Source organism: Mycobacterium sp. NPDC004974, assembly GCF_053600815.1.
In genome coordinates this window covers 56,316-113,986 of sequence record NZ_JBSGAQ010000018.1, presented here as the reverse complement: position 1 = coordinate 113,986, position 57,671 = coordinate 56,316, and the positions used below count along the sequence as shown (strand labels likewise).

49 protein-coding genes, 1 pseudogene and 1 riboswitch (2 of these 51 cut by a window edge) are annotated in these 57,671 nt (G+C 65.9%); of the genes and pseudogenes, 31 read left to right on the top strand and 19 right to left on the bottom strand.

The features are described from left to right. The 7 genes from ACWEFV_RS29485 to ACWEFV_RS29455 form a co-directional block, all read left to right on the top strand. On the top strand, window positions 1-1,982 hold the 3' portion of the coding sequence (locus ACWEFV_RS29485; protein WP_450072807.1) for an acetyl-CoA carboxylase biotin carboxylase subunit. It extends 16 nt beyond the left edge of the window; the window shows 1,982 of its 1,998 coding nt (coding positions 17-1,998); its start codon lies beyond the left edge, outside the window; it ends in the stop codon at window positions 1,980-1,982. Continuing rightward, complete coding sequence (locus tag ACWEFV_RS29480) at window positions 1,979-3,142, top strand: acyl-CoA dehydrogenase family protein (protein WP_135456558.1); 1,164 nt, start codon at window positions 1,979-1,981, stop codon at window positions 3,140-3,142. The genes ACWEFV_RS29485 and ACWEFV_RS29480 overlap by 4 nt, the downstream gene beginning before the upstream one ends. Next, window positions 3,139-3,630, top strand: a complete 492-nt coding sequence (locus tag ACWEFV_RS29475; RefSeq protein WP_135456556.1) for a MaoC family dehydratase — start codon at window positions 3,139-3,141, stop codon at window positions 3,628-3,630. The genes ACWEFV_RS29480 and ACWEFV_RS29475 overlap by 4 nt, the downstream gene beginning before the upstream one ends. Beyond that, window positions 3,630-4,442, top strand: a complete 813-nt coding sequence (locus ACWEFV_RS29470; RefSeq protein ID WP_450072781.1) for an HpcH/HpaI aldolase/citrate lyase family protein — start codon at window positions 3,630-3,632, stop codon at window positions 4,440-4,442. The genes ACWEFV_RS29475 and ACWEFV_RS29470 overlap by 1 nt, the downstream gene beginning before the upstream one ends. A 246-nt stretch (window positions 4,443-4,688) precedes the next feature. Then, window positions 4,689-5,777, top strand: a complete 1,089-nt coding sequence (pdhA, locus tag ACWEFV_RS29465; RefSeq protein ID WP_450072780.1) for a pyruvate dehydrogenase (acetyl-transferring) E1 component subunit alpha — start codon at window positions 4,689-4,691, stop codon at window positions 5,775-5,777. A 65-nt stretch (window positions 5,778-5,842) separates the two neighbouring features. After that, complete coding sequence (locus ACWEFV_RS29460; RefSeq protein ID WP_450072806.1) at window positions 5,843-6,868, top strand: alpha-ketoacid dehydrogenase subunit beta; 1,026 nt, start codon at window positions 5,843-5,845, stop codon at window positions 6,866-6,868. Then, the gene (locus tag ACWEFV_RS29455) at window positions 6,865-8,052 is read left to right on the top strand and encodes a dihydrolipoamide acetyltransferase family protein (protein ID WP_450072779.1); all 1,188 of its coding nucleotides are present in this window, start codon (window positions 6,865-6,867) and stop codon (window positions 8,050-8,052) included. Before ACWEFV_RS29460 ends, ACWEFV_RS29455 begins: the two co-directional genes overlap by 4 nt. Window positions 8,053-8,068: 16 nt before the next feature. On the opposite strand, the gene ACWEFV_RS29450 is transcribed toward ACWEFV_RS29455, so the two are convergent. Beyond that, the gene (locus tag ACWEFV_RS29450; protein ID WP_135456546.1) at window positions 8,069-8,821 is read right to left on the bottom strand and encodes an enoyl-CoA hydratase; all 753 of its coding nucleotides are present in this window, start codon (window positions 8,819-8,821) and stop codon (window positions 8,069-8,071) included. A 118-nt stretch (window positions 8,822-8,939) separates the two neighbouring features. Between ACWEFV_RS29450 and ACWEFV_RS29445 the strand changes: the two genes are divergently transcribed. Together ACWEFV_RS29445 and ACWEFV_RS29440 are read left to right on the top strand one after the other, a co-directional pair. Next, window positions 8,940-9,494: a signal peptidase II gene (locus ACWEFV_RS29445; RefSeq protein WP_135456544.1), complete on the top strand. Its 555-nt coding sequence runs from the start codon at window positions 8,940-8,942 to the stop codon at window positions 9,492-9,494. Beyond that, window positions 9,481-9,870, top strand: a complete 390-nt coding sequence (locus ACWEFV_RS29440; RefSeq protein ID WP_450072778.1) for a hypothetical protein — start codon at window positions 9,481-9,483, stop codon at window positions 9,868-9,870. Before ACWEFV_RS29445 ends, ACWEFV_RS29440 begins: the two co-directional genes overlap by 14 nt. Before the next feature lie 31 nt (window positions 9,871-9,901). On the opposite strand, the gene ACWEFV_RS29435 is transcribed toward ACWEFV_RS29440, so the two are convergent. The 5 genes from ACWEFV_RS29435 to ACWEFV_RS29415 all read right to left on the bottom strand — a co-directional run bounded on the left by ACWEFV_RS29435 (window position 9,902) and on the right by ACWEFV_RS29415 (window position 13,116). Then, a complete protein-coding gene (locus ACWEFV_RS29435) occupies window positions 9,902-10,240 on the bottom strand; it encodes a hypothetical protein (RefSeq protein WP_450072777.1) in 339 nt (112 codons plus the stop codon). A gap of 64 nt (window positions 10,241-10,304) precedes the next feature. Next, window positions 10,305-10,649 (bottom strand): hypothetical protein, encoded by a 345-nt coding sequence (locus tag ACWEFV_RS29430; RefSeq protein WP_286175082.1) that lies wholly within the window; start codon window positions 10,647-10,649, stop codon window positions 10,305-10,307. Between the two features lie 216 nt (window positions 10,650-10,865). Beyond that, window positions 10,866-11,600, bottom strand: a complete 735-nt coding sequence (locus ACWEFV_RS29425; RefSeq protein WP_450072776.1) for a hypothetical protein — start codon at window positions 11,598-11,600, stop codon at window positions 10,866-10,868. 30 nt (window positions 11,601-11,630) lie between these two features. Continuing rightward, on the bottom strand, window positions 11,631-12,323 hold the full coding sequence (locus ACWEFV_RS29420; RefSeq protein ID WP_450072775.1) for an MspA family porin: 693 nt from the start codon (window positions 12,321-12,323) through the stop codon (window positions 11,631-11,633). Window positions 12,324-12,414: 91 nt separating this feature from the next. Then, the gene (locus tag ACWEFV_RS29415; protein ID WP_450072774.1) at window positions 12,415-13,116 is read right to left on the bottom strand and encodes an MspA family porin; all 702 of its coding nucleotides are present in this window, start codon (window positions 13,114-13,116) and stop codon (window positions 12,415-12,417) included. A gap of 493 nt (window positions 13,117-13,609) precedes the next feature. Here ACWEFV_RS29415 and ACWEFV_RS29410 point away from each other — a divergent pair, with 493 nt between their 5' ends. From ACWEFV_RS29410 to metE, 3 genes are all read left to right on the top strand, one after another. Further along, a complete protein-coding gene (locus tag ACWEFV_RS29410) occupies window positions 13,610-14,131 on the top strand; it encodes a hypothetical protein (RefSeq protein WP_450072773.1) in 522 nt (173 codons plus the stop codon). A gap of 116 nt (window positions 14,132-14,247) precedes the next feature. Next, window positions 14,248-14,922 carry a sensor domain-containing protein gene (locus tag ACWEFV_RS29405; RefSeq protein WP_450072772.1) on the top strand — a complete coding sequence of 225 codons (675 nt, stop codon included), beginning with the start codon at window positions 14,248-14,250 and terminating at the stop codon, window positions 14,920-14,922. A 42-nt stretch (window positions 14,923-14,964) separates the two neighbouring features. Then, a riboswitch (cobalamin riboswitch) is annotated at window positions 14,965-15,201 on the top strand. A 126-nt stretch (window positions 15,202-15,327) separates the two neighbouring features. Then, window positions 15,328-17,601, top strand: a complete 2,274-nt coding sequence (gene metE / locus ACWEFV_RS29400) for a 5-methyltetrahydropteroyltriglutamate--homocysteine S-methyltransferase (protein ID WP_450072771.1) — start codon at window positions 15,328-15,330, stop codon at window positions 17,599-17,601. 78 nt (window positions 17,602-17,679) lie between these two features. Here the strand turns inward: metE and ACWEFV_RS29395 are convergent, their stop codons facing one another. Further along, complete coding sequence (locus ACWEFV_RS29395) at window positions 17,680-18,489, bottom strand: class I SAM-dependent methyltransferase (protein ID WP_450072770.1); 810 nt, start codon at window positions 18,487-18,489, stop codon at window positions 17,680-17,682. A gap of 190 nt (window positions 18,490-18,679) precedes the next feature. Between ACWEFV_RS29395 and ACWEFV_RS29390 the strand changes: the two genes are divergently transcribed. The 7 genes from ACWEFV_RS29390 to ACWEFV_RS29360 all read left to right on the top strand — a co-directional run bounded on the left by ACWEFV_RS29390 (window position 18,680) and on the right by ACWEFV_RS29360 (window position 28,082). Further along, on the top strand, window positions 18,680-20,149 hold the full coding sequence (locus ACWEFV_RS29390; protein WP_450072769.1) for a PPE domain-containing protein: 1,470 nt from the start codon (window positions 18,680-18,682) through the stop codon (window positions 20,147-20,149). A gap of 82 nt (window positions 20,150-20,231) precedes the next feature. Beyond that, a complete protein-coding gene (gene scoE, locus ACWEFV_RS29385) occupies window positions 20,232-21,101 on the top strand; it encodes a (3R)-3-[(carboxymethyl)amino]fatty acid oxygenase/decarboxylase (protein ID WP_450072768.1) in 870 nt (289 codons plus the stop codon). A 2-nt stretch (window positions 21,102-21,103) separates the two neighbouring features. After that, window positions 21,104-21,658, top strand: a complete 555-nt coding sequence (locus ACWEFV_RS29380) for an FcoT family thioesterase (protein WP_450072767.1) — start codon at window positions 21,104-21,106, stop codon at window positions 21,656-21,658. Between the two features lie 29 nt (window positions 21,659-21,687). Further along, the gene (gene fadD10, locus ACWEFV_RS29375; protein WP_450072766.1) at window positions 21,688-23,247 is read left to right on the top strand and encodes a fatty acid--CoA ligase FadD10; all 1,560 of its coding nucleotides are present in this window, start codon (window positions 21,688-21,690) and stop codon (window positions 23,245-23,247) included. A 4-nt stretch (window positions 23,248-23,251) separates the two neighbouring features. Next, window positions 23,252-23,485: an acyl carrier protein gene (locus ACWEFV_RS29370; protein ID WP_135460166.1), complete on the top strand. Its 234-nt coding sequence runs from the start codon at window positions 23,252-23,254 to the stop codon at window positions 23,483-23,485. Further along, window positions 23,472-27,716: an AMP-binding protein gene (locus ACWEFV_RS29365; RefSeq protein WP_450072765.1), complete on the top strand. Its 4,245-nt coding sequence runs from the start codon at window positions 23,472-23,474 to the stop codon at window positions 27,714-27,716. The genes ACWEFV_RS29370 and ACWEFV_RS29365 overlap by 14 nt, the downstream gene beginning before the upstream one ends. Window positions 27,717-27,725: 9 nt before the next feature. Continuing rightward, the gene (locus ACWEFV_RS29360) at window positions 27,726-28,082 is read left to right on the top strand and encodes a cation transporter (protein ID WP_450072764.1); all 357 of its coding nucleotides are present in this window, start codon (window positions 27,726-27,728) and stop codon (window positions 28,080-28,082) included. A gap of 66 nt (window positions 28,083-28,148) precedes the next feature. On the opposite strand, the gene sigC is transcribed toward ACWEFV_RS29360, so the two are convergent. After that, the gene (gene sigC, locus ACWEFV_RS29355) at window positions 28,149-28,715 is read right to left on the bottom strand and encodes an RNA polymerase sigma factor SigC (RefSeq protein WP_450072763.1); all 567 of its coding nucleotides are present in this window, start codon (window positions 28,713-28,715) and stop codon (window positions 28,149-28,151) included. A 97-nt stretch (window positions 28,716-28,812) separates the two neighbouring features. Between sigC and ACWEFV_RS29350 the strand changes: the two genes are divergently transcribed. Next, a complete protein-coding gene (locus tag ACWEFV_RS29350) occupies window positions 28,813-31,104 on the top strand; it encodes a heavy metal translocating P-type ATPase (protein WP_450072762.1) in 2,292 nt (763 codons plus the stop codon). Here the strand turns inward: ACWEFV_RS29350 and ACWEFV_RS29345 are convergent. Beyond that, on the bottom strand, window positions 31,071-31,574 hold the full coding sequence (locus ACWEFV_RS29345; RefSeq protein ID WP_135456515.1) for a hypothetical protein: 504 nt from the start codon (window positions 31,572-31,574) through the stop codon (window positions 31,071-31,073). The genes ACWEFV_RS29350 and ACWEFV_RS29345 overlap by 34 nt on opposite strands. Before the next feature lie 326 nt (window positions 31,575-31,900). Beyond that, window positions 31,901-33,856: a cytochrome c oxidase assembly protein gene (locus ACWEFV_RS29340; RefSeq protein WP_450072761.1), complete on the bottom strand. Its 1,956-nt coding sequence runs from the start codon at window positions 33,854-33,856 to the stop codon at window positions 31,901-31,903. 150 nt (window positions 33,857-34,006) lie between these two features. On the opposite strand from ACWEFV_RS29340, the gene ACWEFV_RS29335 reads away from it, so the two are divergent. Further along, on the top strand, window positions 34,007-34,645 hold the full coding sequence (locus ACWEFV_RS29335; RefSeq protein ID WP_450072805.1) for a DUF5134 domain-containing protein: 639 nt from the start codon (window positions 34,007-34,009) through the stop codon (window positions 34,643-34,645). A 4-nt stretch (window positions 34,646-34,649) separates the two neighbouring features. Here ACWEFV_RS29335 and ACWEFV_RS29330 read toward each other — a convergent pair whose 3' ends face one another. Further along, window positions 34,650-35,357 (bottom strand): DUF2275 domain-containing protein, encoded by a 708-nt coding sequence (locus tag ACWEFV_RS29330; RefSeq protein ID WP_450072760.1) that lies wholly within the window; start codon window positions 35,355-35,357, stop codon window positions 34,650-34,652. A gap of 76 nt (window positions 35,358-35,433) precedes the next feature. After that, entirely contained in the window at window positions 35,434-36,876 is a 1,443-nt protein-coding gene (locus ACWEFV_RS29325) for a short-chain fatty acyl-CoA regulator family protein (RefSeq protein WP_450072759.1), read from the bottom strand. Window positions 36,877-36,960: 84 nt separating this feature from the next. On the opposite strand from ACWEFV_RS29325, the gene prpD reads away from it, so the two are divergent. From prpD to ACWEFV_RS29275, 10 genes and pseudogenes are all read left to right on the top strand, one after another. Continuing rightward, the gene (gene prpD, locus ACWEFV_RS29320; RefSeq protein WP_450072758.1) at window positions 36,961-38,466 is read left to right on the top strand and encodes a 2-methylcitrate dehydratase PrpD; all 1,506 of its coding nucleotides are present in this window, start codon (window positions 36,961-36,963) and stop codon (window positions 38,464-38,466) included. Next, window positions 38,463-39,380, top strand: coding sequence for a methylisocitrate lyase (gene prpB, locus ACWEFV_RS29315; protein ID WP_450072757.1), 918 nt, complete (start codon window positions 38,463-38,465; stop codon window positions 39,378-39,380). The genes prpD and prpB overlap by 4 nt, the downstream gene beginning before the upstream one ends. After that, entirely contained in the window at window positions 39,377-40,510 is a 1,134-nt protein-coding gene (locus ACWEFV_RS29310) for a bifunctional 2-methylcitrate synthase/citrate synthase (RefSeq protein WP_450072756.1), read from the top strand. The genes prpB and ACWEFV_RS29310 overlap by 4 nt, the downstream gene beginning before the upstream one ends. A gap of 25 nt (window positions 40,511-40,535) precedes the next feature. Then, window positions 40,536-43,928, top strand: a complete 3,393-nt coding sequence (locus ACWEFV_RS29305; RefSeq protein ID WP_450072755.1) for a pyruvate carboxylase — start codon at window positions 40,536-40,538, stop codon at window positions 43,926-43,928. A gap of 66 nt (window positions 43,929-43,994) precedes the next feature. Next, window positions 43,995-44,885 (top strand): mycobacterial-type methylenetetrahydrofolate reductase, encoded by an 891-nt coding sequence (locus tag ACWEFV_RS29300; protein WP_450072804.1) that lies wholly within the window; start codon window positions 43,995-43,997, stop codon window positions 44,883-44,885. Window positions 44,886-44,931: 46 nt separating this feature from the next. Beyond that, the gene (gene folP / locus ACWEFV_RS29295; RefSeq protein WP_450072754.1) at window positions 44,932-45,681 is read left to right on the top strand and encodes a dihydropteroate synthase; all 750 of its coding nucleotides are present in this window, start codon (window positions 44,932-44,934) and stop codon (window positions 45,679-45,681) included. Window positions 45,682-46,162: 481 nt separating this feature from the next. After that, window positions 46,163-46,792, top strand: coding sequence for a GNAT family N-acetyltransferase (locus ACWEFV_RS29290; protein ID WP_135456495.1), 630 nt, complete (start codon window positions 46,163-46,165; stop codon window positions 46,790-46,792). A gap of 100 nt (window positions 46,793-46,892) precedes the next feature. Beyond that, window positions 46,893-47,162: pseudogene (locus ACWEFV_RS29285) on the top strand (acyl carrier protein); the annotation flags it as partial. Beyond that, window positions 47,159-48,724, top strand: coding sequence for a long-chain-fatty acid--ACP ligase MbtM (gene mbtM, locus ACWEFV_RS29280; protein ID WP_450072753.1), 1,566 nt, complete (start codon window positions 47,159-47,161; stop codon window positions 48,722-48,724). The pseudogene ACWEFV_RS29285 and the gene mbtM, both read left to right, overlap by 4 nt. 79 nt (window positions 48,725-48,803) lie before the next feature. Next, the gene (locus ACWEFV_RS29275) at window positions 48,804-49,451 is read left to right on the top strand and encodes a dihydrofolate reductase family protein (protein ID WP_450072752.1); all 648 of its coding nucleotides are present in this window, start codon (window positions 48,804-48,806) and stop codon (window positions 49,449-49,451) included. A 28-nt stretch (window positions 49,452-49,479) separates the two neighbouring features. Here ACWEFV_RS29275 and ACWEFV_RS29270 read toward each other — a convergent pair whose 3' ends face one another. The 7 genes from ACWEFV_RS29270 to ACWEFV_RS29240 form a co-directional block, all read right to left on the bottom strand. Beyond that, window positions 49,480-50,046 carry a TetR/AcrR family transcriptional regulator gene (locus tag ACWEFV_RS29270; RefSeq protein WP_450072751.1) on the bottom strand — a complete coding sequence of 189 codons (567 nt, stop codon included), beginning with the start codon at window positions 50,044-50,046 and terminating at the stop codon, window positions 49,480-49,482. A 22-nt stretch (window positions 50,047-50,068) separates the two neighbouring features. Further along, a complete protein-coding gene (locus ACWEFV_RS29265) occupies window positions 50,069-52,963 on the bottom strand; it encodes an MMPL/RND family transporter (protein WP_450072750.1) in 2,895 nt (964 codons plus the stop codon). Further along, window positions 52,963-53,403 (bottom strand): MmpS family transport accessory protein, encoded by a 441-nt coding sequence (locus ACWEFV_RS29260; protein WP_450072749.1) that lies wholly within the window; start codon window positions 53,401-53,403, stop codon window positions 52,963-52,965. The genes ACWEFV_RS29265 and ACWEFV_RS29260 overlap by 1 nt, the downstream gene beginning before the upstream one ends. A 160-nt stretch (window positions 53,404-53,563) precedes the next feature. Beyond that, entirely contained in the window at window positions 53,564-54,523 is a 960-nt protein-coding gene (locus ACWEFV_RS29255; protein WP_450072748.1) for a D-2-hydroxyacid dehydrogenase family protein, read from the bottom strand. Between the two features lie 3 nt (window positions 54,524-54,526). Then, complete coding sequence (locus ACWEFV_RS29250) at window positions 54,527-55,795, bottom strand: amidohydrolase family protein (RefSeq protein ID WP_450072747.1); 1,269 nt, start codon at window positions 55,793-55,795, stop codon at window positions 54,527-54,529. A 14-nt stretch (window positions 55,796-55,809) separates the two neighbouring features. Next, the gene (locus ACWEFV_RS29245; RefSeq protein ID WP_450072746.1) at window positions 55,810-56,583 is read right to left on the bottom strand and encodes a class II aldolase/adducin family protein; all 774 of its coding nucleotides are present in this window, start codon (window positions 56,581-56,583) and stop codon (window positions 55,810-55,812) included. Continuing rightward, window positions 56,570-57,671 carry the 3' portion of a class I adenylate-forming enzyme family protein gene (locus ACWEFV_RS29240; RefSeq protein WP_450072745.1) on the bottom strand. The gene runs 500 nt beyond the window's last position, so only the last 1,102 of its 1,602 coding nucleotides appear in the window; the start codon falls outside the window, past its right edge; it ends in the stop codon at window positions 56,570-56,572. Before ACWEFV_RS29240 ends, ACWEFV_RS29245 begins: the two co-directional genes overlap by 14 nt.

Genomic DNA, 57,671 nt, shown 5'->3' with positions numbered 1-57,671 from the left:
TCGTCGCCAATCGCGGCGAAATCGCGGTGCGGGTCATCCGCACCCTGCGGACCATGGGCATCCGATCGGTGGCGGTCTTCAGCGACGCCGACGCGGCGGCGCGCCACGTCCTCGAGGCTGACGTGGCTGTCCATATCGGCCCTGCCGCGGCGCGGCAGAGTTACCTGAACATCGACGCCGTGGTCGCGGCTGCGCAGCGCACCGGTGCGCAGGCGGTACACCCCGGCTACGGATTCCTCTCCGAGAACGCCGAGTTCGCCGCCGCACTGCAGGCCGCGGGCATCGCTTTCATCGGACCGCCGGCTTCGGCGATCGCCACGATGGGGGACAAGATCGCGGCCAAGGCCGCGGTGTCGGCGTTCGGTGTCCCGGTCGTGCCGGGTATATCGCGTCCCGGCCTGACCGATGAGGATCTGATCGCGGGGGCGCCCGAGGTCGGCTTCCCGGTCCTGGTCAAGCCGTCGGCAGGTGGTGGCGGCAAGGGCATGCGGGTGGTCGAACAGGCTGCCGATCTTCCTGCCGCGTTGACCAGCGCCCGCCGCGAGGCCGCCGCCGCCTTCGGCGACGACACCCTGTTCCTCGAACGATTTGTGTTGCGGCCCCGGCACATCGAGGTGCAGGTGCTGGCCGACGGCCATGGCAACGTGATTCACCTCGGCGAGCGCGAATGCAGCTTGCAGCGCCGGCACCAGAAGGTCATCGAGGAGGCGCCGTCACCGCTGCTGGACCCGGCCACCCGGGCGCGCATCGGGCAGGCCGCCTGCGATACCGCGCGTAGTGTCGATTACACGGGTGCAGGCACCGTGGAATTCATCGTGTCCGCCGATGCACCCGACGAGTTCTTCTTCATGGAGATGAACACCCGGTTGCAGGTCGAACATCCGGTCACCGAGATGGTCACCGGAGTTGACCTGGTGGAGCAGCAGGTCCGGATCGCCGCAGGCGACAAGCTCGCGATCGGCCAGGACGACATCGTGATGACCGGCCATGCCGTAGAAGCGCGGGTCTACGCCGAGGACCCGGCCAACAGCTTCCTGCCCACCGGCGGCCCGGTGCTCGGGCTGCGGGAGCCCAGTGGGCCGGGCGTGCGGGTGGATTCCGGCCTGGCCGCGGGCACCGTGGTCGGCAGTGACTACGACCCGATGCTCTCGAAGGTCATCGCCCACGGCGCCGACCGGACCGCGGCGTTGCACAAGCTGGACCGGGCGCTGGCCGATACCGCGGTGCTGGGCCTGACCACCAACACAGAGTTCCTGCGCTTCCTGCTGGCGGATCCCGATGTGGCCGCGGGCCGGTTGGACACCGGCCTGCTGGACCGTCGCGCACCCGATTTCGCGCCCCAGGCCCTCGGCGATGCAGAGCTGATCGCGGCGGCGGCCTACCAGTGGATCAGCAACTGGGTGCAGGCCGGCGACGAGCTGTGGGCCCGGCCGACCGGCTGGCGGGTGGGGGAGCGTGCCCCGGCCGCATTCCGGCTGCGGGCCGGCGAGCGCACGGACCACGTGTACCTCACCGGTGTCCCGAGCCGGGCCACCGCGTCGGTCGAGAACGGCGAAACCCACACTCTGAGTGCCGCTTTCGCCGGCGACCAGTTCACCGTCACCCTCGATGGCATGCGTACCGAGTATCTGGTTGCCACCCAGCTGAGCGGAGGCGTCGGTCAGCTCTGGCTTTCGGGCGGCGGGCGCAGCTACGTCGTCGAGGAAGTCCGTGAGGCGCCGGTGCGGCCCGACGACGAGCACAGCGGCGACGCCGAACTCGTCAGCCCCATGCCGGGATCGGTTGTCGCCGTGGGTGTTGCCGGCGGAGCCGAGGTGACGGCCGGCACCACGGTGGTCACCGTGGAGGCGATGAAGATGGAGCACGCCCTGACCGCACCGATCGACGGTGTGGCCGAACTACTCGTCGCCGTCGGCGACCAGGTCAAGGTGGGTCAGCCACTGGCCCGAATCACCGCTCACACACAGGAGAACGAGCAATGAGCGACTTTCTGTCGACCGGCACGCTGCCGGATCACTACGCGGAACTGGCCAAGACCGTCCGCGACTTCGCCCAGAGCGTGGTCGCCCCCGTGGCCGCCAAGCACGATGAGGAACATTCGTTCCCCTACGAGGTCGTGGACGGCATGGCCGACATGGGCCTGTTCGGTCTGCCGTTCCCCGAGGAGTACGGCGGCATGGGCGGCGATTACTTCGCACTGTGCCTGGCCCTGGAGGAACTCGGCAAGGTCGACCAGAGCGTGGCCATCACGCTGGAGGCCGGAGTCTCGCTGGGCGCCATGCCGGTCTACCGCTTCGGCAACGACGCGCAGAAGCAGGAGTGGCTGCCGCTACTGTCCAGTGGCAAGGCACTGGGTGCGTTCGGCCTGACCGAGGCGGGCGGTGGCAGCGACGCCGGCGCCACCAAGACCACCGCCAAGATGGACGACGGCCACTGGATTATCAACGGCTCCAAGCAGTTCATCACCAACTCCGGCACCGACATCACCAAGCTGGTCACCGTGACCGCGGTGACCGGGGAGCGTGAGGGCGGCAAGAAGGAGATCTCCTCGATCCTGGTGCCGGTGCCCATCGAGGGATTCACCGCCGAACCCGCCTACAACAAGGTGGGCTGGAACGCCTCGGACACCCACCCGTTGAGCTTCGACGACGTCCGGGTGCCGGCCGAGAACCTGCTCGGCGACCGTGGCCGCGGCTACGCCAACTTCCTGCGCATCCTGGATGAGGGCCGCATCGCCATCGCGGCGCTGTCGGTCGGTGTCGCGCAGGGCTGCGTGGATGAATGTGTGAAGTACGCCAAGGAACGTCAGGCTTTCGGCGCAGCCATCGGCACGTACCAGGCCATCGCCTTCAAGATCGCCCGGATGGAGGCCCGAGCCCACGCGGCCCGCGCGGCGTACTACGACGCGGCCGCGCTGATGCTGTCCGGCAAGCCGTTCAAGAAGGCCGCCTCGGTGGCCAAGCTGGTGTCCAGCGAGGCCGCGATGGACAACTCCCGCGACGCCACCCAGATCTTCGGCGGCTACGGATTCATGAACGAATACCCGGTGGCGCGGCATTACCGGGACAGCAAGATCCTCGAAATCGGCGAGGGGACAACCGAAGTGCAGCTGATGCTGATCGCGCGGGAGGCGGGCCTGTGAGCGAAGCCAAGAAAGTAATCGAGCAGCGCGGGCTGTGGTTCGAGGAGTTCGAGATCGGTGTGCGTTACCTGCACCGTCCCGGTCGCACGATCACCGAGGCCGACAACGTCCTGTTCACCACGCTCACCATGAACACCCAGGCACTGCACCTGGATGCCGCGTTCTCCGACGCCCTGCCGCCGTTCAACGCCCGGTTGGTCAACTCGATGTTCACGTTGTCGACGCTCGTCGGGCTGTCGGTGGCCCAGCTGACCCAGGGCACCATCGTCGGCAACCTCGGGTTCTCCGAGATCGCTTTCCCGAAGCCACTTTTCCACGGTGACACGCTCTACGCCGAAACCGAGATCACCGAGAAGCGGGCGTCCAAGAGCCGGCCGGGGGAGGGCATCGTGACGTTCGCGCACACGGGCCGCAACCAGCACGGTGACATCGTGGCGACGGCGTCGCGCAAGACCATGGTGCGCATGCGCCCGGAGGGAGATTCCTGATGACGGTCCAGGCACCGGGCCCGGGTTGGCTGTTCTGCCCGGCCGACCGTCCCGAGCGGTTCGAAAAGGCCGCGGCCGCAGCCGATGTGGTGATCCTCGACCTCGAAGACGGGTGCGCGGCCAAGGACCGACCGGCCGCGCGTCAGGCGTTGATCGACACCCCGCTGGATCCGGCGCGCACCGTGGTGCGGGTCAACCCGACCAGCACCGCCGACCACGAACTCGACCTGAAGGCGGTCGCGGCCACCGACTACACCACCGTGATGCTGGCCAAGACCGAGCATGCCGATCAGGTGCGCGCCCTGGCGCCGTTGGACGTCGTGGTGCTGATCGAGACACCGTTGGCCGCGCTGAACGTGGTGGAGCTGGTGCAGCCCGACAACGCCTTCGCGGTGATGTGGGGGGCGGAGGATCTGTTCGCGGTCACCGGTGGCACCGCCAACCGCTGGCCTGACGGCACGTACCGCGACGTCGCCCAGCACGTGCGGTCGCAGACTCTGCTGGCCGCCAAGGCCTACGGGAAGCTGGCACTGGATTCGGTGTACCTCGACATCAAGGATCTCGACGGCCTGCGGGCGGAGTCCGACGACGCCGTCGCCGTCGGATTCGACGCCAAGGTGGCGATCCACCCCACGCAGGTCGCCGTCATCCGGTCCGCCTATGCCCCGACCGATGAGCAGATCGCCTGGGCGCGAGCAGTGCTCGATCGGGTGGCAGGCGAACGTGGTGTCTTCCAGCACGACGGCCTGATGGTCGACGCTCCGGTTCTGCGGCGTGCCGAGCGGATCGTCGCGCTGGCACCGCGGAGCTGATCACCGGCCGGTCCTTGTCCGACACGCCTCCAATCCGTTACCCGTGATGCGCGTGGCCGGATTCGATTCGGGCGCATAATGGCGATATGCCCCAGTGCTGCGACGGGCCGAGCGGATCGTCCAGCTAGCGCCACACCCAGGCATCTAGCCGGAGGCCTCTCACCAGGGGTTTTGCCCGTACCGCCGCTGCCCTGAGCACCTCATGGACTGGCGGCGCGACATGCCGTCACCCGAGAAGGAGGCGGTATGGCTGAGCGCTATCCGGCACTGAGTGTCGATCTGGATCCGGTGCGTCTGGTCGACGCAGAAGGGTCGCCCACCAGCGAAACGCGCTACAGCCGCGATCTGCCCCACGAGACACTGGCCTGGCTCTACGAATCGATGGTCGTGACTCGTGACCTGGACGTCGAATTCGTCAACCTGCAGCGCCAGGGTGAGCTGGCGCTGTATGCGTCCTGCCGCGGCCAGGAGGCCGCCCAGATCGGGGCGACCGCCTGCCTCCGCAAGACCGACTGGCTGTTTCCGCAGTACCGGGAGATCGGGGCGTTCCTGCTGCGCGGGATCACCCCGGGCCAGATGGGTGCGACCTGGCGGGGGCAATGGCACGGCGGTCGCGAGTTCACCAGCCGCTGCGTCGCCCCGATCGCGATTCCGATCGGCACCCACGGACTGCATGCGGTCGGCGCTGCGATGGCCGCGCAGCGTCTCGGCGAGGACTCGGTGACGGTCGCGTTCCTCGGCGACGGCGCCACCAGTGAGGGCGATGTGCACGAGGCGCTCAACCTGGCGTCGGTGTTCCGCGCGCCGTGCATGTTCTTCGTGCAGAACAACCAGTGGGCGATCTCGGTGCCGGTGAGCAAGCAGCAGGCCGGGCCGTCGATCGCACACCGGGCCATCGGCTACGGCATGCCGGGTATCCGCGTCGACGGCAACGATGTGCTGGCCTGCTATGCGGTGATGGCCGAGGCCGCCGAACGCGCCCGTGCGGGCGCAGGCCCCACGCTCATCGAGGCCGTCACCTACCGGATGGGTCCGCACACCACCTCCGACGATCCGACCCGCTATCGGTCGGCCGACGAGGTCGACGAGTGGCTTGCCCGCGACCCGATCGCGCGGTACCGCACCTATCTGCAGAACGCCGGCGTGCTCGACGAACGACTCGAGCAGCGCGTGGCCACACGCTCACGGCGGCTGTGCGCAGAATTGCGCGACTCTCTCATCGGGGCGGCGGACCCCGATCCGGCCGAACTGTTCGACACCGTATACGCCGAGATCACCCCGGATCTGGCACGCCAACGCGATGCGCTGTTGGCCGAACTGGCGAAGGAGGCGTAAGACTCATGACCCAGATCATCGATCGTCCTGCCGCTCAGGGTGATTCGCCGGAGCCGTGGGAGCCGATGCTGGCTCCCGTCAGAATGCCGGCACCGCCGGCGTCGACGGCGCGGCCCGCCGAACTGACCATGGTGGCGGCCATCAACCAAGCGCTGCGCGACGCGATGGACGCCGACGACCGTGTGCTGGTGTTCGGCGAGGATGTCGCTACCCTCGGTGGGGTCTTCCGAGTCACCGAGGGACTGTCCGAGACCTTCGGCGCCGAAAGGTGTTTCGACACTCCGCTGGCCGAATCGGCGATCATCGGTGTGGCAGTCGGCCTGGCGATCCGCGGGTTCACCCCGGTACCGGAGATCCAGTTCGACGGGTTCAGCTATCCGGCCTTCGATCAGATCGCCAGTCATCTGGCCAAATACCGGATGCGCACCCACGGCGACATCAACCTGGGGGTGACGGTGCGGATTCCGTCGTTCGGCGGCATCGGTGCGGTTGAACACCATTCGGAGTCCACCGAGTCGTACTGGTTGCACACGGCGGGTCTCAAGGTGGTCGTACCGTCCACGCCGTCGGACGCGTACTGGCTGCTGCGGTATTCGATCAGCAGCGCCGACCCGGTGATCTTCCTGGAGCCAAAGCGACGTTACTGGGCACGCGAACTCGTCGACACCAGCGCGCCCGCTCCGCCCATCGGCCGGGCGATGGTGCGGCGCAACGGAACCGACGCCACCGTCATCACCTACGGTGGATTGGTGGCCACTGCGCTCAACGCCGCGGAGCTGGCCGCAGAGCAGGGCTGGAGCCTCGAGATTGTCGATCTGCGCTCACTGAACCCCCTCGACTTCGACACGGTTGCGGCGTCGGTGCGGCGAACCGGCCGAGCCGTCGTCATGCATGAGGGGCCCCGTACCCTCGGCTTCGGGGCCGAACTGGCTGCCCGGATCTCCGAGGAGTGCTTCTACGATCTTGAGGCACCGGTCTTGCGTGCCACCGGTTTTGACACGCCCTATCCGCCGGCCCGGCTGGAGAAGGTGTGGCTGCCCGGCGTCGACCGCCTGCTCGACTGCGTCGAGCGCGCGATGGTGCAGCCGTGAACCGGGAGTTCCTGGTCCCCGATCTCGGTGAGGGGTTGCAGGACGCCACGATCACCAGCTGGAGCGTTGCGGTGGGCGACACCGTCGAGCTCAATCAGACGTTGTGCACGGTCGAGACCAACAAGGCCGAGGTGGAGATACCCAGCCCGTTCGCCGGGCAGGTGCTCGAGCTCGGCGGCAAGGCAGGGGATACCTTGACCGTTGGGTCACTGTTGGCCCGGATAGACACCGATGAGCTGGCCGAAGCACCAATCGGGTCCGTGAAAAATGGTGCGACACCCCGTAAGTCGGTGCTGGTCGGGTATGGCACCGACGACACCATGGATGTCAGTAGGCGGGCGCCGAGTTCGGAGAGCCCGCGGGCGCGGGCCAAACCTCCGGTGCGCAAACTGGCGGCGGACCTGCACGTCGACCTCCAGAAGGTGGCGCCGGGATCCGGGCCCGAGGGGATCGTCACGCGCGACGACGTCCTGGCCGCAGCGGGCAGTGCGGACATCATCGACGTCGGTGGCGTGCAGGCCGCGATGGCGCGGCGGATGTCGTTGTCACGTAAAGAGATACCCGATGCGCACGCCCGGGTGGACGTGGACTGTGCTGCGTTGTCACAGCTGCGGGACCGCATCAAGGTCACGGATGCCGAAGTCCCCGCCACACCGTTCGTGCTGACGCTACGGTTACTGGTTCTGGCGCTGAGGCGGCATCCGATGCTGAACTCCACCTGGCTCGAAACCGCCGAAGGGCCACAGATTCACCGGCATCCGGCCGTACACCTGGGTTTCGGAGTGGCCGCGCCCCGCGGACTGCTGGTCCCGGTGATCCGGGACGCGCAATCGATGACGACGCGAGAGTTGGCCGCAGCGGTGGCCCGGCTGGTCGAGCAGGCGAGAGCCGGAACGCTCAGCCCGGCCGAGCTGAGCGGGTCGACGTTCACGGTGTCGAACTTCGGAGCACTCGGCCTGGACGACGGCGTGCCGGTGATCAACTATCCGGAGGCCGCGATTCTCGGGATGGGATCGATGAAACCGCGGCCGGTCGTGGTTGACGGGGCCGTGGTGGCTCACCCCACGATGTCGTTGACCTGTGCCTTCGACCATCGCGTCGTCGACGGTGCCCAGGCCGCCGCGTTCCTGCGTGACCTGCGTTCACTGATCGAGGCGCCCGAATTGGCGCTGATCGAACTGTAGCGGAGAGTCGAAGCGGCTATTTGCGCTTGGCCGCGGCCAAACGCTCTGCGAATTCCGGGGATTCGATGGAGCGCGCCTGTGGACCGAGTTCGATGTCGACGGCGGTCCCGTGCTGGTCGATGTCGACTGTCCCCGGGTTGGCGGTGGCCCGCATCGAGGCCTTGGTGGCGATCACCACATCACGTGGGGCGCTTGCGGGTCCGGCGGCGAGCATACGTGCAGCGCCCACCGGATCCTCGGCGATCGACAGCGCCAACCCGTGGCGTACCGCGGACTCGGCGTCGAAGCGCATGCCGAACAACAGCGCCGCTCGGGCCACCTGCGGGCCGACGCCTCGCTGCAGCATCCAGGTGGCGCCGCCGCCGGGATGGATACCCAGCTTCTGGAACCGCGGATCGAACAGCGCGCTCGGGCCGGCGATCCGAACGTCGGCGGCCAGCGCCAGGTTGAGGCCTGCGCCGACGGCGGCGCCGTTGACCGCGGCGATGGTGGGGAGCGTGCAATTGGCGACCGCCAGGAAGCCGTCGTAGATCTTGCGCAGTCCGTCTTCGGTGGCCTCGCCCAGCGCGGTGAGGTCGGCACCGGCGCAGAACGCCTTGCCTGCACCGGTGACGATCACGGCGTGTACGTCGGGGTTGGCCTCGGCGGCCTCGACCGCGGCGCGCAGGGCCGCCGACATCTCGAAGGTCACCGCATTGCGGCGATCGGGGTCGTTGACGGTGATGACTGCGATGTGATCGTCGACGCTGACCAACACGGAATCCGGCACGAGGTCACCCTAGCCCTCCGTGCCGTCCGCGCGCTGAGGCGTGGGTGACCACAAAAGTTCATCGAAACGTCAGTCGCGGTGCCCGGCGGTCCGGCCCCCGCGAGCGGACAATGATCCGGTGACGGCCGACATCGCCGGTTTTTCTGGCGCCCCGGGAGCCGGGTCGGTGCAGCCGACGCGGCGTCGTCTGCTGTTGTTGGCTGCCGGGTCGGTGTTTCTGATCGACGTGGGTACCAAGACGCTTGCCGTGGGCATGCTCCAGCCCGGCCGCACCGTCCCATTGCTCGGCAACTGGCTGGTATGCGAACTCACCCGTAACTCTGGTGCGGCCTTGTCGATGGCCGCGGACCGTACCGTGATGCTGACCCTCGTCGTTCTGTCCGTGGCCGGTGCGATCGCCTGGATCGGTGCCCATGTGCGCTCGCCGTGGTGGGCTCTCGGCCTCGGGACGATCCTCGGCGGCGCCACGGGCAACCTCGTCGACCGGCTGTTCCGCGCTCCCGGCCCGCTGCGCGGGCATGTGGTTGATTTCCTGGCGGTCGGCCCGATGCCGGTGTTCAACGTGGCGGACATCGCCGTGTTGGCGGGCGTGGTCTGGTTGATTGCGTTGTCGCTGTCGGGTTTTCCGTTCAACGGCGCGGCTCGGACCTCAGGGCCGCATGCCGGAAGTTGATCAGGAGCGCTGGGTCGGTTCAGTAGAAAGCCCGCCGGCCACTCCTTGGTACGAGACCACCGCGGCGATCGTCGTTGCCGGTGTGGGCGGCCTGGTGGCCATCGGTGTGCTGGTGTTCGCGATCCTGACGACGTCGCACCACTCAGTGCTGCCTACCCAACCCGAGCGGCTCACACCGGTGACGCCGACGAAGTCGATGCCGTCGCGGTCGGCGACAGCCACCACCAGCACGCGGTCACCGGTGAGCACCAGCGAAGGCATCGGAACGCCAAGTGCGCCACCGCCGGAGGTCCCGGTGGAGACCACCGCGCCGCCGACCACGACGATGTCGAATCCCTACGCCACCACGTCGGTGCCCAATGGGGCAGCGTTCTGATGCAAGCCGACCCGATCGCTCGAACCGAAGGTCAACCGAAACCGATCCCGATTCCGCCCCAGACGCCGTCGTCGGGTTCGTTGGGGCACGACACATCCACGTAGACAGTGGTATTCGCCGGGTCGGTGCCGGGCGACCGATCGGGATTGTGAACGGCCGTCGCCCTGCAGCGTGTGAGCGGTTCGCTACTGACCCCGCTGACCCAATTGATCTGGACGTTGTAGCCCTTGGCGGTGAGATCGTTGATCGTGTCGGCCGCCGATCTGGTGCCGGCGGTCGGGTCTGCTCCGGCAGGTGGGGCCAGGAAGATCACCGCACACAGCACACCGAAGGATGCGAGTATCTTCGCGCGACTCGACTCCCGCGGCATGATGATCCTCCCAGCGGTCGGACCGACTTTGCCAGTCTATTCCGCCGGATGGGTCCGTGGGAGATCAGGAATTCGAGCCCTCGTCGGGGCACTGCACGTCGACGTAGACCGTCACTTCTGACTTGGGCAGGGCCGGCGACCCACGGTTGGGGTTGTGGATCGAATTGACCCGGCACAGCGACAGCGACAGTGTGCTGGTACCGCCGACCCAGTTGATAGCCACGTTGTAGCCCTCGGCGTTCAGGGCTGAGATGGTCTCGTCAGCCCGCTGGCCGCTGCCTGCAGTCGGTTCCGCCGCCGCCAACGGCGCGCCCCCGATCGCAAGGGCCGGGATCATCACGGCCAGCCCGGTGATTGTCGAATTCCGTGTTCGCATCAGCATCTCGACCTCCCGGCGGTCGGATCTCATGCTGTCGCTCTCACCGGTAGCCCCGACCGCTGCCCGTAAGTGTATTCCTGATGTACAGAAAGTTAACAGGAACTTACCAAACAGTGTCTGGCTGACGCTCTCGGCGCGTTCTGTCCGGCTAGCGGGCCTGCAGGGCGCAGAAGGTTCGGCGGGTACAAATAGTTCGGGCAGCGTCCGGGGAAGTGCCGGACGCTGCCCGAATGTCGATCTGTAGAGCTAGGGAGCAGGCGGAGCGGGAGCGGGACCCGCGGGCGGTATCGGGACTCCCGGTGCCGGCGGCGGTGCTGCCGGATCCGGGAGATTCTCACCGAGACCCTGCGGAATATTCGTTCCCGGCGGGGGAGCGGTCCCCGGAAGTGGTTCACCGAGTTGCTCTTTGGGCAGCTGGCCCAGCATCGCGCCACGCAGGTTCCCGTTGCGGTACATGTCGCGCATGTTCCGCATCCAGTCGAGCCCGGAGATATCCGCGTTCTCCTGACCTGGCGCGACCCCGACCACGGTGCCCTGACCGGGTGCCGAAGGTTTCTCGTTCTGCGGGAAGAAGTTTCCGTTGTTGAACGCCCTGAGGTTGGGTGCCTCGGTCGGTGGTGGGGCGCCCGGCGCGGACGGCACCGAGTACTGCCCGAGGAGCGCACCGGGACTCATGTCGACCCCGTTCGGGACGCCCAACCTGCCAGGTCCCGTATCGGTTCCGGTCTGCCCCAGAACCGACAACCCGTTCGGCCCGAGTGGTGCGCCCACCAGGGGTACCTCGGGTCCTGGTGGGGGAGGCGGCTCCACAGCGGGCGCTGGGGCGGCGACCGCGGGAGCACCTGGGACCTCCGGCGGTGCCGGGTCGGCTGCGGCGGTTGCCGAGCAGGCAACCGCCACGCCGACTGCGAACAGCCCGGCCGCGGCGAGATTGGCCACCACGTTCCTGGTCGGCAATGTGCTGTCCGGGTTCTCGCTCATGCCTTCGTGTTTCGCTTTCACATCAGCCTGTCAGACCGACTTGGTGACGCCGTAGTAAGCCACCACATCATCGGTGTCGGTGGTGGAGCTGGTCAGGGTGGCGTAGGAGCGCAGGAAGGACTGACCGACGCAGCCGTCGACCTTGATGTGAACGTCTTTGAGGGTGACGCGCACCGGGGCGGCCTTGAACGACTTCTTGTTCACCGAGACGTTGGTGACGGTGCCGGGCTTGGGGTGGATCTCCAGCGTCCCCGACATCGGCATGCTCACGCCGGTCGGGATGATGCCGGCCAGGGTGGAGCCCGAGGTGCTCAGACCGATCGACCCGATGAGGCGGACCTGGCCGAGTTCGATACCGCAGCCGATCTGGTAGCCGGTGTCGAGCGTGCCGCCGGTCAGCGAGGTGGACCCGCCGCCGGTGACGGTGCCGGTGAAGGTGCCGGCGACGAGGTATTCGCGTGAGGAGGCGGCGGTGGTCAGTGGTGCGACCGGCAGCTGGCTCTCGTCTTTGGCGGAAACGGTGAGCTTCCAGCCGTCGGGGGTGGTGACGACACCTGGTTCGGCGGAGGCGACCAGTCCGTTGTCGGGCGGCGGCCCGGCATCAACAGGTTGTGCGGCGGGGTCTGCCGGCGGCGGCGGTGGCGGGTCGGCCGACGCCAGGGGCGCCAACGCAACCGGGGCCAAGAGGCAAACGGCGGCCAAGGTGGCGAAGCGATTCATCATGCGGGAACTTGTGCCTCTCATGGGTTTCGAATCCGAGGGGTCGGCGTTGTGATCAGAGCGGATCATGGTCGGTGTCGTTTCCGGGCCGCGCTCAGACGGCTTTGGTGACGCCGAGGTAGGTGATGACGTCGTCGGTGTTGTCGGTGGAGCTGGTCAGGGTCGCGTAGGTGCGAATGAACGACTGGCCCGCGCACTGATCGAACTTGATCCGCACACCGGTGATGGTCACGCGGGTTCCGGTGCCCTTGAACGACTTCTTGTCGATCGGGACGATGGTGACGGTGCCCGGCTTGAGATAGACCTTGCCCTGCAAGCTGATACCGGTACCGCCGTTGACATCGCCTGCGGAGCCGGTGAACGGAATCCTGATGCCGGGGGTGAAGCTGACGCCGGGGTTGATTTCGGTCTCATCGGTGATGATGCCGCAACCGATCTGGGCGCCGGCCTCCAGCGTGCCGCCGGTGAGCTTGGTCTTACCGCCGCCGGAGACCTTGCCGGTGAAGGTGCCGCCGACGAGGTATTCGCGTGAGGACACCGCGGTGGTCAGTGGTGCGACCGGCAGCAGGGTCTCGTTGGAGCCGGCCACGCTCACGTGCCAGCCGTCGGGGGTGTCCAGGACTCCTGGGGGTGAGGACGGCACGGCGCCGGTGTCCGGCGGCGGGCCGGCCGGCGCGGCGGCCGCGACGGGCGCTGCGGGGTCCGGCGGGGGCGGGGGATCCGCGGATGCAAGGGGCGCAATCGCTACAGGGGCCAACATGCAGACTGCAGCCAGGGGGGCAAAACGACTCAACATGCGTGAACTTGCGCCTCTCGTGGTTTTGGGCCCTGCCGTTCAGCGACACGCCATGGTCGTCTGAACCCAACGGGCCCAAGGAATCTGTCGCGACGAATCATTAACCGGTTGCGTTTCGATTCGGTGAACAACGCCCCAACAACTGCCGCCGCATTCCCGTCCAGCTGGATTCCCGGAACCTGTGAAGTTGCTGGGAAAGGGCATGCGCCGCAGCGCATTACATATATGAGGAAACAGCAGCGACTGCCGGCACGCAATGGACGACCCTTGGAGGTGGTCGGTTGGCCGGCTGTTCACTTTTTGGACATGTGCAACCCCGACCGTGAGGGGCATCCGGGGGGGTACGGCCGATGCGTCGAGGGGGCGCGGACGTGAACTGTGGCGCGCAGCGCCGAATTGCTACCGATTGACGGAGGAATCGTTGAGGTCGTCTCAGGTGTACGAGCGAGGGTTTGCATCGCTGCTCATTGCGGTCGGCATCGGCTTCGCTGCCATGCCCATGGCAGTTGCCGAGCCGGGCGACGAGTCAGGTGCTCCGGGGCCGGCAGCGCCTGCCGTGCCGGAGTTGCCCCCGGTGACAGCCGGAGTGCCGGCTGCGGGTCCGGTGCCCGTACCGGTCGCCAGCACGGATGATCCCGGCGTGCCGGCGGTTGCTGCCTGCTCCACGTTCGCGAGTGCGCTTGACTCCGCGTCGACGTTCTACGGTGATTTCGCGGATTCCATTGAAGGTGTGGAGCGCCCCGACTACGGCGACCCGACGATCAGCACCACCAACACCAGTGGCCGGACCGCGCTGCGTGAGGCCGCCGCGTCGGCGATGAACGCCGCCGGCACTCCCGGACTCTCGCCCGAGATCGCCAACCCGATGCGGTCATGGTCCTTCGGCGCCACCAAGCTGCTCCTGAAGATGGGGCTGCGTACCGGCGGTCAGTCACTCAATGACACGGCCACCCAGCTCAACACCGACGCCAACAACGCCCAGATGGCCTGCGCCGCCGCCGGCACCCACGCGTGACGGCAAACACAAACTCGTTGTCCTGATTGGGTAATCGCGCAGCGCCCCGGTTCGCGTCACCTCTGAGAATCCGTCCCCCACCGCGCGGTGAACCGTGCCGTCAGTAAAGGATTACCGTGATCCGGCTTGCGATCTCGCTGCTCATGCTCGTGCTGTTGGCGACCAGTTGTGCCGGCAATGGTGACAAAGCCCAGGGGCCGCCGAAAGACGTGCCCAAGTCGGCGCTCGAGGGACTGCTGCTCAGTACCGACGAGGTCAACACCCTGATGGGGACCGAGGGGATGACGGCACACCCGCCTGTCACCGAGATGGGCGATCATCGCAATCTGCTGCCCAATCTGAACTGCCTCGGTGCTTGGCAGGTCGATGAGGCGGCCATCTACGGGGATCGCTGGACCGCCATGCGCCAGGTGCTGCTGCGCGCGCCGGACAACGATGACTGGGACAACCTGCTGGTGCAGTCGGTCGTCATCTTCCCGTCCGCGCAGGATGCCACCGACTTCTTGAACCAATCGGCGGACCGTTGGTCCAAGTGCACCAACCACCACGTGAACATCACCCTCAATGGTGAGCGCCTGCCCAAGTGGACGAGTGGCGATCTGACAAAGACCGATTCCGAGCTCACGCTGCCCTTCACCCGCGTCAACGGGGATCAGACCCGGGATTGCCAGCGTGCGCTCGCCGTGGCCGCCAATCTCGTCATGGATATCCAGGCGTGTAAGCCGGCGGGTTCGTCGGTAACTCAGGCAGCCGATGTGGTGGACAAGATCAAAGCCGCGATGCCGCGCTGATCGGTACCCGCCACCGTGCGGGGGTAGTCTGAGCCGCGCAGCTGGTTTGTCGGCACCGGAGGTTTGCGGTGCCGACATCGAGCGTCGCATGCTGATTGAGATGCGACGTGAGAGGGAACCCGGTGAGAATCCGGGACTGTCCCGCAGCGGTATGCAGGAACGACCGCCGTCATCAGCACTGGCCCGCAGGAATCTGCGGCTGGGAAGCGACGGCCAGTAGGTGCACGGATTCCGTGCGTGCCTGTGAGTCCGAAGACCTGCCAGCCGTACCGGGCGCGCCGCGTCCGGTGGTTCATCGCCTCGCGGAATGGGCAGTGGCCGAAAGCGGTTCACTCGTGGTGGGTGGCTGCGTTCGGTTCGATGTCTCCTGGCGGTGGCCATCCCCGCATGTTGAAGGACGTCGTCATGAGCACAACCGCAGCACCTTTCACCGCCACCATCCTCGGGTCACCTCGAATCGGGCCCAACCGCGAGCTCAAGCGCGCCGTCGAGAAGTACTGGTCGGGTCGTATCGACCGAACAGAACTCGAATCAGTGGCCGCCACCTTGCGACGCGACACCTGGGCGTCGCTCGTCGCGGCCGGACTCGATTCGGTCCCGATCAACACCTTCTCCTACTACGACCAGATGCTCGATACCGCAGTTCTGGTCGGTGCGCTGCCGACGCGGGTCAGTGGGATCGCCGATGATCTCGACCGCTACTTCGCCGCCGCCCGCGGGAACGACGAAATCGCGCCCCTGGAGATGACCAAGTGGTTCGACACCAACTACCACTACCTGGTTCCGGAACTGCGCCCGGACACGACCTTCTCCCTGAACGCGGCCAAGGTGCTGGGTGAGCTGGAAGAGGCGCGCGCACAGGGGGTTCCGGCCCGGCCGGTGATCATCGGGCCCGTCACGTTCCTGTCTTTGTCCAAGGCCGTCGACGGAGCGGGCGCGCCGGCCTCGCGGCTCGACGAGCTCGTCGAGGTGTACGCCGAACTGCTGGGCGTGTTGGCAGATCGGGGTGTCGAGTGGGTCCAGATCGACGAGCCGGTGTTGGTGACCGACATGGTCGACAACGCCGCCGAACTGGCCACCCGTGCCTACGGCCGGCTGGGCGGGCTGACCAAGCGGCCCGCGATTTCCGTCGCGACCTACTTCGGCGAGCTGACGGATGCGCTCCCGGCCCTGGCCCGGACCGCGGTCGAGGCCATCGGCATCGATCTGGTGGCCGGTTCTGCTGCCGCTCTGGCCGCCGTGCCCGAGCTGAAGGACAAGCTCCTGGTGGCCGGTGTGGTCGACGGCCGCAACATTTGGCGCACCGACCTGGAACGGGCCCTGGACTCACTGGGCGCGCTCCTGGGGAACGCGGGAGCGGTGGCAGTGTCGACGTCCTGCTCGACGCTGCATGTCCCGTACGCGCTCGACGCTGAAGCGGATATCGATGCGGTACTGCGTAGTTGGCTGGCCTTCGGGGCTGAGAAGGTCGATGAGGTCGCGGTCTTGGCGCGAGGTCTCAGGCAGGGGCGCGACGCGATCTCGGCCGAGATCACGGAATCCAACGCCACCATTGCCTCCCGCACATCCGATCCACGGCTGAACAACGGCCAGGTCCGGGCGCGGATCTCGGCGATCGTGGCCTCCGGCGCCGAGCGTGGGCAGGCCGATCGGCGCCGCACCGCCCAACAGGACCGGCTGAAGCTGCCCGCCCTGCCCACCACCACGATCGGGTCCTACCCGCAGACCACGGCCATTCGTATCGCTCGCGCCGACCTCCGGTCCGGCAAGATCGACGCCGCGGAATACCAGCGACGGATGAAGGCCGAGATCGCCGACGTCATCGCCTTGCAGGAACAGCTGGGGCTGGACGTGCTCGTGCACGGAGAGCCCGAACGCAATGACATGGTGCAGTACTTCGCCGAACAACTCGACGGGTTCTTCGCCACGCAGAACGGCTGGGTTCAGTCCTACGGCAGCCGGTGCGTGCGGCCGCCGATCCTCTACGGGGACGTGGTCCGGCCGGAGCCGATGACGGTCGAGTGGATCAGCTATGCCCAGTCACTCACGGACAAGCCGGTCAAGGGCATGCTCACCGGGCCGGTCACCATCCTGGCCTGGTCGTTCGTCCGCGACGATCAGCCGTTGGCGGACACGGCATTTCAAGTGGCCCTGGCGATCCGGGATGAGACGGTCGACCTGCAGTCGGCGGGTATCGCGATCATCCAGGTCGATGAGCCGGCACTCCGCGAGCTGTTGCCGCTGCGTTCGAAGGACAAGAACGCCTACCTGCGGTGGGCGGTCGATGCGTTCCGGCTGTCCACCTCAGGCGTCGCCGACTCCACGCAGATCCACACCCACCTCTGCTATTCGGAGTTCGGTGAGGTGATCGGGGCGATCGCGGACCTGGATGCGGATGTCACGTCGATCGAGGCGGCCCGTTCGCACATGGAGGTTCTCGGAGATCTCAATGCCGCCGGATTCTCCAACAGCGTCGGCCCGGGTGTCTATGACATCCATTCGCCGAGGGTGCCTGGCGTGGAGGAGATCACGACGGCACTGCGCGAGGCACTCGAATCGGTTCCCGCCGAACGGCTCTGGGTCAACCCCGACTGCGGCCTGAAGACGCGAACCACCGATGAGGTGACCGAGTCGCTCAGGCATATGGTCCGCGCTGCAGCGAAAGTGCGTGCAGGATAGCGTCGCTTGTCTGGCCGACCGTGGGTCTTGTGCACGCAATCGCGTCGATTCCCGTGCACGAGACCCACGCTCGTTCGGCTAACCGAACTCGACGACATTGGTCGGTGCCCGGAAGCGCTCGAGCCGCCTGGACCGGTAGACGAGGCCCGCGGCACGGGACAGGACCTTGCCCCGGCCCGCCGGCATATCGAGCTCGTACACAGCGAGAACGCCTGGGATGGAGCGTAACTCGTCGTACCGGTCTGCAGTGAATGAGAACGGCATCGGTGGCGCGGTGTACTGCTTGCTGAGCCTGATGCCACGTCGTTGCGAGTACCAGCTCAGAAACCGCGGGACGCTGTCGAAGATCAGCTGTCCTCCGGGAAATCGGGCGGCACAGGCTGCGATGAGATCGAATACCGCGTCATGCTCCAGGTATTGGAACAATCCCTCGGCGGTGATGAGCACGCCGTTGGTTGCGTCCACCTGATCCATCCAGGAATGGTCGAGTGCCGACTGCGCCAGGTACCGGAGCCGGTCCGAAGCCGGGAGTAGTTGCTGACGCAGCCGCACGATCGGCTCCAAGTCCACCGAAAGCCAGGTCATTTCACCGTTGTCGAGACGCCAGAAGCTGGTCTGCAGCCCCTCGGCCAGGGCGACCACACTGGCGCGGCGGTGCGTCTGCAGGTATCGCCGCGAAGCGACGTCGAACGCCAGGGCGCGCAGGGCGGTGGCCTGGTGGGTCCGGCCGAAATGGTGATAGTCGTAGCCGAGGCCGTCACGCAGTGTGATCGCCATCGGGTCCTCGATGACGCCGTCAGGCCGGGCGGCCTCCGTCGCCCTCTGGTGCAGAGTCAGTAGCGCGGTTTCCGATACCGCGGTCAGATGACGCGCGTCGATCACTGGCATGGCACGACCGTACCCGTCGGCCCCTGAGCGCGTGCACGTGCGCAGCGCCGTCGAGAGTCGTTGCCCTGGTTCACAGGTCACTGCCACACACCGCGGGAACTTTCTGGTTCCCGTCACCGACTAGTGAAGGACAAGGCGAACTCGTGCAGGTTCGCGCTGCCGGTCGACGCTTGTGCAAGGAGGTGATGACGTGACTGGCCCACATTGGCTGGCGGTGCCCCCAGAGGTGCATTCCGCGTTGTTGAGCACGGGCCCCGGTCCCGGATCACTTCTCGCCGCAGCCGGGCAGTGGCATGCGCTGAGCGCTCAATACAGCGCGGTAGCAGCCGAACTGACGCAGATCCTGGCCGAGGTGCAAGCCGGTAGCTGGGAAGGTCCCAGCGCGGCGCAGTATGTGGCTGCTCATGGCCCCTACCTGGCGTGGCTGGAACAGGCCTCAGCCGACAGTGCCATCACCGGTACACAGCACGAGATGGTTGCAGCTGCCTACAGCAGCGCCCTGGCGATCATGCCAACGCCGGCGGAACTCGCTGCCAACCACGTCGCCCACGGCGTGCTGTCGGCCACCAACTTCTTCGGCGTCAACACCATTCCGATTGCCCTCAACGAAGCCGATTACGTGCGGATGTGGCTGCAGGCGGCCGAGGTGATGATGACCTATGAGGCGGTTGCGGCGAGCGCCTATTCTGCTGTTCCACCACCGCGGCTGGCCCCTTCGATCCTCGCGCCGGGTGGTGAGGCACGGAGTGAGCAGCAGCGTACGTCCGGTTCAGCGTCGGACAACCAGCCGCTGAACGACATCTGGCGACTGATCTCCGACCTCATCGCGGGTGCGGGCAATCCCGAAAAACTGCTTGAGACGTTTCAGCAGCTCTTCGGGAAACTGGGGTTCAACCCGGCCGAGGCCGCCATACTCGCGGCGATCGCGCTGGTGCTGTACGACATGCTCTGGTATCCGTACTACGCCTCGTATTCGCTTCTGCTGCTGCCGTTCTTCGCGCCCGCACTCAGCGCATTGAGCGCGCTGGGTGCGCTGGCGCTCCTGCAGAACAAGGCGCCGCCGGCGAGCGTGTTACCGGCTCCCGTCGAGGTCGCCGCCGGCCACCGCGCTGCGCCGAGCGCCCACGCGGGCCTGGCATTGACCCCGTCCGGAGTCTCCAGCGCGGTTCCGCAGACCAGTAGTTCCGGTCCCAGCGGGCCCACCACAACCAGTGCGAGCGGCTCGGCGGCATCACCGATCGTGACCTATGCCGTCCCCGGTCTGGATCCGCCCGCCGTGGCATCGGGGCCGAAATCCGGCACCGAATCCCCTGACAGCATGGCAGATATCCTGACCGCCGTAGCCGCGGCGCGAGCAGCCGCCATCGACCGCAGCCGTCGAAAACAGACCAGCCGGAAACGAGACCGGGCCCGGAGTTATCGCCACGAGTTTCTGGCCGCCACCGACACTGCGGAGGCCGCGGCCGAAGACCCGGTCCTCGGCCGGCCCGTACCACCCACGTCCAGCGGGACGGGTGCAGGCACCCTCGGCTTCGCCGGTGTCGCGCCGGTGGCCACGAGTACCCCCGCCGCCGGGATGGTCCAGCGGTCATTCGACAGTGCCGGAGAGTCGGTCCCGATGCTTCCCGCGACGTGGGTTGGCAGTCCGGATCGCGAATAGCGGGAACTTTCAATCGGTTTGACGCGACCTATCCGATAGCGCCGCACCACCGGCGCAGCGCAGAGCTGAACGAGGAGAAGAGTTGACGCTGAACGTGAAAGGGGCGGGGCTCGGGGCGCAAGTCACGGGAATCGACCCCAAGAATCTCGACGGCATCACGAGGGAAGAGATCCGTGAGATCGTCTATCAGAACAAGCTGGTCATTCTGAAAGACCTTCATCCGACTCCTGAAGAGTTCCTCGAACTGGGGCGCATCGTCGGCGACATCGTCACGTACTACGAGCCGATCTATCACCACAAGGACCACCCGGAGATCTTCGTCTCCTCGACCGAGCAGGGCCACGGCGTACCCAGGACCGGTGCGTTCTGGCACATCGACTACATGTTCATGCCCGAGCCCTTCGCATTCTCCATGGTGCTTCCGCTGGCCGTCCCCGGTGAGGATCGGGGGACCTACTTCATCGATCTCAACAAGGTGTGGGAATCCGTGCCGGACACCGTGCGGGACCCGGTTCGCGGAACATTCGCGACCCATGATCCCCGGCGCCACATCAAGATTCGCCCGCATGACGTCTACAAGCCGATCGGCGAAGTCTGGGACGAGATATCCAAGACCACGCCGCCGATCAAATGGCCGACGGTGATCAGGCACCCGAAGACCGGGCAGGAGATCCTCTACATCTGCGCATCGGGCACCACGAAGATCGAGGATGAGCACGGACACGTCCTGGAGCCCGCCGTTCTGCAGGAACTCATGACGGCCACCGGGCAACTCGACGCGGATTTCACATCGCCGTTCATCCACACCCAACACTATGAGGTCGGCGATGTTGTGTTGTGGGACAACCGGGTTCTGATGCACCGGGCGAAACACGGCACCACACCAGGCACTTTGACGACTCATCGGCTGACCATGTTGGACGGCCTCAAGACACCGGGATATGGGGTATGAGCATGAGCACCGCCGAGACACTATCGATGACGACTGGTGGGTACGACACCTCCGACATGGCGCCGATCCCGGAAGATCTTCTGGTCAAGGTGCTGGAACCCTATTCCTACAAAGGGTGTCGCTATCTACTCGACGCGGAGTACGAAGCCACCGAGACCTCCGTGCTCGCGGTTGGGAACTTCAGCATCAAAGAGCCCGCGTACATTCGCGACACCGGGCACTTCAACGCTGCGGAATGGGTGCTGTGCTTCAACCAGCTCGCCTACAGCGCCTTCGCCCCGGCCATCCTCAACGAGCAGATACCCGAATTCCGGGGCTGGTCGATGGAGGACTACTTCAACTACCAGCTCCCCAGCATGCTGATCAAGACCACGGCGTCACGTTTCAGGCGCCCGATCAAATCTCACAAATTCTCGGCGCGCCTGCTGTGCAAGGACTTCGAGGTCGTCGATCGAACGATTCGTTATCTCAAGATTCCGTGCACGGTCGAGTTCTGGGATGAGGACGGCGGGTCCGCGTCCGGCGAAGTCGAGCTGGCGGCGCTCAACATCCCCTGACATCGGTACGAAAGCGGCTTGACACAGCTATGACATACCCACCATCCACGGTTCTGGCACGCATCGGCGAGAGGGCACGACAGCAGCCCGAGGCGATCGCGTTACGTCGCTGCGACGGAACCAGCGTGTTGCGCTACCGCGACCTCATGGCCGAAGTAGACAGGCTTGCAACCGATCTCGGGTCTCGATCGGTCTCGCGGGGCACTCGTGTGTTCGTCGTATCCGACAACGGTCCCGAGACTTACCTGTCGGTATTGGCGTGCGCGAAGGTCGGTGCGATCGCTGTCATGGTGGACGGCGGCCTGCCCCCGGCGACCATCGACCGGTTCGGCGAGATCGCCACCCCCGGTGCGGTTCTCATCACACCGGGATGCCGGCTGCGGACCGCCGAGCTCGGATCGCTCCGGTCGGTGCCTGCCTTCGCCGTCGACATCTCCGCCGGCGCAACCGAGTGCGTCGGAGATCCGGGTTCAGATGAGGCACCCGTCGGGGGAGCCGACCATCCGCTGGCGATGATCTTCACCAGTGGTACGACGGGCACGCCGAAGGCCGTACTGCTGGCGAATCGAACCTTCTATTCCGTCGCCGACATCCTGCAGCGGGAGGCATTGACGTGGGTTGACTGGATCGTCGGCGAAACCACGTACTCACCGTTGCCCGCGACGCACATCGGCGGACTGTGGTGGATCCTCAACTGCCTGATGCACGGCGGGCTGTGTATCACCGGCGGTGAGAACGGGATGTCCATCGGGGAGCTTCTCGCCACGAACGATGTTGCGACGACCTGCCTGGTTCCCACCCTGTTGACCCGACTGGTGTCCGAGCTGCGGTCCACCGGCGCACCGGTCCCGCCGTCACTACGGATGGTCGGATATGGCGGTTCCCGCGCCATCGCTTCCGACGTCAGCTTTGTGGAGGCGGCCGGTGTTCGTACCGCACAGGTCTACGGTCTCAGCGAAACCGGTTGTACCGCACTGTGTCTTCCCACCGATGACGGGTCGATCGCCAGAATCGAAGCCGGTGCCGTAGGCCGGCCCTATCCCGGCGTGGACGTGCACCTGGATGGCGACGGCAGCGGACCGCCCACACGTTCGGGTGCTGATTCTGCTGCCTCAGGCACCCTGTGGATCAAGTCTCCGGCGAACATGCTGGGGTACTGGGAAAATCCCGAGCGGACCGCCGAAACTCTGGTCGACGGGTGGGTGAACACCGGCGATGTCCTGGACCGGCACGATGACGGCTTCTTCTATATCAGGGGAAGGTCATCGGAGATGATCATCTCCGGAGGCGTCAACATCGCGCCCGATGAGGTGGACCGCATCGCCGAAGGTGTTGCCGGCGTCAGCCAGGCAGCCTGTTACGAAATCCCCGACGAGGAGTTCGGTGCGCTGGTGGGTCTGGCGGTGGTCGCATCGGCAAATCTGGATGAATCAGGCGCCAGGAAGCTCAAACACGCCATTGCGGCGCGCTTCCGGAAGGAGTCCGAGCCGATGGCCAGACCGTCGACAATCAGGTTCGTGCAAGAGATTCCACGAACCCAGTCCGGCAAGATCGTGCGTGCGGCACTGGGTGTGGTTGCCGGTGGCTGAGACGCTGCGACGCGATATTCTCGCTGCGCTCTCGGAGGTGCTCTACGTCGACGAAACAGATCTCGTCGACGGTGATGCCACAGACCTGAGGGATCTCGGGCTGGACTCGGTTCGATTCGTGCTGTTGATGAAGCACCTCGGCATCGATCGGGAATCAGACGTACCGCGGCGACTGGCGGACAACCTGTCGATCGCGGGCTGGGTCCGGGAGTTGGAGAAGCTGGGTGAATCTGTCTGAAAGCGCGTATGCGCAACGTATTCCGTTGAGCCGCTCACAGCAGAACATCTACAACGGAGTGGTGCAGGACGCTGATCCCCATCTGTATCTGATCGGTAGGCGCTACCGGTTCCAGCCGATGCCGTCGGCGGAATTCCTGGCCGCGTTGGCGCGGACGATTCTCGCCAACCCCGTTCATTTGTGCGTATTGGAGGCGCAGTCCGAGTCCGGCGGATACCCGGAGCTCGTGCCCCGACTCGACATCGATGACGTTGTGCGCGTGTGCGGCAGCGCTGACGAAGGGGCCGTGACCGGCGAGGACGGACTGGCACACGAGTGGGGATCGGGCATTCTCGCAAAGCCATTGGCGCGCTACACCGTGTCCGTCGACGGCAACGGCCTGGTGCGTGGCCTCGCTGCCCGTGCGCACCACATCTTGCTCGACGGCGGCGCGATCGGAATCATCGAAGCTGACCTGGGACATGCCCTCGCGACCGGTGGCGCGGCCCATACCGCCTGTGTCCGTGACGGTCTGGCCGACGTCGCTGCCGCACACGGCCGGGAGGCGAGCCGTATCGACGAATCGCTGCAGCGGCTCACCAATGTCGTGCAGCGTGAGCTCAGTGCGGCCGCCGGGCGGGGCGCGTATGGGCACACCGCCGACGATGTTCCCGCATCCGCGGCCAAGGGAATTCTCACGGAGTCCGTCGTGATCGGGGGAGCGGACTACGACGAAGTCCTCGCCTTGGCCGACCGCGAGAATGTCCCGCTCAACGTGCTTGTCGCGGCGGCGGCGACGGCTGTGGACGCGAGTGTTCGTCAAGCCACCGATGGTCTTCTGGTACACGCGGTGGACAACCGCTTCGGTGATCCTGCTCTCGGTGTCGCGACGTGCCTGGTCAACTCGATCGCGCAGCCGGTTCGGTTCCCGCCCCATGCATCGGTCGCAGACGTGGTGCGCACCGTGGATCGGGGCTATGTGAGGGCCGGCCGGCACCGCTGGTTGCGTGAAGAGCACTACCGCCGAATGTATCTGGCGATCAATCGGACAACCTCCGTGGAGGCGCTGACGCTCAATTTTCTGCGGGAGCCCTGTGCGCCCGCACTGGCGCCGTTCCTGGCCGACGCACCGGAGACGTCGGACATCGGCCCGATCGAGGGCATCACTGTGGCGGGCGTGCTCGACGAGCAACGACGCAGGCTCACCGTCAACGTCTGGAACAGAGCTGATCTGCCGCGGCAGAAGGCCGGTGACGTGGCAGCCCGGGTGGCGTCCGCACTGAAATCCATGACAACGATGTGGGATCTCCCCATCGCGGCCGCCGTCGGTGAGTGGCGCGGGGTCGACGGCGACGGGCGGCTGCGTTCGGGTTCGCACGAGCATGAACCTGAGGAGCCGGCGATCCCCGCGTGGTTCCTCGCTCGCCGCGAATCGGTCGGTGAATGTCGGCGACAGCGCGACCATGTCGATCCGTGGATCGCCTGGCTGCTCCAGATCGGTGCCGGGCCAGGCGATGTGATGGTTTTCACCGACGACGATACCGACACGGTGATCGACCTCATGATCGCATGTCACCTGGCCGGCTGCGGTTACAGCGTGTGCGAGAGCAGCGATGAGGTGGTACCGCGGGCCGAAGCCATCAGCGAACACGGCAACGGCATCTCCGTGCATGCCGTCGACGTCGAGTCGGTGAATGTCTCCCGATTCCGCGGTGACGAGCGTCGTCGCCTGGTAGACGCTCGCGTCGAACAGATAGTGAACGACCCGCGGCTCGCCACCAGGACCGCCTATGTCATGCCCACCTCCGGATCGACCGGTGAGCCCAAACTCGTGCATGTCAGCCATGGTTCGCTTGCGACGTTCTGCGCCGGGGTGACACGGGCCTACGGTTGGGGACCGGACGACACCATCCTCCAATGTGCACCGCTGACATCCGATATCAGCGTTGAAGAGGTCTTCGGTGCCGCGTTGAGCGGGGCGGCACTCATCCGTTCGGCCGCGATGAAAGCCGGTGATCTGCAGGCGCTCACCAGAGACCTGCTGGCATGCGGGGCGACAATCGTGGATCTGCCCACCGCCCTGTGGCATCTGTGGTGTGAGGACGTCGACACGATCTCCGGCATCGGCCGTTCTCATCTGCGGCAGGTCGTCATCGGCGGTGAGCCCATCCGGCCGGGCGCTGTCGACAAGTGGATCAATACCGCCGGCGCCGAGAACATCTCGCTGGTGTCGAGTTATGGCCCGACAGAGACCACGGTTGTGGTGACCTACCTGCCGATCGTTGACGGCGGCCGAGTGGTCGAGCACGGTGCGCGTTCGCGACTGGGGCCACCTGTCGTCGCGAACTCGGTAGTGGTCGCATTCGGCGAAGTCGTGGTGGTGGGGGAGATGGTGACCGATGGCTATCTGGGTTTGGACAGTGCCGATTTCGGGTCGGTGGCCACCACCTGCGGCGCACGGCGACGCGCCTATGCGACTGGCGACCGGGTAACTGTCGATGGCGCCGGCTTCCCGATGTTCGCGGGGCGCAAAGACGCGGTCGTCAAGATCTCGGGCAAGCGGGTCGACACCGCCGGGATCACCAGGCGCGTCGCGGCGGACCCGGCGGTCGTCGATGTCGCCGTGGAACTTCGCAACGGCGGTCTTTCGGTGTGGTTCGAGACCCGGCGGACCCGCCACGGCGGCGAGGACCCTGCTGCGGCCGCACGGATCAGGAGCGTCCTCGTGGATTCGCGGGTGTCTTCGTTCGTCGTTTCGGGTGTCGCGCGCATTCCCCGAAAACCCAACGGGAAGACCGACACCGCAAGGCTGCACACTTCAGTCGCTGCCGGACAACGCCGGCAAGCCGACACGGACTCCGCTGACCGGGCGGCCGGACTCGCCGGAATGTGGAGCGCACACCTCGACAGGTTGATCACACCCGACACGTCGCTGCTGAGTGAGGGCATCGGGTCGTTGGATCTCGTCCGAATCCTGCCCGATACGCGCAGGTATCTCGGCAGGCAGGTTTCGATTCTTGATCTGATCAGTGCCGATACCGCGGCGAACCTGGTCGACGACGTGTCGACGAGCGACAGCTGGATGGACGGCGACACCGCTGCCGAGATCGAACGTGACTTCGCCGCCCTGGCGACGCGCCACCCCCGCGGGGTGTCCAACCCACGGCGATCATCACCCCACCACGGCACCGAGCCGATCCTGGTGGTGGGCGCGTCAGGAATTCTGGGGACCGGATTCGCCGAGGCGATTGTGGACCTGGCGCGGTCGGGCGAACACCGCCCTGATGTGGTTCTGGCCATGAGGTCGGTCCCACCCGGCCACGGGATCTGGGCAGAGCTTCGCAGCGCGCCGGGCGTACGCATCGAACACCTCAGTCCCGGCTCCGGTTCGGCGGAGCTGGAGACGCTGATCCGCGAGACCGGAACGCGAACCCTGGTCAACTGCATCGGCAACACGAACGTGGTGGTTCCGTACCGCGAACTCCGTTCGGCCAACGTGGAATCGGTGGCGAACATGACCGAGGCGTGCACGGCTACCGGCGCCAGATTTGTGCACCTGTCGACGTATGTCGTCAATTCGGCTGTCACGGCGCCACAAGTTGTCGACCCGCGTCAGGCTCCGTACCCGTATGCCGCAGCCAAGGCGCTCGCGGAATTGTCAGTGGCGGGGGCCGGCGGGGAGCTCGACTTCACGATCGTGCGCCTGCCCCGGGTCCTCGGCACACCCGAACAGGTACGGGGGTCCGCCGACATCCTGGTTTCGATCGTCGATGCCTGTCACGCGCTACAGGCCTGTCCTGCAGTGGAATTGACCGAGGAAGTGACGACCGGACACGCAGCGGCGAGGGCCATTCTGCGCAGGTTGCCGGGGTTCGGCGCATCCGACGAGCTGGGCTGCGGGGTCGACGTGATGCGCGGGCAGGCAATGGCGTACCGGGAGGTGCTCGGTGCTGTGGCCGCCGAAGAGGTCGACGTTCATGAATGGAAGCGCCGGCTCGATGAAAGTGCTTGGGCGAAGGCCAATCCACGGCGTTGGTCGGTGATCGACGCATGGATCAGCCTGGGATTGAGGCTCGCTGGACGTTCCTATGCGGAGTACCTGGCCGAGTACCCGGCTCTCCCGCTGGGAACCCGCACCGTCGGTGAGCTCGTGGCGGCACCGCCGTCGTTACAGGCACTGCTCGCCCAGGGATGTTCGGGAACTCAACGCGGTGGTCCGACGACCAATCAACCAGACGCCACGAGACAGTGAGGAATGGCAGTGACTGACGTAGCCGCACAACATACCGAGACATCAGATACCAGACGGATCCAGCTCGACGTGACCGGAATGTCCTGCGGAGCGTGCTCGCGCCGGGTCGAGAACAAGCTGAACAAGATCGACGGAGTGCAGGCCTCGGTCGCCATCTCCACAAAGATCGCGACGATCGACGCCCGGCGTGACATCAGTGTCGCCGACCTCTGTGACGCCGTTGAGCAGGCCGGTTACCACGCCGAAGAGCGCACCGCCGGCGCCGACGGCGACGCGGTGTCCGCGCCTGACGGGCCGCCGGAGAAACGCTCCTCGGTGGTGGCCAGGGCCATCCGCTGGGTGACCGTCGGGCACATGGGCGGCTGAATATCTGCCGGGAGCTGCCGACGTGGCGGTGCGATGGCGAGAACACCGTCGCCGGTGTCGCCTGCCCTAGCCGGTCAGATCGTCCCGTTCGGCCGCTGCAATGAGATCTTCGCGTGCGCGTGCCACCCGTGAACGGATGGTGCCGACCGGGCAACCGCACACCTCGGCGGCTTCCGCATAGGACAAGCCGAGGACCTGGGTCAGCAGCAGAGCGTGCCGCCGGTCGGGGTCCAGGCCGTCCAGCAAGAGGCGGATCTCCACCATCTTCTCGAACCCACCGACCGGGCGGTAGCTGTCGAGGACCTGCTCGACGTCCACTCCGTGCTGGGTGCGTGGCCGGCTTTGCTTGTGCCGAATCTGGTCGACCACCACGCGCCGAGCGATCGACAGCAGCCAGGTACGGGCAGACGACCGGCCGCTGAATCGGGGGAGCGCGGTGATGGCGCGGATGAAGGTCTCTTGCGTCAGGTCGTCGGCCGATCCGGCATCGCCGAGGTAGGCGACGGTTCGCCAGACGTCGGTCTGGGTGGCCCTGATGAATTGCTCGAGCGCCGCGGAATCACCGCGGCCGGCGGCGAAGGCCAGCCGCGTAACGTGGTCCTCGCCGCGTTCGGTAGTCACAGCCCTCGACATTATTCGATGTCGCCCGGGAACTCCGCATCGGGCCGGAGCGACTACATATTCGGTGACGTATGCCACCGAGGTGGTGAGTGAGCAATTGGGAGTAGTGGTGACAACAGCAACCGTCCCCGACAGTGAGGCGACCCAGCGCATTGCGCTCGACGTCACAGGAATGTCGTGTGGGGCCTGCGCTGCCCGCGTGGAGAACAAACTCAACAAGGTCGACGGGGTACGCGCGTCAGTGAACTTCGCCACACGCGTCGCCACCGTGGAAGCCACCCCGGACGTCGGCGTCGAGCAGTTGTGCGCGGTGATCGAGCGGGCCGGCTACCAGGCCGCCCCCCGCACCGAACGCTCCACGACCGACGTCGACCCCGATGCCGACCATGCCCGCAGCCTCCTCCGGCGCCTGGCGATCGCTGCCGTTTTGTTCATCCCGCTCGCCGATCTGTCGGTGATGTTTGCCGTGGTGCCCGACACCCGGTTCGCCGGGTGGCAGTGGGTGCTCACCGCGTTGGCGGCACCGATCGTCACGTGGGCCGCATGGCCGTTCCATCGCAGTGCGCTTCGCAATGCCCGGCACGGAACCTCAACCATGGAGACCTTGATCTCCATCGGCGTCACCGCCGCCACCGTGTGGTCCATGTACACGATCTTCTTCGACCACCAGACCTACCATGCTGCGGGCGTCTGGCAGGCGCTGCTGGGAAGCGATGCCATTTACCTCGAGGTTGCCGCGGGCGTAACGGTTTTCGTGCTCGCGGGCCGTTACTTCGAGGCGCGGGCCCGCTCGCGCGCCGGAGGAGCCCTGCGGGCACTTGCCGCGCTCGGTGCCAAGTCGGTGACGGTGCTGCTCGCCGACGGCAGCGAGCTCGTGCTGCCCGCGGACGAGCTCAAGGAAGGCCAGCGTTTCGTCGTTCGTCCCGGTGAGGCCATCGCGGCCGATGGTCTTGTGGTGAGCGGGGCGGCCGCAGTGGACGTCAGCGCGATGACCGGAGAGTCGAAACCGGTACAGACACAAGAAGGTTCGAGTGTCGTGGGCGGCACCGTCGTCCTCGACGGCCGCTTGATCGTCGAGGCCGCCGCGGTGGGACCGGACACCCGGTTCGCCGGGATGGTCCGCCTGGTCGAGCAGGCACAGGCCCAGAAGGCCGACGCGCAGAGGCTGGCCGACCGCATCGCCGCGGTGTTCGTGCCGTGTGTGCTCGTGATCGCCGCGGCCACCGCCATCGGTTGGCTGTTGGTCGACGGCGATGTCAACCGAGCGGTATCAGCTGCCCTGGCGGTCCTGGTGATCGCCTGCCCGTGCGCGCTGGGACTGGCGACCCCGACCGCGATGATGGTGGCCTCGGGGCGCGGCGCCCAGCTGGGCATCTTCCTCAAAGGCCATCGCGCCCTGGAGGCGATCCGCGCGGTCGACACCGTCGTGTTCGACAAAACCGGCACCCTGACCACCGGACAACCTCAGGTCATCACCGTCGCGGTGGCCGAGGGGTGGACCGAGGACGAGGTCCTCGGACATGCGGCAGCAGTCGAGTCGGCATCCGAACATCCCGTGGCGCACGCGATCGTCACTGCCCGCGCGGGTCGCGACGTCGCCCCGGTCGAGGACTTCCAGGCGTTCGCGGGCCACGGTGTGGCCGGCTCGGTGGACGGCATGGCCGTGGTCGTCGGACGTCCCGCCTGGGTAACCCGCGATCGGGTGGTACCTGCCAACCTTGCGGCTGCGCGCAAGACGGGCGAGTCGCAGGGCCAGACAGTCGTATTCGTCGCGCACGGCGATACCGTCTGCGGCGCCATCTGCATCGCCGACGCCGTCAAGGAGTCGGCGGCCGGTGCCATCGCACGCCTCCACGCGGAGGGCATGAAAACCATGCTCTTGACCGGTGACAATGCCGCGACGGCCGCCGCGATCGGGGCGGCCGTGGGCATCGATGATGTGGTCGCCGAGGTACTGCCCGAGGACAAGGTCGGCGCGATCGAGAAACTGCGCGATCAGGGCCGGGTGGTGGCCATGGTCGGCGACGGGATCAACGATGGTCCCGCTTTGGCCTGTGCCGACCTGGGCCTTGCCATCGGCCGGGGGACCGACGTCGCCATCGGCGCGGCCGACATCATCCTGGTCCGTGACAACCTCGATTCGGTCCCGCAGGCCCTGGGCCTGGCCCGCGCGACCATGCGGACCATCCGGGTCAACATGATCTGGGCCTTCGGCTATAACGTCGCGGCGATTCCGATCGCCGCGGCAGGCCTGCTCAACCCGTTGATCGCAGGTGGGGCGATGGCGGTGTCGTCATTCCTGGTCGTGTCGAACAGCCTGCGGTTGCGCAACTACGGCACGGTCCAACCGAATACCTTCAGCGATTCTCAATCGCCGGCGCCGGCGCGCATATCCGGCTGAGACGAATTCAGCGGGGCCAAGCAGACGCCCAGCCATGTTGCGGTCAGCGCTGCGGCGGTCACGGTGCCGAGTGCCGCCGGAAGCCAGGAGGCGGTGTGTGCGGTGTGATGCCACCAGAACGCCCCGGCGCCGTCAACGGTGGCCAGCGCTGACACGCAGGTCGCCATGCAGCACCATCGAAATCGACGACGCGCCAACGCGAATGCCGACATCGATGCCGCCAGGGCGAACAGGGCCAGTGCCACCAGTGATATCCACTGCCCACCACGAGTACCCGCAGAAGCCGCTTCGCCGCTCGCTCTCAGTGCCACGGCCATCGCCGCCAGCGTCGTTGCCGTGGCCGCCAGGACACGGGCGCGCGCCGGGCTGATCCACACATCCTCGAACACCCGCCGTTCGATCGCCCTCAACTCGGTCTCGACCGCCGCAGCCATGTCTCCGGGCACGGGCACGTGTTGTGACTCATGCATGCGCGACACATCCTCTACATCTCGTAGTTCTGCCGATCGGTGACATCTGGGATCCAGGGACGGTCAGCCAATGTGTATCTCGATGGCCCTACCCATTGGTCGGTGGCACGACGAGATTAGTTCCGTTGCGGCCTGATCAGCAGGCACTGGGCGTAATCTCACATGCATGACCAGCAATGAAACAGCCGGATCGACGAAGTGCGACAACCCGAACTGTACGTGCGAAAACTGCACCTGCGGGAGCAACTGCACCTGCGGTTCCGACACCGCCGAATGACTTAGGAACCGGCTGCTGTCCGGGCCGGATCGGTACGACCGGGTGCAACTCAGCGCCGGGTGCGAGAAAGCTCGTGAAGCATCGCGTTGTAGGCGTCGAGTTCGTCGTCGTACCCGCGGTCGCTGTGGCGGTCCTCGCGGGCTCCGGCTCGGCGGTCCTGGCGTGCCCACTGGGCGACCAGGGCGACCACCACGATGATCACGGGTACCTCGCTCGATCCCCACGCGATGGCGCCGCCCAGGTGTTGGTCATCCGAGATGCTCTGCAGCCAGGGCAGATTGACGGATCGGTAGAAACTCTCCCCGAGGGATGAGGTCATCGTCATCGTGGCGATGCCGAAGAAGGCATGGAACGGCATCACGGCGAACAGCAGCCCGAGCCGCCCCAGGAAGGGGAGTCGCCGCGGCCCGGGGTCGATGCCGATGATTCCCCAGTAATACAGATAGCCGGTCAGCAGGAAGTGCACCGTCATGAACTCGTGGCCCCAGTGATACCGGATCAAGGTGTCGAACAGGGGCGTGAAGTAGACGAGGTAGAGCGACCCGACGAACAAGACGAACGCCGTCACCGGGTGCGACAGGAATCGCGTCACAGGTGCATGCACGAACCACACCAGCCACTCGCGAGGCCCAGGTGCCGCACCTTTCGACGCGCTGGGCAGCACACGTAGGGCGAGCGTGACGGGTGCACCGAGGACCAGAAGCACCGGGACGAACATGTTCAGCGCCATGTGTTCACCCATGTGCACGCTGAACATCGCCGATCCGTAGGCACGTACGCCGGAACTCGTGGTGATCAGCAAGGCCGCGCAACCCAGGGTCCAGGCGATGGTGCGTCCGACCGGCCAGTGGTCACCGCGTCGCCGCAGACGCGCCGCAGCGACGAGATAGCCCAGTGCGAGCACGATGGCTGCCGTACCGATCAGCGGATCGAACCGCCATACGGTGATCAAGCTGACCGGACTCGGGGGTGCATCGAGTTGGTAGCCCAAAAAGACGTCCCACGTTGAGAACTCGTGCACCGTGAACCGGGGCGGCACACTGTTCGCGGCGAGCGCCACCGCGGCGGTGACGACGATCATCGCGGCCGCGGACACGGTGTTCGCCAGTCGCGACGGGGTGCGGCGCGTCAGCAGAAGTGCGCCGTCGCCCACCCACACCAGCATCAGCAGCACCCCGGCGACGAGCACGGCCAGCCCGTAGGTCGACCCCAGGATCGGCAACCCGCCCAACATCAGTGTGGCCAGGAGGGCGCCGTAGACGATGGTGACTGCCCCGCACGCCAGCTGCAGCACTTGGACCCGGCGTCGAACCACGACGTCGCGTAATCCGGCGGCGGCGATCTTGGTTCCGGCCCACACCGCGATCGCCACGGCGAAGACGATCACCGCGCTCGTGGCGATGTCATGGTCCGGACCCTGCCCGGCGTTGCCGGTGACAGGTACTGCGATCACCCCGATCAGGGCAGGCAGCAGCGCCACGCAGTGTCCGATCCAGCGGAGGGTGAATCGTATGCCGACGGCCAACACCAGCGCGCAGATCGCCGCCGCGCACCACCCCCGCGCGACCTCTGACGCCGCGATGGCGCTACCCAGGCCGGGACCGGCGACGAGCCGGTCGACGGGGAATCCCGCGTCAGCGGATGCAGAGACGACCACCATCGCGGTGGCGCAGCCGGCCCAGACGATCGCGGCACGTTCGACCAGCAGATGCGCTGGAAAGGATCCCGCGTCGATTCGCCCGTCGTCACGCGGTGTTGCGGTCGTCACAATCCAGACAAGCGCTCCGGCGCAGACGGCACCGGCCAAGGTGGCGGCCCAGTGTCCGAGCAGTCGGGCGGCGCTGGTGAACGTTCCCGGGTCAGCGATCCCCGCGGCAGCCAGCCGTTGTGCGCCCAGCTGCAACGAACACATGACCAGCACCACGGCGCAACCCACGACGGTGCCGAACAGCGTCGAGCGTCCCCACCGCACGCTGGCCCCACCGGGCATCTGCACACGCGACATAGTCGAACCGGCCTTCCGCCGCGGAAACCAACGAAACGTCGCGGCCATGTGAGTCTACGACAACGTGTCGTAGTACTGATGGTGTGGGAACTTTGGTGCCGCCGCCTGCGACCAACGGAGGATGGCCGACGCTCGAAGACAGGACTTGGAATGATCGCCGATCTTGCACTCCGGTGGGTTGTGACGATGTTGTTTGCCCTGAGTGCTGCCGAGTGCACCTACGCCTTGGTGCGCTCTCGTGGCCGTCTGACCGACGCGGTGAGCCAGGTGTTCCACCTGACAATGGCCGTCGCGATGTTGGTGATGGCCTGGCCGCGCGGTGCGGAGCTGCCGACAGTGGCCCCGATGTTCTTCTTCTTGGCCGCCGCCGTCTGGTTCGTGGCAGGCATCCTGCGCGCCGGCACGACCCAAAGCCGCCTGGACGACGGCTATCACGCCGCGATGATGCTGGCGATGGCCTGGATGTATGCCGCCATGAACGGCAATGTGCTTGCGCGCCCTACCGAAACGATGGCCGAGGGTGGCCACGACATGCATGCGATGCACACGACCGGACACCATGCCGGCGGCACGGCGATGGCCATGGAACCGATGTCGGTGCAGCCGCTCTGGATCCCGGCGATCAACTGGCTGTTGACGATCGGTTTCGTGATCGCCGCCGCTGTCTGGCTGTACCGCTACTTTGCGGCGCGTCAGCAGTCCGAAACGTCGCCGTTCTCGCATTTCGGCACGTTGTGCCGGGCGATGATGGCTGCCGGCATGGCGATCATGTTCGGCGTCATGTTGTAGCAGTTCAGGCGGCGGGGTCGTCGGCTGCGCGGAGATGACGACGGGTGGGCGTGGCCGGGCCCGATTCGTCATCCTCGCCGTGTGCCCGGGGAGACGGGTCCTGCGGGCGAGTTGCGCGCGACGCCAAGACCGAAAGGACCGCAGCCACAGCCACCGGCAGATGGCTCAGGATCCGGACCGGTGTCACCTGGCCGGCAATCGCATCCGACACCACGTAATAGGCGAGGAATCCGCAGTAGATCACCAGCACGCAGGCCAGACCCGGGGCGATGCGATGGCGGAAAGCCATTGCCACGGTCGCGATTCCGAGCGCGGCCGACCACGCCGTGGACTCGTTCAGCAGATGAGCTCCGCTGGCCGATCCATGATGTGCGGCAACCATTCCGAAATTCATTCCGACGGCCTGGGCGACCGCCAAAACCACCTGGGCAACCCCGATGACGACGATTGCGACGGTCAGTAGGTGCCGGCTCAGCCACTGTCCGAGGCCACCCAGCGCGCCTTTCCTGCGGTCGGGGCGTCCGTTCACCGTGCCCATCAACCCGGCGTTGGCCAGATCGCGCAGCTGCAGGGCCAGGGTTCCCGCCTTGTCGTACCAGGCGGCGCAGTCCCGGCAATCACGCAGATGCTCGTCGACGCGCGCAGAGGGGACCGGCTCACGCTCCCCGTCGAGGCGCGCCGAAAGCGCCTCTCGTGCCACCACGCAGTCCACCGGGCCATTGTCCCGCATTGACCTCGGCGATTGCACACCTGCTCGGCTCTGCGACCGCAACCTTCGGAGATGCCGCTCAAACTGTCGGTGAGTAGGGAAGGTTGCTGCTGGTCTCCGGGTCGACGTGGACCGGCCTGCCGACATATGGGAAAGCGCGTTGCGGGCAGGTCGGCCGGTCGCAGATCCGGCAACCCGCGCCGATGGGCACCGTGGCTTCAGGATCGCCCAGATCGATGCCGACCGAATAAACCAGCTTGTCGGCGTGGCTGACATCGCAGCCGAGCCCGATGGCGAAACTCTTGGGCGTCCCCAGGTACCGGCTGGGGGTCGAGGTGGATGTCTTCGCGATCCAGAAGTAGCTGCGGCCGTCGGGCATCTGCGCCACCTGGGTCAGGAACTCGCCAGGGCGGGAGAACGCATGGTGCACCACCCACAGCGGGCAGTTCCCGCCTACCCGGGAGAAGTGAAACGCCGTGGCGGACTGACGTTTCGAGATGTTCCCCGCACTGTCGGTGCGGACGAAGATGAACGGTACTCCGCGCGCATCCGGGCGCTGCAGGGTAGACAGCCGATGACAGATGGTCTCGAATCCGACCTCGAAGCGACGGGCCAGCTGATCGATGTCGTACCGCAGGTCCTCGGCGGCGGACAGGAACATCCGGTAGGGGAGCAGGAGGGCGCCGGCGAAGTAGTTCGCGAGCCCGATACGCGCCACATCCCTTGCCTCTGAGCTCAATTGGTCGTCGGTGGCGACAATGGTGCTGATCAGTTCGGAGTGCATCAGCAAGGCGATCTGGGTGGCGAGCTGAAATGCGCGCTGGCCCGGTAACAACCAGCGCGCGACGTACAGCGTGCCGGCCTCGGGCAGGTACCGGCGTTTCATGCTGGGGCCCAGCACATCTCCGTCGTCCACGATCACCGAAATGCCGTACTCCGAGGACAGCAGCTCGGCCAGTTGCCGGTCGAGCCCGCCGATCTGCAGACGGTGGCGGGCGAAGAGGTCCTCGGCGGCGCGGTCGAGCGCGTCGACGTAATTGCGGCGGTCGTAGAAGAAGTCGCGGACTTCTTCGAACGGCATGGGTTGTTGCGCACCGGCCTGCGCATCCAGGTTGGCCCGACCGTGCACGGCCTCAAGCTCCGCGGTGGCATCGTGCAGACGGCGATGCATGCTCACGAGGGTCTGGCCGACCTCCGGCATGCGGGCGACAAGCTCTTCGATCTGAGCGGTGGTGGCACCGTCGGCCAGGACTTCGCGCAGGTCCGACACCAGTCGCGCGTCGGCATCGGGGGCGAAGTACTGGGTCGGCAGGTCGAAGCGATCGGACAGTGCCAACAACACCGGGACGGTGATCGGCCGCTGGTCGTTCTCGAGTTGGTTGACGTAGCTCGTCGACAGTCCCAGCGCACGCGCCAGCGCGACCTGCGTGAGGCCTCTCTCATCTCGTAGCCGCCTCAGGCGGGCACCCGCGAATGTTCTCGCCACCGCTGCCGAGGTTACGCCCATCCGCGTTCGCAACATTCGCAAATTTGCTTACCAAAGGACACAAAAATACGCATTTACAGGTGGTTTCCCTGGTGATCGCCGCTGCGTACCGTGCGGAACATGCTTGAACATGACGTCAGAACCCGGCGCAGCGCCGAGGACTTCCCGCGCAGCGAACACTTGGCCTGGAAGATCGCCACGATCGCCGCCGACCCGGTAGCCGTACCGCCCGAAACCGAGGCGATGGTGATCAACCGCATCATCGACAACGCCGCGGTGTCGGCTGCGTCGGTGATCCGCCGGCCGGTGACGGTGGCCCGTGCCCAGGCGCTCGCGCACAAGACACCGCGGGGTGCCACCGTGTTCGGCGTCGACGGCACGGTTTCGCCCGAATGGGCGGCCTGGGCCAACGGCGTCGCAGTCCGCGAACTGGACTTCCACGACACGTTCCTGGCCGCCGAATACTCCCACCCGGGTGACAACATCCCCGCGCTCGTCGCTGTGGCCCAGCAGCTCGGCGTGAACGGCGCTGACCTCATCCGCGGCATCGCCACCGCCTACGAGGTGCAGGTCGACCTGGTCAAGGGAATCTGCCTGCACCGACACAAGATCGATCATGTCGCCCACCTCGGGCCGTCGGTCGCCGCCGGTCTGGGCACCATGCTGCGGCTGGATCCCGAAACCATCTATGCCGCAATCGGTCAGGCGTTGCACCTGACCACCGCCACCCGCCAGTCGCGCAAGGGGCTGATCTCCAGCTGGAAGGCCTACGCGCCGGCGTGGGCGGGAAAGGTGGCCATCGAGGCCGTCGACCGGGCGATGCGCGGCGAGGGCTCTCCCGCCCCGATCTGGGAGGGCGAGGACGGTGTGATCGCCTGGCTGCTCGCCGGCCCCGAGCACACCTACCAGGTACCGCTGCCCGGACCGGGCGAACCCAAACGCGCCATCCTGGACACCTACACCAAGGAACACTCGGCGGAGTACCAGAGCCAGGCGCCGATCGACCTGGCCCGGCGGATGCGCGAGCGCATCGGCGACCTCGACCAGATCGCCACGATCGTGCTGCACACCAGCAACCACACCCACGTCGTGATCGGTACCGGGTCCAACGATCCGCAGAAATTCGATCCCGATGCGTCCCGCGAAACGCTGGACCACTCGGTGATGTACATCTTCGCGGTCGCGTTGCAGGACGGCACCTGGCATCACGAGCGGTCCTATGCGCCGGAGCGGGCACACCGGCCCGACACCATCGAGTTGTGGCGCAAGATCTCCACAGTCGAGGATCCGGAATGGACCCGGCGCTACCACTCGACCGACCCGGCGGAGAAGGCGTTCGGCGCCAAGGCCGTCGTCACCCTCAAGAGCGGTGAGACGATCGTCGACGAACTCGCGGTGGCCGATGCTCACCCGCTGGGGGCGCGCCCGTTCGGGCGTGAGCAGTATGTCGCCAAGTTCGCCGAGCTGGCCGACGGTGTCGTCGAAGCCGAAGAGCAGCAACGGTTCCTGAGTGCGGTCGAGAACGTTTCGGCAACCAAGTCCGGTGGGCTCGGGGCACTCAACGTCCGGGTCGATCCGCGGGTGCTGGACAAGGCGCCGACGGTCCCCTCGGGGATCTTCAAGTGAGCGGGTTACTCGGCTCCGAGATCCCGGCATCAGAGAAGCGGCGAAAGTTCCGCCGCGGGTTGGAGTCCGGCCGGCTCCTGCGCTTCCCGGGCGCGTTCTCCCCGCTCGTGGCCAAGCTCGTTGCCGAGATCGGCTTCGACGGCGTCTACGTCTCAGGCGCGGTCCTGTCCGCGGACCTGGGTCTGCCGGACATCGGGTTGACCACGTTGACCGAGGTCGCGGGGCGCGGTGCCCAGATCGCCTCGGCCACAGATCTTCCGACGTTCATTGATGCCGATACCGGGTTCGGTGAACCGATGAGCGCAGCCCGTACTGTGACGGTGCTCGAAGATGCCGGCCTGGCCGGACTTCACCTGGAGGACCAGGTGAATCCCAAGCGGTGCGGACATCTCGACGGCAAGGCGGTCGTCGAGACGGCCGAGATGGTCAAGCGGCTGCGGGCCGCCGTCTCGGCGCGCCGGGATCCCGATTTCGTCATCTGTGCCCGTACCGATGCCGCGGGGATCGAGGGGATCTCCGCGGCCATCGACCGGGCCAAGGCCTACGCCGACGCCGGCGCGGATCTCATCTTCACCGAGGCACTACACACCCCTGCGGATTTCGAACAGTTCCGGGAGGCGGTGGACGTCCCATTGCTGGCCAACATGACCGAATTCGGAAAGTCCGAACTGCTGACGACCCGACAGTTGTCTGAGATCGGCTACAACGTGGTGATCTACCCGGTCACCACCCTGCGTTTGGCCATGCATGCCGTTGAGGTCGGTCTGCACGAAATGTCCTCGGCAGGTACGCAATCCGGCCTTCTCGATCAGATGCAACACCGAAGCCGGCTCTACGAACTCCTGCGTTACAACGACTACAACCAGTTCGACTCGGACATCTTCAATTTCTCGCTGCAAGGGGCGACGCCATGACCGTTACCGAGAACGACACTGCCAAACCGAGTATCCACAAAGGCCTGGCCGGGGTGGTGGTCGACACCACCGCCATCTCCAAGGTGGTGCCCGAGACCAACACGCTGACCTATCGCGGTTACCCCGTGCAGGACCTGGCCGCACACTGCAGCTTCGAGCAGGTCGCCTACCTCCTGTGGCACGGTGAGCTGCCGACTGATCAGGAGCTGGCCCTGTTCACCCAGCGCGAGCGGGCCTCGCGTCGGATCGACCGGTCGATGCAGTCGCTGCTGGCCAAGCTGCCGGACAACTGCCATCCGATGGATGTGGTGCGTACCGCGATCAGCTACCTGGGCGCCGAGGACCCTGAGGAAGACGACAGCAGCCCCTCAGCCAACTTCGCCAAGTCGCTGCGGATGTTCGCGGTGCTGCCGACCATCGTCGCTGCCGATATGCGTCGGCGGCGCGGGCTGGAACCGATCGCGCCCCACAGCCACATGGGCTATTCGGAGAACTTCCTCAACATGTGCTTCGGCGAGGTACCGGACCCGGTGATCGTCAAAGCTTTCGAGCAGTCGATGGTGCTCTACGCCGAGCACAGTTTCAACGCGTCGACGTTCGCGGCGCGGGTGGTCACCTCGACCCAGTCCGATATCTACAGCGCCGTCACCGCCGCCATCGGGGCCCTCAAGGGCTCCTTGCACGGCGGCGCCAACGAAGTCGTCATGCACGACATGCTCGAGATAGGTTCGGCCGGCCGCGCCCCGGAATGGTTGCACGGCAAGCTGTCGCGCAAGGACAAGGTGATGGGCTTCGGCCACCGGGTCTACAAAAACGGTGACTCGCGCGTGCCCACCATGAAGGCCGCGCTGGCCAGTGTGTCCGAGGTTCGTGACGGACAGCGCTGGCTGGACATCTACAACGTGCTGGAGAGCGCGATGTTCGCCGCCACAAAGATCAAGCCGAACCTGGACTTTCCGACCGGCCCCGCCTATTACCTGATGGGATTCGACATCCCCTGCTTCACACCGATCTTCGTGATGAGCCGGATCACCGGCTGGACCGCACACATCATGGAGCAGGCCGCGTCGAACTCTCTGATCCGGCCGCTCAGTGATTACAGCGGGCATCCGCAACGGGCCTTGGCGTAGCACGCGGAAGCGTTGAAAGGAAACAGTGGTCGACAAGGTTCTGGTCGCCAACCGGGGAGAGATCGCCATCCGTGCATTCCGCGCGGCGTATGAACTCGGGCTCTCGACGGTTGCCGTCTATCCGCACGAGGACCGTAACTCTCAGCATCGGCTGAAGGCCGATGAGTCGTATCAGATAGGTGCCAAGGGCCATCCGGTCCGTGCCTATCTGTCGGTGGACGAGATCATCCGGGTGGCCCGGCACGCAGGCGCCGATGCGGTCTATCCGGGCTACGGGTTCCTTTCGGAGAATCCGGAACTGGCCAGGGCATGCGCGCAGGCGGGGATCACCTTTGTGGGGCCGTCGGCTGATGTGCTGGAGCTGACCGGGAACAAGGCCAGAGCCATTGCCGAGGCGCGCAAGGCGGGCCTGCCTGTGCTGGCATCGTCGGCTCCGTCGAGTTCGGTCGCAGAACTGCTGGCCGCAGCGGAATCGATGAGCTTCCCGGTGTTCGTGAAAGCTGTTGCCGGCGGCGGAGGCCGCGGGATGCGTCGCGTCAAAGACTCGGCCGACCTGCGGGAAGCGATCGAGGCCGCCAGTCGAGAAGCACAGTCCGCGTTCGGCGATCCCACGGTGTTCCTTGAGCAGGCGGTGATCAACCCGCGCCACATCGAGGTGCAGATTCTGGCGGACACCCAGGGCAACGTCATTCATCTTTTCGAACGCGACTGCAGCTTGCAGCGGCGCCATCAGAAGGTGATCGAGCTGGCGCCGGCACCGAATCTCGATCCGATTCTGCGGGAACGTATTTGCGCGGATGCGGTGGCCTTTGCCCGCCAGATCGGCTACACCTGCGCGGGCACGGTGGAGTTCCTGCTCGACGAACGCGGCGATCACGTGTTCATCGAAATGAACCCCAGGATCCAGGTGGAGCACACGGTGACCGAAGAGGTCACCGATGTCGACCTGGTATCGAGCCAGTTGCGGATCGCCGCCGGGGAATCCCTGTCCGATCTCGGACTCGCCCAGGACGCCCTACGTATCCGGGGTGCTGCCCTGCAGTGCAGGATCACGACCGAGGACCCGGCCAACGGGTTTCGCCCCGACACCGGTCGCATCACCGGGTATCGGTCACCGGGTGGTGCCGGCGTCCGCCTCGATGGCGGCACCAATCTCGGCGCCGAAGTGGGCGCATATTTCGATTCGATGCTGGTGAAGCTGACCTGCCGCGGCCGCGATTTTCCGACGGCTGTGGCCCGGGCGCGACGCGCCGTGGCGGAGTTCCGGATTCGCGGAGTGACCACCAACATTCCTTTCCTGGCAGCGGTTCTGGACGATCCCGACTTCGTCGCCGGCCGGGTGACGACGTCGTACATCGAACAACGACCGCAGCTGCTCACCGCGCGCGGTAGTGCCGATCGTGGCACCCGCATCCTGAACTACCTGGCCGATGTGACGGTCAATCAGCCGCACGGCCCGCGGCCGTCTGCGGTCTATCCACGCGACAAGCTGCCCGCCTGTGATCTGAGCGTGCCTGCACCCCCTGGGTCCAAGCAGCGCCTGACGGAGTTGGGGCCGGCAGGCTTCGCCGCCTGGCTACACGACACCGACGCCGTCGGCGTCACCGACACCACCTTTCGCGATGCACATCAATCGCTGTTGGCTACCCGGGTGCGCACGAGCGGACTGCTACGTGTCGCCCCCTACATCGCGCGGATGATGCCGCAGTTGCTGTCCGTCGAATGCTGGGGCGGCGCGACCTACGACGTCTCACTACGATTCCTCAAGCAGGATCCGTGGGAGCGGTTGGCGGCGTTGCGCGAAGCACTGCCCAACATCTGTCTGCAGATGTTGTTGCGGGGCCGGAACACGGTGGGCTACACGCCCTATCCGGAGACGGTGACGCGTGCGTTCGTGGAGGAAGCCACGGCGACTGGTGTTGATATCTTCCGGATCTTCGACGCGCTCAACAATGTGGATTCGATGCGTCCGGCCATCGACGCGGTCCGGCGTACCGGCACGACTGTCGCGGAAGTCGCGATGTCGTACACCGGTGACCTCTCCGACCCGGGCGAGAACCTTTACACCCTGGACTATTACCTGCGCTTGGCCGAGCAGATCGTCGACGCCGGAGCCCACGTGCTGGCGATCAAGGACATGGCCGGGCTGCTGCGGGCGCCGGCCGCCGCGACGTTGGTGTCTGCCCTGAAGTCACGGTTCGACCTTCCGGTCCACGTGCACACCCACGACACTCCCGGCGGCCAACTGGCCACCTATGTCGCGGCGTGGAATGCCGGAGCCGATGCCGTCGACGGTGCCGCAGCGCCGTTGGCCGGCACCACAAGTCAGCCTTCGCTGTCATCAATTGTGGCCGCTGCCGCACACAGCCGATTCGACACCGGTGTGTCGCTGGATGCGGTCTGCGACCTTGAGCCGTACTGGGAGGCATTGCGCCGCGTCTACGCGCCCTTTGATGTTGCGGCGTCGGGTCCTTCGTTCCCGACGGGGCGCGTCTACACCCATCAGATCCCCGGCGGCCAGCTGAGCAATCTGCGCCAGCAGGCCATCGCATTGGGTCTGGGTAACCGGTTCGAAGACATCGAGGCGAATTACGCTGCCGCTGACCGGATGTTGGGTCGGTTGGTGAAGGTCACGCCGTCGAGCAAAGTGGTGGGCGATCTCGCACTGGCCTTCGTCGGAGCGGGTGTGGGTGCCGAGGAATTCGCCGCGGACCCGGCTCGCTATGACATTCCGGACAGTGCGATCGGCTTTCTGCGTGGTGAACTCGGAGATCCTCCGGGCGGGTGGCCGGAGCCTCTGCGCACCAAGGCGCTCGATGGTCGGGGCCCGGCCAAACCTGTACACGAGTTATCCGCTGAGGATGAAACCTTGTTGGCCGCACCGGGGCCCAAGCGGCAGGCGGCGCTCAACCGGTTGTTGTTCCCCGGGCCCACCGCGGAGTTCGAAGCTCATCGCGACGAGTACGGTGACACCTCACGATTGAGCGCCAATCAGTTCTTCTACGGTCTGCGCCACGGCGAAGAACACCGGGTCAAACTGGATCCCGGGGTCGAATTGTTGATCGGGCTCGAGGCGATCTCCGAAGCCGACGAGCGCGGCATGCGCACCGTGATGTGCATCCTCAACGGGCAACTGAGGCCGATCGTGGTGCGCGACCGCAGTATCGCCGGCGAGGTCCCGGTTGCCGAGAAGGCCGACCGGACCAATGTCGCCCATGTCGGCGCTCCCTTCGCTGGTGTGGTTTCAGTCAACGTTGTTGAGGGCCAGGTCGTCGAAGCCGGCCAGTCGATCGCGACGATCGAGGCGATGAAGATGGAGGCGGCCATCACCGCGCCCGCATCTGGAACCGTCACCAGGATCGCGGTCGCGCGGACTGCTCAGGTGGAGGGCAATGACCTCCTCGTCGTCGTCAGTTAGTGCGCTGACCAATTCGGCCCTGTGCGGCCAGAGAATCTGCAGCCGCAATTGGAGGTATTCGTGTCCCTGAACACCGTCGCGCTTGAGTTGGTGCCGCCCAATGTCGATCGCGGAGCAGGTTACGCGGTGGAGGAAGCGCAGAAGGTGGCGCGGCTGGCCACGGAATGCGGTGTAGCAGGACGGCTCGGCCACGTCATGATCCCGGCGATGATCGCCGAGGATGGTGACCGCCCCATAGAGATGAAGCCCAAGATGGACGTCCTCGACTACTGGCGGGCCATCCGAACCGAGCTTCCGGGCGTGCGTGGCTTGTGCACGCAGGTCACGTCGTTCTCCGAAGAAGCGGTGCTGCGCGATCGGCTGACCGATTTGAGCGCGGCGGGTTTCGACGGCGTGATCTTCGTCGGTGTGCCGCGCACGATGAGCGACGGCGAAGGTGACGGCGTCGCACCGGCTGACGCGTTGTCCAAGTTCGACGGTCTCGTCGAGAACCGCGGGGTGATCCTGATCCCGACCCGCGATGCCGAGCAGAGTCGCTTCACCTTCAAATGCGACAAGGGCGCCACGTTCGCCATGACGCAGCTGCTGTACTCGGATGCGGTGGTCGGGTTTCTGCAGCGGTTCGCCCTGGAAAGCGACCACAGGCCAGAGGTTCTGCTGTCGTTCGGTTTCGTGCCGAAGATGGAGAACAGGGTCGGCCTCATCGATTGGCTGATCCAGGACCCCGGCAATGACGTTGTTGCACAGGAGCAGGCATTCGTCAGATCCCTGGCCGCTGGTGAGCCCGCCGTGAAACGGCGGCAATTGGTTGATCTCTACAAGAGGGTGATCGACGGGGTGGCCGACCTGGGGTTTCCGCTGAGCCTGCATTTCGAAGCGCCCTATGGCGCCTCCCGGCCGGCGTTCGAGGCATTCGTCGAGATGCTGGCGTACTGGTCACCGAAACAGACGTCCTGATCGGACCGCGATGAACGCACGGTCCAAACCCGGCCAGATGAAAGTGATGGGGGTCCTGAACGCCACTCCCGACTCCTTCTGGGTCGACAGCAGATTCGATGTCACCGCATTGGCGATCGCCGCGGGGCGAAGGATGTTCGAAGCCGGGGCGTGGGCGGTGGACGTGGGTGGGGAATCCACTCGCCCGGGGGCCACACCAGTGTCGATCGACGAAGAGCGCGACCGCGTGCTTCCGGTCGTCGCTGCACTTGCCCACCTGGGCACGGTGTCGGTGGACACGCGCAATCGAGAGCTGGCCGAAGAGGCGGTACTGGCCGGTGCCGGCATCATCAATGACGTCTCGGGCAAGCTCTACGACGTTGCGGGTCGGCTCGGTGTCGGGTACGTGAGCATGCACGCCCACACAGTTCCCGTCCTCGCGAGCGGATTCCCGGAGTACGAGGATGTGGTCGGCGAGGTGACATGTTCCGTCACCGGCGTCGCGCAGACGGCTGCTGCCGGCGGCGCCGCTCCGGTGTGGATCGATCCAGGCATCGGATTCGGCAAATCGCCTCGGCACAACCTCGAATTGCTGCGCCGGCTTCCGGAGCTCTGCAGTCACGGGTTTCCGGTGCTGCTCGGGGTGAGCCGAAAATCTTTCGTCGGCAACGTCACTGGACGCGCAGTGGACGGACGCCTGGCGGGATCGCTGGCCGTTGTCGCGCCCGCGTGGTCGGCGGGTGTCGATGTCATCCGAGTTCATGATGTCGTCGAGACGTTGGACACCATCGCAATGTTGCAGGCGATCTGGGGCTGACCGCACAGCCTGGAATTGGCTGAGATGCTGTGCTGGTGGAGAAAGTCGACCACAACCTGCCGATGTTCTCCGCCGTGGCGTTCGCCGGCAGCGCCCACCAGCAGCAGGGCGGCTCTCGGTGCCAAGGTCGAGGGCCGGCGCCTGGCCGGCCAGTGCGTCACCGTTGCTGATTATCTGGAAAAGCCTGTTGTTCAGCATGTTTAACGTTCGCTTCGAAAAATTGACGGTGACTGCAAGCCCGATCGAGGGCCGGCGCACGCGCTCAAAAGGGACGCCCCACCGCCGGAGAAGTTTTGGTTAGTCTCACCTCGCTGGTCTAAGGAGGCTGCGGGTCTGGGCGTGGCGCGCACACGTATGTGGCGCCCCCGATCAGCGCCGGAGGCAGGGGGATGGGCATTTGACGTGTGATGAAGTGCTGCAGCACAGCGCAACTGGTGATGTGCATTCTCGAATGCGGCGCGGCTCCACGGCCGAATCTCCGATGCGGCCCGCTGGATATCCGCCGGACGGGCCCGTGCTTCCTCGAGAACTCAAGAACGTTTCCGACGCTGTACGGCGCACCCCGGCTCCTCCAGTTCCGCAATTGTTGCGGCCGAGCGCGATTCGGGTCGCCACCGATGATGACGCGACCCTGATCGCCGAGTGGATGAATCGGCCGCACCTGGCCGAGACCTGGGAATATGACTGGCCGATCGAGCGTTGGCGGAATCATCTGAAAGCGCAGGTCGAGGGCGATTATTCACTACCGCTTATCCTGAACATCGGCGGGGTGGACCGTGGCTACCTCGAAATCTACCGTGCCGCCAAAGATTCCATCGCCGATCGCTACGACAGTGAGCCGCACGATCTGGGGCTGCACGGCGCGATTGCCGACGAGGAATTGGTCAACCGGGGGCTCGGCCCGATGCTGCTGCCCAAAATCGTCGCAAGCGTCCTGGCCGCCGATCCCGACTGTGAGCGGATCATGTTCGACCCGGATCACCGCAACGCAACTGTGCGGGGGTTGTGTGAGTTCGCCGGGTGCCGGTTCCTCGGCGAGCACGAGATGTCCAACCGCAGGATGGCGCTCTACCAACTCGACCGGGACACCGCCCGGAAATGGATGGCTTGACACCAGACTGTTCAATCCGGCTGCCCGACAGTCGGTTCCAATCAATTGATCCGTAACGGAAACGAAAGGTGAGGCTTGGTCTCATCGGCCAGCCGGATACTCACATATGACCGATACCAATTCATCGACATCGCCCGTTGTGACCGACGGGCTGGTCTCCGTCCTGCGTGACGATCTCGAACTCCCATGTAAATCACTCAGTGCCAGTACACGTCTCGTCGATGACCTCGGGATGGACTCGGTGTCGTTCCCGGTGGGCCTGGTGACCATCGAGGAGAAGTTCGGTGTGCAGCTCAGCGAGGAAGACCTCATCACCTGCCGGACCGTCGGCGATCTGCAGTCGGTGATCGACCGCATGAGCGCAGCGTGAACCCGCTCGCAGGAGCCTTGCGGGAGGCAATGGTCGGCTCACCGCACGACCTGGTGGTCCTGGATCGCGAGACCGATGCCTGGCAGCGGCGTCCATGGCCCGAGGTGCACGGCATCGCCGAACACATTGCGGCCCATCTGCTGGGCCGGGACCAGCCCGGCGCGGTAGGACTGGTGGGCGAACCGACGGTGGAATTGATTGCCGCCATTCAGGGTTCATGGCTGGCGGGTGCCGGGGTGTCGATCCTTCCGCGTCCCCAGCGCGGCGCCGAACCGTCGGAGTGGGCGCACGCGACGTTGTCCCGGTTCAGCAGCATCGGCGTGACCACCGTGTTCAGCCACGGCGCCACCCTGCAGTTGCTGCGGGATGCGGGCTCTCCGCTGACGGTGTGTGACATCGCCGATGCGGTACGCACATCCACATCCAGGAACCTGCACTACCCCGACCACGCTGACGTGGCCATCCTGCAGGGCACGGCCGGATCCACCGGTACTCCGCGCACCGCGGTACTGGCGCCGGAGGCCGTGCTGAACAACATTCTGGCGGTAAACCAGCGATTGTGCCTGGGCCACAACGATGTCGGGTGTTCGTGGTTGCCGATCTACCACGACATGGGCCTGGCGATGGTGTTGACATCGACGATGTCCGGCGGGTCATTGTGGCTGGCGCCGACGGGCGCGTTCTCGGCCGCGCCGCTGCGGTGGGCCGATTGGCTCTCCGAATCCGGCGCCACCCTCACCGCCGGGCCGAACTTCGGCTACTCGGTGCTCGGCCGATTCGCCAATCGCGTATCCGACGTCGATCTGGGCGCGCTGCGGATCGCGATCAACGGGGGTGAGACCGTCGACTGTGCCGGTGTGGATCGGTTCGCAAGCGGAATGAGCAGGTTCGGTTTCGATGCGGCAGCGATGGCGCCCGCCTACGGGATGGCCGAGTCGACGTGCGCGGTGACCATCCCCGCACCCGGGGAAGGACTGCGCATCGACATCCCGGACGCTGCGGACACCGCCCAGCGCTACGCGCTGCTGGGTCGTCCGGTGCCGGGCATGGAGATCCGCATTGTCCCGTCTGCGCACGACGAGTCCGGTACGACCGGCGAAGTCGAGATCCGCGGTTCGTCGATGATGACGTCGTACCTGGGGGATGCACCCGTCGATGCGGGCAGCAACGGCACGTGGTTCCCGACGGGCGACATCGGCTACCTGGTCGACGACGCGCTGGTGATCTGCGGGCGCTCGAAAGAGATGATCACGATCGCCGGACGCAACATTTTCCCCACCGAGATCGAGCAGGTCGTCGGTGAGGTGGACGGCGTCCGAGAGGGAGCCGTCGTCGCGGTCGGCACGGAATCCGGCGCCGCGCAATCGCGGCTGCTGGTGGCAGCGGAGTTCATCGGGACCGAGCAGGACACCACTCGCAGCGCCGTGATCCGGCGGGTCGTGTCGGTGTGCGGTGTCACGCCTGCCGACGTCGTGCTCATGTCGCCGGGTTCGTTGCCACGCACGTCGTCAGGGAAACTCCGGCGACTCGAGGTCCGCCGCCAACTGGAGTCCGCGCGGTAGTGGCCTGGACCGCGCGATGAGTTTTACCCTCGTCCCGAGTCCAATCAGCATCCATTGCTGACCGATCGGGAGAGAACACGTGGCCCAGCTGCTCAAAGTCCAGAACTTCAACGTCTCCAGCGACGGATTCGGCGCAGGCGAGAACCAGAGCTTCGAGCGCCCGTTCGGCCACGCCGACCCCGGGACGATGTTCGCCTGGGCCGGCGCCACGGCAAGTTGGCCCAACCGCACCGAGCCCGGCGGCAGTCGGGGCCTCGATGACTACCTCACCCGGGATTTCCACAACAACATCGGCGCGGAGATCATGGGCCGTAACAAGTTCAGTCCCTACCGTGGCGCCTGGGAAGATCACGACTGGCAGGGCTGGTGGGGCGACGAGCCGCCGTTCCACACCCCAGTCTTCGTTCTTACCCACCATGAGCGTCCGTCGTTCACTTTGTCCGACACCACGTTCCACTTCATCGACGCCGATCCGGCGACCGCACTGGAGCAGGCCCGGGCCGCGGCGCAGGGCAAGGATGTGCGGTTGGGCGGGGGAGCGAGCACCATCCGGGAGTTCCTGGACGCCGATCTGGTCGACACGCTGCATGTGGCGGTGTCGCCGGCCGAGTTGGGCAGCGGGACCCGCCTCTGGGGTTCACCAGATGAGTTGAACGACCGTTTTTACCACGACGTGGTCCCCAGCCCCGGCGGCGCGGTCACCCATCACCTGTTCTGGCGACGCTGAGCCTGCTTGAGCACGGCGAGTGCGTACCTCAACCGCGGGTACGCACCCCGCGCTCGAAGGTGCGTATGACGGCGGGGGCGGCCGCGTGCTGCGGCATGAGGCCGTTCTTGGAGTCCTGGCAGGCCCACATGACCAGACCGTAGAGCGCGTGTTCGAGCCATTGTGTGCTCGATTCCGGATCGAACACACCTTCGGCCTGGCCGCGTTCGATCAGACTGGTGAGATAGCTGTTGTCGGGCACCGCCTCGGGTGGCAGGCCGCGAATAACGGTGGGGTCGTCGAAGAGAAACAGGAGCCGGTTACCGACCGAGATCATGGCGTTGATGACGCGCCGCATCGCCTCGATCGCGCAGCCGTCCTCAGGCGCGGCAGCGGCCACGGCGTTGGTCAGGACCTGCACCGAGTCGATAATTGTGGCGTTGATCAGGCATTCCCGGTCGGGAAAGTAACGGTGCACCGTGGTGCGGCCGACCCCGGCCGCCTTCGCGATATCGGGCAACGTCGCGGTCCGGTCGTCAGCTAGGACTGCGGCGGCGGCCTCGATGATCGCACCACGGGTGCGCGACTGGGTGGCCGAGAGCTCGCCTGTGCTCATGCGTCGATGGTATCGACGCGGGTCACGACATTCTCGCCACCGGTATCTGTGTTGTCCGATCAGAGAGGAAACGCGCTGGACGCTGGCGCACGGGCAGCGGCCACCAGAACCAGCGGCCGAGGATCGCGGCAATCGTCGGTGTCATCAGCGAGCGAACGACGAGGGTGTCGAACAACAGACCCAGGCCGATGGTCGTGCCGCCCTGCCCGATCGCAATCAGATCGCTCGTGGCCATCGACGCCATCGTGAATGCGAACACCAGGCCGGCCGCGGTGACCACGCCGCCGGTGGCGCCCATGGCCCGGATGATGCCCGTGTTGATGCCCGCGCCGATCTCTTCCTTCATCCGCGAGACCACCAGCAGGTTGTAGTCCGATCCGACCGCCAGCAGGATGATGACCGAGAACGCCAATGTCATCCAGTGCAGATCGATCCCGAGCAGGTACTGCCACACCAGGACCGACAGGCCGAACGATGCGGCCAGGGACAGGATCACGGTGCCGACGATGACGAACGACGCGATCAGGGCGCGGGTGATCAACAGCATCACGATGAAGATCAGCGTGATCGCGCCGCAGGCTGAGATCAGCAGATCCCACTGGGCGCCCACCTGGATGTCCTTGTAGGTGGCCGCGGTGCCGCCGAGATAGATCTTGGCGTCGGCCAGCGGCGTCGTCTTGATCGCCTCCCGGGCCGTCTTCAAGATCGGGTCGACATGCGAAATACCCTCGGAGGTAGCCGGATCCACGTCGTGGGTGATGATGAACTGCGCGGCCTGACCGTCCGGCGACACCATCAGCGCCAACCCGCGCTTGAAGTCCGGGTTGTCGAACGCCTCGGGTGGCAGATAGAACGAGTCGTCGTTGCGGGCGTCGTCGAACGCCTGCCCCATCACCGACGCCGTGTCGGTCATCTTGGCGATCTGGTCGACCAGCCCGTTGAACGTGCTGAACATCGTTTTCATCGTGCCCTGCATGGACTTCGAGATGGCGATCATCGGTGGCAGTTGCGCCACCAACTGCGGCATCAGCTGATCCATCTCGTTCATGTTCTTCACCGAATCCGAGAGGGTTTCGGTCATGGTGTCGATGCCGTCGAGCCCGTCGAACAACGAGCGCATGGATTGGCACATCGGGATGTCGTAGCAGTGCGGTTCCCAGTACAGATAGTTCCGCATCGGCCGCATGAAATCGTCGAAATCAGCCATGTGATCCCGCATTTCGTTGGTACTCGCCTGCATGTCGTTCATGCTGGCGGTCAGTTCGTGGGTGATGCCGGTCATCCGGTTCATCAGGCCCAGCATGTTCTCCATGATCGTGATCATCCGGCCGAGATCGTCGGTGAGCGTATTCATGTCGCCCATGCGTTCCCGCAGGAACTGCAGGTTCTCGGTCATCGACACCGATTGCATGCTGACCTGGAACGGCACGGAGCTGTGCGCGATGGGGCGGCCCAGTGGACGGGTGATGCTCTGCACGCGCGCGACACCGGGTACGCGGATCAGCTCGCGGGCGATCTTGTCCAGCACGATCATGTCGGCAGGGTTGCGCAGGTCGCGGCCCGCATCCACCAGCAGGAGGTCGGGGTTCATCCGCGCGGCGGTGAAATGTCGCTCGGCAGCGGCGTATCCGACGTTGGACGGCAGATCCTTGGGGATGTAGAGCCGCTCGTTGTAGGAGGTCTTGTAGCCGGGCAGAGCCAGCAGTCCGACGAGTGCCACCGCGATGGCCGCCGCCAGGATCGGAACGGGCCAGCGCACCACCGAGGTGCCGAGCCTGCGCCAACCGCGAGAGCGGATCTCGCGCTTGGCGTCGAGCAAGCCGAACCGACTGCCCACCGCCAACATTGCCGGCGCAAGTGTGAGCGAGGCCAGCACCACCACGGACATGCCGATGGCGCTCGGGATACCCATGGAGCTGAAGTAGTTCAACCGGGTGAAGTGAAGGCACAGCATGGCGCCGGCGACCGTGAGGCCGGAGCCGAGGATGACATGCCCGACACCGTGGAATGCGGTGTAATAGGCGTCCTCTCGTTCCTGACCTTTCTGTCGCGCTTCCTGATATCGGCCGACGAGGAAGATCGCGTAATCGGTTCCCGCCGCGATGGCCAACGAGGTCAGCAGGCTCACCGAGAACGTCGACAGGCCGAGCAGGCCGGCGTGGCCGATGGCCGCCACGACTCCGCGAGCCGCCGACATCTCCAGCAGCACCACGATGAGCATCAACAACATCGTGGCGATCGACCGGTAGACGACGATCAGCATCACCGCGATCACGGCGATCGTGACGAAGGTGATCTTGATCATGCTCTTGTCGCCGGCTTCGTTCATGTCCGTGGTGAGCGGACCTTGGCCGGTGACATAGGCTTTCACGCCTGCGGGCGGATTCGATTCCTCGATGATCTTGCGGACCGCGCCGACCGATTCGTTGGCCAGCGTCTCGCCCTGGTTGCCCGCGAGGTTGACCTGAACGTAGGCGGCCTTGCCGTCGGTGCTCTGGGATCCCGCCGCGGTGATCAGGTCGCCCCAGTAATTCTGAACGTGCTGAACGTGTTTGGTATCGGCCTGCAGCGTGCGGACCAGTTCGTCGTAGTAGCGATGAGCCTCGGTACCCAGCGGCTGGTCGCCCTCGAGCACGACCATGGCGATCGTGTCGGAGTCGAATTGATCGAAGCGCTCGCCGATCTTCTTCATCGCCACCAGTGCCGGTGCGTCCTGGGGTGACAGTGAGACGGCGTGCTCGTGCCCGACGACCTCGAGTTGGGGGACGAGCGCGTTCAGGACGACGACGAGCACGACCCACGCCAGGATGATCGGGATCGCGGCGACGCGGATGACGCGGGCGATGCCCTTGTGTTCAGGGGTAGCGGCGACCGTGCTGATGCGCGATCCGCCTTCGGCTCCTCGGTGGTTACCCATCAGGCGGCCTTGTCCAAGCAGAAGGCCTGGGCGTCGTGCTGGTTCACGGTCTGCTCGTCTCGGACTTCGCCGTTGACGACGATCCGGCAGCTGATCACTTCGCTATCTCCTTGGGCAACCACATTGGCGAACACCGTCGGCAGGGTGGTGACAACCTCGTGCCGCCACGGCAGCGAGCTGAAACTCTCGGTGTGGGGTTGGGCGTCGGCATCCAGAAAGCTGACGTGCCCGCTGGTGCCACTCGGCCCGTCGATCTCGTAGACGACGCGCTTCGGGTTGAACTCCACGATGTCGTCGCCGGCGGACTGTCCCGGGTCGGTGTTGATGTGAGTGCCGAAGATCCCGTGCATCCGGTTCATTGCCAACCCGCTGACGGCAAGGGCAGCCACCAGCACCATGGGAATCCAGAAGCGTTTGGCGAGCCGAAATAGCGTAGCCACGGCAAAATCCACCTCTCCGGTTCGGCGCATGCCGACGGAAGCCCCATCCGACCGCGTTTTGATCGGCTGAACGTAACAGGCCTTTAGTGGATGCTCAACGTTCCATTAAGGGATATTGAGATACCTCACAGTTGTTTGCGAACTGGAATTTCTTAGTGACCTACGCGGTGAGCAGACGCAGTGGGGATCCCGTGCAGTAGGCCGCGATGTCCTCGATGATGTCGCGGTAGAAGATCGTCATCACGCCCTCGGTGACGTAGCCGAGGTGCGGGGTCAGCAAGGTGTTGGGCAGGGTGGCCAACGGATGCCCCGGGGGAAGGGGCTCCTGTCGATAGACATCCAGCGCTGCGCCACGAATCTGCTTGCCGCGCAGGGCTTGCACGAGCGCATCCTCGTCGATGAGGCCCCCGCGCGAGGTGTTCACCAGGATCGCCGAAGGTTTCATCGCGGCCAGCTCGGCGGCGCCGATCAGGCCACGTGTGCTCTCGGCGAGCACCATGTGCAGCGATACGACATCGGCGGCGGCGAACAATGCCTCCCGATCAACGCGGACGACGCCCGCCTTGGCCGCACGCTCGTCAGTGAGGTTGGGGCTCCACGCGATCACGTTCATGCCGAACGCCTTGCCGATCGTGGCGACCCGGCTGCCGATCCGGCCCACCCCGACCAGCCCCAGGGTCGCTCCATGCAGGTCGCTGCCGATGGTGCTCTGCCACAGCCCGTTACGGATGCGCTGATCCTCGAGGACGAGGTGTCGCTGCAGCCCCAGGATCAGTGCCCAGGTGTGTTCGACCGTCGGGGTGATCGCTCCGCCGGTGCCCGACACGGTGATGCCGAGGCGGTGCGCGGCGGCCACGTCGATCGCGGCGTTGAACGGTCCCGTTGTCACGAGGAGCTTCAGATCGGGCAGTTGGCCGAGCAGCGCAGCGTCGATCGGGGTGCGTTCCCGCATCGCGACGACGACCTCGCAGCCGGCCAGCGACTCGACCAGGGCCGTACCCGGCGCGATGTGCTCGCGTAGTGCCATGATCTGGGCGGGGCGGGGGATCGGTGACCAGTCGACGGTGTCGGCGATTCCCTGGTAGTCGTCGAGGACGGCGATGCGCAGCGGTGCGGTCATCGATCAGTAGGCGTTCGGATCGTTCTGCACCGCGAGGGGTACCGGATGCTGGTAGAGCTGAGATGCGTTCTCCCAGGTGATCTTCCGGATCACCTCGGAGGGCAGGCCCTGGATCTGTTCGTGAATGGTGTGCTGGGTGTGCGGCCACGTCGAGTCGCAGTGCGGGTAGTCGGCTTCGAGCAGGATGTTGCCGGTGCCGATCCGTTCGTGCTGCACGAACGAGGACTGGTCCTCGACCGCGCAGAACCAGAAGTTCCTGGTGAACACCTCGGCGGGGGAGAGGCTCTCGCCCATAGCCTTCCAGGTTCCGTACATCTGGTGGTAGCTCAGCATGTGGTCCAGTCGATCCAGTAGGCCTGCCACCCAGCCGATTCCGCCTTCGGACAGACAGATCTTGAGGTCCGGGTACCGGCTGGGCAGGCCGGAGTACAGCCAGTCGACCGCCGCGGTGATGGCGTAGGCGAAGAACAGCACACCCTGAACGTCCGGCGGGGCGTCGTCGGTGGTGGACGGCGCCGAGCCCGAGGATCCGATGTGCAGGTTGACCACGGTGCCCGTCTCGGCACACGCCGCCATCATCGGCTCCCAGTAGCCGGAGTGGATGGTCGGCAGCCCGAGCATGGCGGGGTTCTCGCTGAATGTCACGGCGTGGAATCCGCGTTCGGCGTTCTCGTAGATCATCTGGGCGCCGACCTCGGGGTCCAGCAGCCACGGCAGCTGGCACGGGATGATCCGATCGGGGTAGGCCCCGGCCCACGCTTCGAGGTGCCAGTCGTTCCAGGCCCGCACCGCGGCCATCGCGAGCTCCTGATCTTTGGTCACCTGCTGCAGCCGCTGGCCGGCGAATCCGGGGAGGAACGACGGGAAGTTGAGCGACGCGTACACACCGTTGAGATCCATGTCCTTGACGCGTTCGTGAATGTCCCAGGCGCCGCGGCGCATTTCGTCGAATCGCGCCGGCTCGAAACCGTATTCGGAGACCGGGCGGCCGACCACGGCGTTGAAGCCGACGTTGGGCAGCGATTGCCCGTCGTACATCCAGGTCTGCCCGCCGTTCTCGGTGTCGACGACCTTCGGGGCACGGTCAGCGAACTTGCGAGGCACCCGGCTGGTGAACGTGTCCGGTGGCTCGACGATGTGATCGTCGACCGAGATCACGGTGTAGAGACGTTCGGCCCGCTGCGGTTCGGGCAGAAACGTGACCGTGCGTTCGGCGCCCTTGTGCGCGGTGGTGAAGTCGAGATTGCCGGCGAGTTCGTCGATGGACTTCATGGGCCAGTCTCCTTCTAGGTCAGGACGTCGGGGTCGGCCTTGATGGTCATACGGGCGGCCCCGGCCCAGTACACGTCGGCGGCCCGCTCGATGAGCGAGGCCTTCATGCCGTACATGTCGGAGCGGTTCATCGCGGTCGGCTCCCGGCCGGTGAGCATCACCTGGTAGGCCAGTTTGCACACCCGGTCGATCGACGCGGCCCGGTACACGGCCTCGGCCACGGTGCCTCCGGTGGTGATGACGCCGTGGTTGGCCAGGATGGTGAGATTGGCCGTGCCGATCCGTTCGGCGAGCTCGCGGGCGCGTGGCGCCGAATCGACCTCGCCGTCATAGGCTTCGACGAAGCACATGTCGTCGAGGAACAGCGATCCGGTCTGATGCACCAGATCCGGCAACTTTCCCAACGCCGCGATGAGGCTCACGTAGTAGGGATGGTTGTGGATGACGACGCGGGCGTCGTCGCGTATGCGGTGCAGTTCGGTGTGGATGTGGATGGCCGGGGTGACATCCCAGCGGCCGCGTACCACCGTGGCGTTCTCGTCGACCACACAGATGTCGGATGCGGTGAGTTCCTGCCACCACAGGCCCCACGGATTGACCAGCATCTCGGTGCGGCCTTCCGGCTGCCAGGTGATGTGGCCGGCCATGTTCTCGGCGAATCCGATGGCCGCCAGGTGCCGGAACGCCACGGCCAGCGACTGTTCCTCGGACAGGTCGACACCGATCGGCGGGGTGACCGACGGTGACCACACCTTCAGCCCGCCCTGACGCATCTCACCGACGTTCATAGCCGTCTCCCAACCGCGTCCGGATATCTTCGCGGAGTTGCCCTTTCGCGATCTTCCCGCCCGAAGACCGGGGCAGCTCATCGAGGACGATGAGCCGCTCGGGAAGAAGTTCCTTCGACATGCCCTGGGCGAGCAGGTGCTCGACGAGCCCGGGCAGATCGATCGTTTGGCTGTTGGCGTGGGCCACCGGTTCTACGTAGATGCAGACCTTCTCGCCGAAGACCGGGTCGGGCATCGCCACCGCGGCCGCGACGGCCACCCCGGGATGTGTCGTCACCGCATCCTCGACCTCTCCGGCACTGATGTTCTTGCCCCCGCGCACGATGAAGTCCGAGGTGCGGCCGGTGACGGACAGGTAGCCGTCGGCGTCGACCTCGCACACGTCGCCCATCCGCATCCAGCCGTCAGGTGTGTAGAGCTTGTCGTGGTCTACACCGCCGAGGTAGCCCAGGCTGGTGGCCGGTCCGCGGCAGGCCGGTTGCCCACGGCCCGTTGAGGTCACGTCGTCATCGCCGTCGAACAGGCGCACCGCCATCTCCGGCACCAGCCTTCCGGCGGTGCGCAGCCTGCGTTCCCTGGAATCCTGCAGCGTCGTTCCGCTCAGCAAGCCGGTTTCGTTGGAGCCGTAGAACTGCAGGATGGTGGCGCCGGTGAGTTCCTCGAAGTCGGCGGCCCGCTGATACGGCAGCGCCTCGCCACCGGTGAAGACCACGCGCAGCGAGCTCAGGTCGTTCTCGCGCGATGCCGGGTCGGCCATGATCATCATCAATTGGGTACTGACACAGCACAACACGCTGACCCGGTGGCGGGCGATCGCCTCGCACGCGGCTGCCGCGTCGAACCGCTCGAGCAGGATCGTGGTGACACCGAGGTGGATCGGGGTGGTGTGGGCGGTCCAGATGCCGAATCCGAACGGGGCCGGGATGACGGGCAGGAAGACGTCGTCGGAACTCAGTGCCCCGTTGGCGACTGCCTGCTGATGAAAGTAATGCCAACGGTTCTGCGTGTGCACAACACATTTGGGTAGGCCCGTGGTTCCCGAGGTCGAGTTGATCAGGAACACGTCGTCGGCTCCGACACCCGCGGCC

Coding starts and splice junctions, on each gene's coding strand:
- ACWEFV_RS29410 (WP_450072773.1), top strand. CDS start 13,610: ATGCCCATGGCAGTTGCCGAGCCGGGCGACGAGTCAGGTGCTCCGGGG.
- fadD10 (WP_450072766.1), top strand. CDS start 21,688: ATGACATACCCACCATCCACGGTTCTGGCACGCATCGGCGAGAGGGCA.
- ACWEFV_RS29470 (WP_450072781.1), top strand. CDS start 3,630: ATGACGGTCCAGGCACCGGGCCCGGGTTGGCTGTTCTGCCCGGCCGAC.
- ACWEFV_RS29345 (WP_135456515.1), bottom strand. CDS start 31,574: ATGCATGAGTCACAACACGTGCCCGTGCCCGGAGACATGGCTGCGGCG.
- ACWEFV_RS29290 (WP_135456495.1), top strand. CDS start 46,163: ATGCGGCCCGCTGGATATCCGCCGGACGGGCCCGTGCTTCCTCGAGAA.
- ACWEFV_RS29480 (WP_135456558.1), top strand. CDS start 1,979: ATGAGCGACTTTCTGTCGACCGGCACGCTGCCGGATCACTACGCGGAA.
- ACWEFV_RS29310 (WP_450072756.1), top strand. CDS start 39,377: ATGACCGTTACCGAGAACGACACTGCCAAACCGAGTATCCACAAAGGC.
- pdhA (WP_450072780.1), top strand. CDS start 4,689: ATGGCTGAGCGCTATCCGGCACTGAGTGTCGATCTGGATCCGGTGCGT.
- ACWEFV_RS29435 (WP_450072777.1), bottom strand. CDS start 10,240: ATGCCGCGGGAGTCGAGTCGCGCGAAGATACTCGCATCCTTCGGTGTG.
- folP (WP_450072754.1), top strand. CDS start 44,932: ATGGGGGTCCTGAACGCCACTCCCGACTCCTTCTGGGTCGACAGCAGA.
- ACWEFV_RS29270 (WP_450072751.1), bottom strand. CDS start 50,046: ATGAGCACAGGCGAGCTCTCGGCCACCCAGTCGCGCACCCGTGGTGCG.
- ACWEFV_RS29440 (WP_450072778.1), top strand. CDS start 9,481: ATGCCGGAAGTTGATCAGGAGCGCTGGGTCGGTTCAGTAGAAAGCCCG.
- ACWEFV_RS29415 (WP_450072774.1), bottom strand. CDS start 13,116: ATGTTGAGTCGTTTTGCCCCCCTGGCTGCAGTCTGCATGTTGGCCCCT.
- ACWEFV_RS29425 (WP_450072776.1), bottom strand. CDS start 11,600: ATGAGCGAGAACCCGGACAGCACATTGCCGACCAGGAACGTGGTGGCC.
- ACWEFV_RS29430 (WP_286175082.1), bottom strand. CDS start 10,649: ATGAGATCCGACCGCCGGGAGGTCGAGATGCTGATGCGAACACGGAAT.
- ACWEFV_RS29325 (WP_450072759.1), bottom strand. CDS start 36,876: ATGTTGCGAACGCGGATGGGCGTAACCTCGGCAGCGGTGGCGAGAACA.
- ACWEFV_RS29395 (WP_450072770.1), bottom strand. CDS start 18,489: ATGCCAGTGATCGACGCGCGTCATCTGACCGCGGTATCGGAAACCGCG.
- ACWEFV_RS29255 (WP_450072748.1), bottom strand. CDS start 54,523: ATGACCGCACCGCTGCGCATCGCCGTCCTCGACGACTACCAGGGAATC.
- ACWEFV_RS29460 (WP_450072806.1), top strand. CDS start 5,843: ATGCTGGCTCCCGTCAGAATGCCGGCACCGCCGGCGTCGACGGCGCGG.
- ACWEFV_RS29265 (WP_450072750.1), bottom strand. CDS start 52,963: ATGGGTAACCACCGAGGAGCCGAAGGCGGATCGCGCATCAGCACGGTC.
- ACWEFV_RS29250 (WP_450072747.1), bottom strand. CDS start 55,795: ATGAAGTCCATCGACGAACTCGCCGGCAATCTCGACTTCACCACCGCG.
- metE (WP_450072771.1), top strand. CDS start 15,328: ATGAGCACAACCGCAGCACCTTTCACCGCCACCATCCTCGGGTCACCT.
- sigC (WP_450072763.1), bottom strand. CDS start 28,715: ATGTCGAGGGCTGTGACTACCGAACGCGGCGAGGACCACGTTACGCGG.
- ACWEFV_RS29420 (WP_450072775.1), bottom strand. CDS start 12,323: ATGATGAATCGCTTCGCCACCTTGGCCGCCGTTTGCCTCTTGGCCCCG.
- prpD (WP_450072758.1), top strand. CDS start 36,961: ATGCTTGAACATGACGTCAGAACCCGGCGCAGCGCCGAGGACTTCCCG.
- ACWEFV_RS29335 (WP_450072805.1), top strand. CDS start 34,007: ATGATCGCCGATCTTGCACTCCGGTGGGTTGTGACGATGTTGTTTGCC.
- ACWEFV_RS29380 (WP_450072767.1), top strand. CDS start 21,104: ATGAGCACCGCCGAGACACTATCGATGACGACTGGTGGGTACGACACC.
- ACWEFV_RS29245 (WP_450072746.1), bottom strand. CDS start 56,583: ATGAACGTCGGTGAGATGCGTCAGGGCGGGCTGAAGGTGTGGTCACCG.
- ACWEFV_RS29340 (WP_450072761.1), bottom strand. CDS start 33,856: ATGTCGCGTGTGCAGATGCCCGGTGGGGCCAGCGTGCGGTGGGGACGC.